The organism is Rhodococcus sp. FW305-130, from assembly GCF_058788335.1.
In genome coordinates, this window is the sequence record NZ_JBYTAP010000009.1 from 147,842 (window position 1) to 204,705 (window position 56,864).

The following is a 56,864-nucleotide window of genomic DNA, read 5'->3' on the forward strand; positions in this document are numbered from 1 at the left end:
CCTCCTTGACCAGGCAATACATTGCTGTCGCTACGAGTTCCTCTCCTCGCGTCATGTGCTCGGAGAAGTTGTCGGTATCGTCAGTTCCGACCCTGTCGAGGAACCCGCGCAAGCCGGTTGACCCCAACGCGGTTTCACCTAGCTGCACGGTGCCGTCAGGAGCGTGGTGCAGCACCGATTCGCGTTCGAGGATCACTGGTTCCGAGTCGGGCTTCGCGATCGCAGCAATGCTTCGTTTATTGCCGACGGCGAGTTCGACTCCCCACTTCATAGCGATCCCCGTTTCACAGTTACCGAACTTTGCTCGGCATGCATGTCCTGATTCCTGTGAAAACTATCACTTAAACGGATATACGCAACCCTCCGGACAATATGCAGCTAACTATTTGTTCGGCGGTGTCATGCTGCGAAGGATGGTGAGCAGTTCCGAACGAGACTGCGCCCCGACGCGCCGCTTGATGCGTGCGACATGGTGCTCGACGGTTTTAGCGGAGATGTAGAGGCGTTCGCCGATTTCCCGATAGGTCAGGCCGACGACGACGAGTTCGGCAACTTCTTGTTCGCGCTCGGTCAGTACCGACGGTGGTGCCGCGCTGTCGGTCGAATCGGTTGCATTCGTCTCGGCCGTCGACGTTGTGCGTAGCGAGCGCGCAACGTGGAGCAATGCGGTGGCCGATTTGGTGTCCGGTGTGCGCAATGCTGCTTCGCCCGCCAAGCGGGCCGCGTCCCAGGGCAGCCCGATGCGGTTGAGTGTTCGCGCTGCAGCTTCCACGTCGTCTGCGTCGACGCTGCCCTGCATGAGTAGGAGCCATTGGCGTCCGGCGGTCGCCAAACCGGCTGCGTAAGTGTGGGTTTTGGCTGATTCCGCAAGGGTATGGGCGTGTGGAAGGAGATCGGCCGGTGACTGCGAGAGGATCGACGCCTGGACGCCGTACCAATGCAGCGGCGAAGACCACAGCGGAGGCTCGCCGAGTGCCCGGAGGAGCGTGCGTGCGTCGTCGACCAGATGCTCGACCTGCTCGGCCTCGTCGAGTCGTACTGCCGCAAGCCACAGTTCGCCGATGGGAAGCAAATTGAAGAGATCCACGCTGCAGGACGAGAGGGTGCCGGCTGCGCCCGACCAGGCGCGCCGCAGCTGGGCGAGATCACCGGAGCGTCGAGCGAGACCCACGATCATGGCATGCAGAAACAGTGCGTCACGCTCACGGAGGGGGCCGCGGACTACCTCCTCCGGTAGATCTTCGACAGCAGTGTCGTGCCCACGGGTCATCGCGATCCACGCGTCGAGAAGGTGAAGCCGCGCCCACGTGTGACTGCTTGCGTCGTCGGCGGCGATCGCGGCCGCGACGACAGCGGCGGCCCGTTCATGGGCGCCGTTGTGCAGGAGTGCAAGAGCTACCAGCGCCGGGGCGGAATCAGGCTGGAATTCAGATGTGCCGGAGCCGCCGGGGAGCGAAAGTGCGCGCGACATCGTGTTGAGCGCGCTCGGTGCACTCCCCGTGACCGATTGCATCAGTCCATTGGCCAGTGTGGCAGCGCCGACCGTGGAGCTCGACGGTGATCCAGTATGCCCGGCGAGCGCCGCGTTCGCGTCGTCGACGTTGCCGATGCCGAGGAAGGTGATTGCGGCGAAGGGGGATTCGGTTTCGGTGCGCCCTGGCCCGAGCCAGGTGTAGAGATCTGCGGCGGCGCGGAGTTGGCCGCATGCTGCGGACGAAGCTGCGCGGATTCGCACCGCCGCAGCCAGTCTCGCGTTGTCGAGATCGGGTTCGGCGATGACGGAATCGGCCAGGCGGCAGGCAGTGTCGAGGTCACCACTCCGAGCCGAGACCTGGGCGTACAGCAGTGTGTCCGCCACGCCGAGAGGCTCGATCGAATTCACACGACGAAAAAGATCTGCCGCGACCGTCGGCGTGCTCGCGTCGACTGCGTCTCGTAGTACAGCCGTGAGATCGCGGTGTCGGATGCCGGAGTCGAAAAGTCTTCGTGCTGTATCGATATCGAGGGTTCTCGCGTGCGCGCGTGATTCGACGATTCTGATCAGCTCGCTGCGGATACGTCCTGTGCTGGTCGACTCTGCCACAACGCTCGCGACGAGAGGTGATCGTGAACCGAACAGTCCGGTGGCCAGTGCTCGGTCGAATGCCGCTGTGAGGCTGAACTTCTCCTGTCCCAGATCGAGCTCGAAAGCGTCGATGTCTGGGACGGCGAATGAAACCTCGAGGATCTCACGCTCGATCGGATGCAGAGCGGTGACCTGATGGAGGATGTGTGTGCGTACGGCTGTCGCCATTTCCGGGCGGCCCGCCGAGGCGGCGGCGAAATACGCTTCGACGGCCCCGAAGGAACCACCGGCCAGATGCTCGAGCGTCAGCACGGCACGATCGTCGAGCGGAACTCTTCGCTCCGCGGCGATCTTCCGAATATCTGACCGGTTCAACGGGTTCAGATGTAGGACGGTACCGAAACTCGAGATGTTCGAGTAGATCGGTGCGAGTGGAGGATCGATCCGATCGGAGGCGATGACAACTCCGAGGTCGTCACGTTGAACCAGTTCGTTCAGGGCACGGATTTGATCGGAGGTCAGAGCCTGTGCGTCTGCGATCACCACAATCGCATCGGCCGGGGCGTCATGCGTGACGACGGTGACCACAGGTCTGTCACCAGATTCGATCCTCTTGCGCACCGCCCTCGTCACTTGGGGCCGAGCGCTGGCGTCGGTCCCGGTGACGAACAGGCGCAGTGGCGATGCAGTCAGGTCGATGCCGCGCAAAAGTCCTGCAATGTAAGACGATTCGGTGCCGTTGTCACGGTTCATCGAAAGCCCGCCGGTCAGCGGATCGGCGCGGTGACGCCGCCGACGACACCACCGACCACGTTTCCGACACCACCGACGACGTTACCGAGACCTCCGACCACGCCGCCGACACCGTCCCCGACGCCGTCGACCAAACCGCCGACACCGTTGCCGATGCCGGTCGCAGCATCACCGATACCGGTTCCGACGCCTGCTCCGGGCGCGGGCGCCGGTGCCGGGGCGGGAGCCGGTGCGGGCGCCGGGGCGCCGGGTGCGGCAGGTGCAGGCGCCGACTGGGCGGTCTCACCTGGTGCGGGAGCAGATCCAGCTGGTGCGCCGGCAACCGGAACTGCCCCTGGTGCCGTCGTCGAACCGCCTGCGGCAGCAGGAGAGCCGGGCTGATTGTTCTGAGTAACGTTGTTCGCAGTCGTGGATCCGGTGCCTGCTGCTTCGGCTGCCGTGGTGCTGCCGGGGGTAGAGCCCGGCGTGGTCGAAGCGGTGGACGAGGTGGACTCACTGGTGGTGTCCGCCGAACTGGACGGAACGTTGATCTTGTCCATGGCCGTTCCGATTCCGAGTCCGCCTGCGGCGAGCACGATGAACGCTCCTACCACCGCAGCAACGACGCCCACCCTCGACGAGCGTCGAGTCGCCGTGTTCTCTTCCTCTGTCGGCTCGGCAAACAACGGAGTCGAGAAGGCAGGAACCGGTGCGGGCTTGCGCGACGGCTCGGCGGGAATCACTGCAGTGGCGGCGGCCGGCACTTGCGAGTCTCGGGCGTCGAGGGCGAGTGCCGCGGCGCCGGACGCCGCGCACGACGCGGGATCGGCGTCGGCGATCACCGGAACACGAAGCTCCGCGGACAGTAGTTCGGCGACAAGGGGAATGGACGAGCTTCCGCCGGCCAGAACAACCTGATTGACATCACTGGACTCGACGCCGGCAGATCGCAGGCTTTCGCGAACCAAGGCCACCGATTCGGTGAGGGCGGGCCTGATCAGATCCTCGAGCTCGGAACGAACCAGTCGAATGTCGCTGACGGCGCCGGGAAGCGTCACGCGAGCAACGGTTTCCGTCTCGGTGGAAAGTTCCTCCTTGGCTGCGCGGGCTTGCTCGCGCAGAGTTTCCAGCGCTGCAATCGTCTCGGGAGCAAAGGGATCAAGGGCTGCGAAGTGGTCGGAAACCGCATCGAGCAGGTGCACGGTGACGAGGTGATCGAATTCGTCGCCGCCGATGTCCTCGCTGCGCAGTGGCTTTCCGAAGATCTCGCTTCGTCCGCCGGTCGTGGACATCGTCGTGACGTCGAGCGAGCGAGCGCCGAGGTCGTAGACGACGGTCAGACCGTCGTTGGCAGCGTTTCCGGAAGCGGAGAGCCACGCCATGACGGCCGCGGGTTCGGCGACGAGAGTAGCCCCGTGAACCCCGGCGTCGTCCAGCGCGGACTCCATGGTGCGTGCTGTGTGACGATTCCACCCCACCGGGTGAGCCAGGACAACAGCTGGACCTTCTTCGCCGCCAGCCTGGCCGACGAGCGCGCCTACCGCTGTCGCTGCGAGAGACTCGCCGCGGTACTCGGTACCGTCGGCGGCAAGTATCGGGATCGGGTCTCCGACGCGCTCGACAAATCCGGTGATGACGGTTCCGTCGTCCAATTGCAGCGCACTGGGTAAGCGGACCTGTTGCGTTTCACCGGTCGAGCCGTCGGTGACAGCTACGAGAGTGGCCGAACCGATGCTGATGCCGAGCCCTGCCGCCATGAACGAACTCCCCTGGTCGTGGGCGACAGAAGGACTGTCGCGGTTGTCTGCGATGTCGGTTTCAGGACCTGGATCGTTACCGGATCGGAGGCGTCGCGGCGAAGTAGGGGACCGATCCCCTAATCGGAGCAAATCCCCCTATTCCGAGCGGGCGTACCCCGTAGGGGGCTTCCCCGTCTGTCCACGCAGAAGAGGGGGGTGCTCCCCGTTGGCCCCAGTCGCAAAAGTTCTTAGCGTTGATTCCACTCGCTACCTCTGGCAGCGCACCAGTTTCCGGATCACCGGCAACAACCCACCGGCAACAACCCGGTCAACGAACTTCAGGAGAACCCGCCATGGCAACGAACGCCGTACTCGAATTCATCCTCGGGCTACTTCGTGACGACGAGGCAGCTGCCAACTACTGCGCCAACCCGACCGCGGCACTCAACGCTGCCGGTCTGTGCGACGTCAGCCCCGCCGACATCGTCGCCGTCGCTCCGCTGGTTGCCGAGTCCGGACTGTTTGCCGGTGGCGGCGCCGACCTGTCCGCGATCGTCAACGCCGGCGCGTCCGCTGCGGGTGCCATCGGCGGCGGTCTCGGAATCGGTGGTGGTCTCACCGGTGGACTGGGTGGCGGCCTCGGCGGCAGCCTGGGTCTCGGTGCCGGTGCAGGACTCGGAGTCGGAGGCGCCCTCGGCGGCCAGTTCGACCTGGTCGGCGACTTCGCAGCAGCCCTCAGCGCTGCGCTTGCCATCGGCGGCGAGATCAGTGCCGACCTCGGCGCAGCCTTCGGCGCCGTCATCGAAGCCGGCCTGGGCCTCGGCGGTGCACTCGATCTCGAAGGAGCTCTCGATCTGGGCGCACAGCTCAGCGCGGCTCTGGGCGGCGCCCTCGGAGTGACCGGCGGTCTGACCGCGGAACTGGGCGCAGCCCTCGACGCCGCCATCGGCGCGGTCGGCGGACTCGACCTGACGGCGGGGCTCAGCGGAGCCCTCGCACCCGTCTTTGCCATCGGTGGCGACCTCGGAGCCGACCTCGGACTGGCTCTTGGTGGACTCCTCGGCGGCGCAGCAGACCTCAGCGGTCTCCTCGACATCGGCGGCGAACTGGGCGCGAGCCTGACCGGCGCACTGGAATCCGCCCTTGCACTGGGCGGCGGCCTCGATCTGGCCGGCGCTCTGACGGGCGACCTCAGCACGGCGTTGTCCGGCGCGCTCTCCGGTGTCCTGGGAGCCGGCGGCACGATCGGCGCCGATCTGGGTGCATCACTCGGCGGCGTCCTCGGAGCGATCACGGATGTCAGCGTTCTCACCGATATCGCGGGCGGCCTCGATCTCGGTGCTGCACTGAGCGGCGCACTCGGCGGAGCTCTCGGAGTCGGCGGCGGCTTGGAAACTGCACTCGGCGGCGCACTCGACGCAGCACTGGGCCTCGGCGGAGGACTCGACCTCGACGCCGTACTCGGCGGGGGTGCAGACCTGGGCGCGCAGCTCAGCGCGGCACTCTCCGGCGCCCTCGGTGCCGGCGGAACGGTCGGAGCCGACCTGGGCGGCGCACTCGGTGGACTACTCGGGGGAGCACTCGACCTCGAAGGCGGTCTCGGCGCAGACCTCGCAGCGGCTCTGGGCGGCGGTGCGAATCTGTCGACGGCTCTCGAAGGTGTCCTCGGTTCGGCACTCGGCATCGATGCCGGGCTGGCGGGCGGTCTCGGCGGCGCACTCGACGCAGCGCTGGGCGCAGGCGGACTTACCGGAATCGACCTCGGTGGTGCACTCGGGCTGGGCGGCGAAGCAGGCTTGGCAGCCGGTGTGGCTGCGGCTCTCGACACCGCTCTCGCAGGTGCAGGCGGCTTGGGGGCTGTCGGTTCCGTGGGCACGGACCTCACCGGCGCGCTGGATGGTGCGCTGGGCGCCGGCCTCGGGCTGGGGGGCTCTCTCGACAGCGTTCTCGGTGCCGAAGGCGCACTCGGTGGAGCGCTGGACACGGCACTGAACCTCGGCGGAATCGACACCGGTTCGATCGGCGCCGACCTGCCCTCCGTCGACCTCGGCGCAGTAAACCTTGGCCCGATCTCCGCTGAACTGCCTTCCGTCGACCTCGGAAGCATCGCGGCAGACGGCCTGAACCTCGGCGGTGTGACCGGCGACCTCGGAGCAACGGTGGGCGGTGCTCTGGACGCAACAGCAGGTCTCGACGCAACAGCAGGTCTCGACGCCGCCACGAACGCTGCGGCCGGTTTGGGTGGGTCGCTCGGCGGAGCACTGAACGGCGTCACCGATCTCGGTGGATCGCTCGGCGGGGCTGTCGGAGCAGTCACCGACGTGACAGGTTCGATCGGTGCCGACGCAGCCGCGGCTGCCGGTGGCACCGTCGACGGTGGCGGTACCGTTGGCGGCGGCGGAGTCGCTGACCTGGGTGGATCCCTCGGTGGAGCAGTCAGCGGCGTGTCCGACCTGACAAGTTCCTTGACGGGTGCGCTGAACCCGTGGTCGTCGATCGATGCGACCGACGCTTTCGGTGCGGGCTCCGATTCGGGACTGAGCGCCGATACCGGACACTCGCTCTTCGCCGAGGATTCGGTTGCAGCACCGGTCGATCACATCGACCCGGTTGCGGTTGTCGATCACCTGCATCCCTGATCTGCTGACGCAGGAACTGAAATCGGTCAAAATGACCTGATGTAACAAATCCGGCCCTGCGTGCGCTATGCGTTCGCAGGGCCGGATATTCGAGTCGGGAAGAATTGCGGGTCAACGTAGCTCATGAGTGATTCAGCGAGTCAGGTAAGCAGTCGGAAGGCGCGCGTCGCGTCGTCGACGGCGTCGTTGCTCGAACGAACAGCCGTCGTGGCGAAGGATTTCGGGCGCACGGATCTGGTGCGCCGACTCGAGAATGCTCAGGTCAGAGTCAATGATCCGCGTATTCGTATCGTGGTGGTCGGTCCCCTCAAACAGGGCAAGAGCCAGTTCGTCAATTCTCTGCTCGGCATCGACGTGTGTTCGGTCGGTGACGACGAGACCACTGCCGTGGCGACGGTCGTGCAGTACGCGGAGACCGCGGTCGCCGAATTGATTCTCGCCGATCCGGGTGCGGCGCCCATCCGGGTGCCCCTCCCGCTCGAAGAACTGATGGGGATCACCCCGGCCACGCCTCGCGCCGAAGGGCGTGAAGTTCTGCGTGTGGAAGTGGGTGTTCCCAGTCCGCTGTTGGCCGACGGTTTGGTTCTGATCGACACCCCCGGTGTCGGTGGTCATGGAAATCCGCATGCTGCAGGAACATTGGGATTGATCACTGCGGCCGATGCCGTGTTGGTTCTGTCGGACTCCAGTCAGGAGTTCACCGAACCCGAGCTGGGATTCATCCGCCAGGTCGTCAATCTGTGTCCTGCGGTGGCCGGTCTGATCAGCAAGACCGATCTGTACCCGCACTGGCGACAGATCCTCGACGCCGATCGCGGACATCTCCAGCGCGCCGGGTTGGACCTGCCGCTCATTCCGATCTCCTCGGTACTGCGGTCGCACGCACTGAGGCTGGGGGACAAGGAACTCGAGGCGGAATCCGGATTTCTGGACCTCTATCAGTTCCTGCGGGACAACGTGGTTGCGCGTGCCGAGTCGAACACGCGACGCGCAGTTGCGATGGACGTGCGTTCCTCGGCAGCACATCTGACGTTGGAGATGGGCAGTGAGCTTGCGGCGCTGAAGGATCCGTCCACCGCTCAAGCGGCGGTCGCCGGCCTGCAGCGTGCCCGGGCAGCGGCCGAGGAACTGCACAAGAAGACCTCGCTCTGGCAACAGAGCCTCGGCGACGGCATTGCAGACCTCGCCGCCGACATCGATCACGACCTCCGGGACCGGTTGCGCCGAGTCACCCGCCAGGCCGAAGAGACGGTCGACGAAGGCGATCCAGGTAAGGACTGGGACGTAGTGGGGGAGTGGCTCGAACAGGAGATCGCCACCGCTATCGGTGACAACTTCGTGTGGGCTCACGATCGAGCTCAATGGTTGGCAGAAGTTGTGGCGCAGCACTTCGCGGAGACCGGCGACGTCGCGCTCCCGCATCTCGACGTCGCCGACACCGACGGTTTCCTGGAACCGGTTGGCGCGTTGTCGGACCTCGAATCCGGCCGTATCGGCATCACTCAGAAGGTCCTGGTCGGCATGCGCGGCTCGTACGGCGGCGTCTTGATGTTCGGCTTGATCACCACGATGATGGGCATGGCACTGGTCAACCCGATCTCCATCGGAGCCGGGGTTCTGCTGGGCACCAAGGCTTATCGCGAAGACAAACAAGCACAGGTGCTCAAGCGTCGGGCCGAGGCGAAAGCGGCTATCCGACGGTTCGCCGACGACGTCAGCTTCCAGGTGGGCAAGGAGTCGAAGGACCGCCTCCGCCTGGTGCAGCGGCTCCTGCGGGATCACTTCACCGACATCGCCGAGCAGGCGCTGCGCTCGATCAACGAATCCCTCCGCGCCACACAAGAAGCTGCGCAGTTGGAGTCGAGCGAACACGCCGCTCGTATCAAGCGTCTGGAGACCGACATGCGCGTCGTCGCAGAGCTTGACGCCGTTGCCGGAACGCTGATCGGCGAAACTCCCGCTCCTGCTTCGGCAAAGGTGAGCAACGCATGAGTGCCACGACCGCCGTGACCGCTGTGGAGTCGGCACATGCTCTGATCGACCAGGCCAGACGGGTCTACGCGGACCAGCCGCAGACGCGAGCCCAGTTGGACGAATGCGCTGCCCGACTCGGCGAGCCACTCCGAGTGGCGCTCGCCGGCTCCCTCAAGGCGGGGAAGTCGACGCTGCTCAATTCGCTTGTCGGACAGGACATAGCGCCTACCGACGCGACGGAGTGCACGCGCGTCGTCACCTGGTATCGGAACGGGACAACGCCCCAGGTGACTGCGACGGCCGAGAACGGTGCCGAGTTCAACGTGCCGGTGACGCGCCGCGACGGCAGGCTCACGTTCGATCTGGGGGAGTACACCGCAGACTCGGTGGACCGCATCGACGTCGACTGGCCGTCTTCGGCATTGGCTCGTACGACGATCATCGACACCCCAGGTACGTCGTCGCTCTCGACCGAGGTTTCGGCCCGAACCTGGGACATGCTGGTTCCCGATGGTGGTGCGCCCGGCGCGGACGCGGTGGTCTACCTGCTGCGCGCCCTGAACGCCAGTGACATGCAGTTCCTCGGGAAGATCGCTGATCATGTCGGCGGAGAATCCGGCCCACTCGGAGTGATCGGTGTCCTCTCGCGTGCCGACGAGGTCGGCGCAGGCAGGCTCGATGCGTTGTCTTCGGCGAAGGACGTCGCGGCACGATTTGCCGAGGAATTGGAGCGAACCGGCCTGTGCCAGTCGGTGGTTCCCGTGGCAGGTCTGCTGGCACTCGCCGCACGGACGATGCGGCAGAGCGAGTTCGCTGCCTTCTCGGCGCTCGCGCAGGTTTCATCCGAGGATCTGAGCCTGGCACTGCTCTCCGCGGATCGTTTTGCCAGGCAGGACAGTCCGCTCCCGGTCGACGCGGCGATGCGGGCGCAATTGGCCGATCGGTTCGGGCTCTTCGGAATTCGCCTCGCCGTGACGTCGATCAAGCTGGGTGCCACTGATTCACCGTCTCTGGCCGCGGAATTGCTGGAGCGAAGCGGACTGGACGAACTTCGTCAGGTGATCGACGTTCAATTCGGGCAGCGCGCGGATCAACTGAAATCGCACACCGCGCTGGTGACGTTGGGCCGAATCCTCGAAGCCGATCCGAGTGAGGAAGGCGATCTGATCGCGGCGGAGGCACAACGGTTGCTCGCCGACGTTCACGGTTTCCACGAACTTCGCCTGCTCGGGCGACTTCGTTCGGTACACACAGATCTGCCACCCGACGACCTGGCACAACTACAAAGGCTGATCGGTGGCTACGGAATCCGGGCCAGTGACCGGTTGGGCTGCGAACCGGAAGAATCGCCGGAGGTCCAGCGTGCGCGGGCTACCGCGGCTGTCCGGCGATGGCGCGAGTTGTCCAGGCATCCGCTCTTCGACAGGTTCACCTCCCGCGCCTGCCTGGTTGCTGCCCGCAGCGCCGAGGGCGTGTTGGCTGAAATTGTGCCCGAATAGGGACCCGTTCACTGTGCGAGCGCTTGGAGAGGGTTCTATCTTGAGTTCGGGATGACCCGGACATAACTCCCAGGTTCGGGTCCCACCTCGATGGGAGCACGCGCATGGCGAGTGACATCAAGTCCGCTTCACCGGATCGAGCCACCCTCGTCCTGGGGACGCTCATCCTGGTCGCTGCGGTCGCGAATCTCAATCTCTCGGTCGCGAATGTCGCGCTGCCGGACATCGGGCGGGCCTTCGACGCCAGCCAGACGCAACTGAACCTGATCGCGGTCGGGTACTCGTTGGGCCTGGCCGGAACGGTGCTCTACCTTGGGGCGTTGGGAGACCGATACGGCCGCAAGATGCTGCTGGTCACCGGCATGGCGCTGTCTATTCCGGCGTCGATCGTGGCTGGATTCGCCGGGAACTTCGAAGTGCTGTTCCTTGCTCGGATAGTCGGAGGCGTCTCGGCAGGTCTTGCATTCCCGACCACGCTGGCGATCATCACGGCGCTGTGGGCCGGACCGGCACGGACCAAGGCGATTGCCATGTGGTCCGCAATCGGTGGCGCGATTTCAGCACTCGGTCCGATCGTCTCGGGGGCGCTGCTCGAGCAGTTTCACTGGGGTTCGGTCTTCTTCGTCACCCTTCCGTTGGCTCTCGTGGCACTGATCTGTTCGCTGGTGTTGGTGCCCGCGCACGTCAACGAGACGACCGAGCGAGTTGATCACCTCGGCGGCATAGTGTCGATCGTCTTCATCGGGGCGCTGGTGCTGTCCATCAACTTTGCGCCGGTGAAGGGTTCGGGCACGTTGGCTCTGGTGCTCGGGGCGATAGCGGTCGTCGCGGGTATCGGGTTCTTCCTGCAACAGCGACGCGCGGTCAATCCGCTGTTCGATCTTCACGTAGCTGCGCGCCCGACCTTCTGGGTCGCGGCGGTGGGCGGGTTGGTCGTGTTCGGTTCGCTCATGGGCGCGATGTTCATCGGCCAGCAGTTCCTGCAGAACGTCCTCGGCTACTCGACGCTGGCAGCCGGTGCGGCCATCATTCCGGCTGCGCTGGCGATGGTGATCGTTGCGCCGCGCTCGGCGACCATGATCGAAAGGTACGGCGCCCGCGTCACGCTGCTCTCCGGCTACCTGTTCGTGGTTCTCGGGTTGTTTGTCGCGCTTTTCCTGTGGAACGAAAGCACACAGTATTGGCAGGTCGCGCTGGCCTATGCGCTTGTCGGGATCGGCGTCGGCCTGGCAGGCACACCGGCATCGCGTTCGCTGACCGGATCCGTTCCCGTGCACCGCGCTGGTATGGCGTCGGGAACCTCGGACCTGCAACGCGACCTTGGCGGCGCCATCATGCAGTCGATTCTCGGCGGAATACTCACGGCCGGGTACGCAAAATCGTTGGGGAATGCGATCTCGTCCTCGCCGAACGCATCCGAGGTGACTCCCGAAACTCAGGCCGCGCTCACCAAATCTTTCTCCAGCGCCGAAGTTCTCGCGGAACGCTACCCGCAATACGCGGACCAAATCATGACCGCCGCCAAAAACGCCTTCCTGGACGGGGATACAAACGCCTACATCGCGGCGATCATCATCGTGTGTGCCGGTGCCGCGGTGGTGACGTTCTTCTATCCGCGCCGCGAGCGCGAACGTGTCCTGCTGGCGCAGTACGCGGCAGAATCCGATCTCGCCGCGGAGAAGAGTTGAGCGCGCTCTGGTACTGATGAAGGATGCCACAGCTACTTCACATCGATTCGTCTGCCGAACTCCACAACTCGACCTCTCGTGATCTCACCGCCCTGTTCGCTCAGCAATGGTCGAACAACAGTCCGGATCACACGACGGTGACGGTGGACCTGCACCGGGATCCCTTGCCGCACCTCGCGGACGCGGCTCTGCACTATGCACCACGTTTGCGGGTCGAGGGAGAGATTCCGGATCCCGCCGCGGAAGCACTACAGGCTCGGGTCATCGAGCAACTTACCGCTGCAGACGTAGTCGTGATCGGCGCGCCGATGTACAACTGGTCGATCCCGTCGACGTTGAAGGCGTGGATAGATTACGTGCACGTCCTGGGGACTACGGTGCCTTTCGACACGCGTACTCAGCCGCTCGCAGGTAAGCCCGTGGTGATCGTGTCCAGCCGTGGGAACACCTATGCGCCGGGCTCGGGGAACGAGGCCAACGATCACACCGTCCCGCCACTCGTTCAGGTGCTCGGGGTGTCGATGGGAATGGATGTCTCCGTCATCACCGCGGAACTGACTTTGGCGCAGCGTATTCCGGCGATGGCACCGCTGATCGAGCAGGGTGACGCGAGCCTGCGTGCTGCCCGGGAGTCGTTGACCGAGCTGGCCCGTACCTTGGGGGCCTGAGTTCTCGGTCGACCGGATACTCTGTCGCGATGCCTGTAAAATTCGGATTGTGGCGTGTTGACGGAACCGATGTCCTGCGCGTGCCACCCCGAGTAATCGAGTCCGAGGCTCGGCTCGAAAAGATCATCGAAAGTCGCATCGAGATACTCGGCCTCGGTGATCTGCTGGTCATCGGCCCACAAGTGATGACGGATTTTGCCAAACGGATCGATCTCCTCGCCATCGACGCGGAAGGAGACCTATACGTAATCGAACTGAAGAAGGACCGAACTCCACGCGACGTCGTCGCTCAGGCACTGGAATACGGTTTCTGGGTGCGTGACCTGTCCTTCGAAGCCGTGAGTGACTTATTTGAGAAGAATCACCCTGGTGAAGATTTTGCTTCGGCATTCATTGATCGGTTCGAATCCGAAGTGCCTGAAGTAGTGAACAACGATCATCATCTCGTGATCGTGGCTACTGGTCTTGATTCGAGTACCGAGCAGATCGTCGAGTATGTCCGGGGCTATGGCGTCCCGATCAACGTCCTGTTTTTTGAGTACTTGTTCGACGAGGATCGCGAATACCTCGCCCGGTCTTGGATGTCTGACCCGGCTCTCGATCTCCCACAGGCAGGCGCGGGAAACAAGAAGCAGCCAACGTGGAACGGTGTGGACTTCTTCGTGGCGATTGGGGAGGGTCGGCACCGCAACTGGGACGACATGCGGGAGTACGGGTATGTGTCAGCGGGTCAGGGGGACAAATATCGAAAAGCTATGTTCAAGCTTTTTGAAGGCGCGCGCGTGTGGGCAGAGATACCCTCGACGGGATACGTCGGTGTCGGTGTTGTCGAAGAACCAGCCGTCAGAGTGGCTGATTTCAATGTGGATATAGAAGGAAAGTCGATTCCTCTACTCGAGTGTCCCGTGCGCGCGAATAGCTTGGGCGAGAACGCAGACGACGAGGAACTGAGCGAATACCTGGTTCGTGTGCGTTGGCTGGATGCTCGGCCCCGTGAGCAAGCGGTCTGGGAGAAGGGAATGTTCGCGAATCAGAACGTGGTCGCCAAACTACGGCAACCGTTTACTCTTCAGCGGCTGTCGGAATCATTCGATTTCGAGTAATTCGCCTGTAGGCCTGCTTATCTGAGTTCGCAATTACATCAGGTCCGAGATCATCGACGCCACGTCTGACGGTTCTACGTCGTAACCCGGGAAGTAGCAGCACACTTCGTCGGCATGCTCGCCGAACCGCCGCCGAATCTCGGCAGCACACTCTTCGGGGGTGCCGACGACGGCGAGTGTGGTCAGCATCGGATCGGTGATCAGTGATGCCATGTCGGCGTAACCACCTCGCTTCGACAGGGCATTGAGTTCCGGTTGGACCTCGCCCCACCCTTCGACGTCGAGCACCGGACGGTATGCGGGCGTCGAACCGTAGAACGAGAGCAGGGCTCTGACGCCTCGGGCGGCCGCGGCAAGTTGATCGTCGCGGCGGCCGACGCCGACGATGACCTGCGGGATGATCGTGAATTCGTCTCGGGTGCGGCCGGATTCACGAAGACCGGCATCGACGGCCGGAAGTGTTCGTTCGAGGAAATGGCGTTGCGTGTGGAACGGCATGACCAGTAGTCCGTCGGCCACCTCCGCCGCCGTCCGGGTCATCACCGGTCCGAGCGCACCCATCAGGATGGGCGGCGGTCCATAGGGATTGGGGCCTGGATCGAACGTCGGGGGCATCAGAGTGTGGGTGAAGAACTCGCCGCGGAAGTTCAGCGTCGAGGTGTTCTCCCACGCCGTGAAGATCGCCTTGACCGCTGCGACCGTCTCCTTCATGCGGGCCGCTGGACGCGACCACGTTGCGCTGTAGCGTTTTTCGATGTGCGGTTTGATCTGCGATCCGAGACCGAGGCGAAAGTGGCCGCGACTGAGCAACTGTAGGTCGTTGGCCGAATGCGCCAGATGCATGGGACTGCGGGGGAATGCGATGGCGACGTTGGTCATCAGGTCGAGGTCGACGGCCGATGCCGCTTCGACGAGCGGGAAGAACACGTCGTGTGGTCCCTCGAAGGTGAACAGGCCACCGGCGCCGGTCTCCGCGAGTTCACGGCTGCGAGCAGCGCCCGCGCCCGGCGCGGAGTCGAGTTGTACGTGAACCTTCATCGGCGTACTCGCAGCCAGGTGCTGACACCGGGAGCAAACGGAGCGATCGCCGCCACTGCTACAAGGACGCAGTAGAGAATCGGACCCCATCTCAGAACTCCGGCGCCGATATCCGCAGCGCCGTCGACCAGAGACATGAAGCCGAGCCCGGCCGCGATGCTGAGGGCTCCGACGATCGCCGTCATCACCCGCCCGGCGTTCTTGCGGGCACGGAGGAGCTGAAGGCTCATGAGTGCGAGCAGGATCAGGACGAGAGCGCCGCCGCCACTGCCGGCCAGGACGACCGTGACGGCATCGGAGATGTCGGTGGACGAGTATCCGGGATTGTCGCGCGCAGTCGATTCTTCGAGGGCTGACCGGACGTCGTCGAGGCTGGTGACTACCACTCCGGCGATACCGGCCAGGACGACGAACGAGCCGATCCAGGCAGAGGTGGACAAGGTCACGGCCTTGGGCATCTCGTCGTTCGCTGCAGGTCGGAGCGGCCGAACCGAGACGTCGGGTCGCTCGGGTGCCGGGCGCGCCGGCGCCGGTCGAGCAGGTCGAACGGGAGAATTGTCGGGATCGGTCACCGGCCGATCGTAGCCATTCGGAGAGATTCGGAAGTGATGTGGCGCACTTTTTCGGCTTTTCGGGGAAGGCGGGAACAAATCTACGTGGGCTGTAGTTGACCATTTCGACAAGCTTGAGCGCCCTCGGCTCAACTTCAAGTTGACTCCCGGCCACGGTCGGAGGCAAACTTGAGCGGAGGACGCTCACCAAGCGAAAAACTCGCGGTCATGTTCGAGATCAACCACTCGGGCAGAGAACCGCAGAACGAAAGGTAGGAACACTATGGCTCGTGCAGTCGGTATCGATCTCGGTACGACCAACTCGGTAGTTGCAGTGCTGGAGGGCGGCGAGCCCGTAGTGGTCGCCAACGCCGAAGGCTCACGTACCACCCCCTCGGTGGTCGCATTTGCCAAGAACGGCGAGGTTCTCGTCGGTCAGCCCGCGAAGAACCAGGCAGTCACGAACGTCGACCGCACCCTCCGCTCCGTCAAGCGCCACATCGGCACTGACTGGAACGTGGAAATCGACGGCAAGAAGTACACGCCGCAGGAAATCAGCGCCCGCACGCTCATGAAGCTCAAGCGTGACGCGGAGGCTTACCTCGGCGAAGACATCACCGACGCCGTCATCACCGTCCCCGCATACTTCGAGGACGCACAGCGTCAGGCAACCAAGGAAGCCGGCCAGATCGCCGGCCTCAACGTCCTTCGTATCGTCAACGAGCCCACCGCGGCTGCACTGGCATACGGACTGGACAAGGGTGACACCGAGCAGACCATTCTGGTCTTCGACCTCGGTGGCGGCACCTTCGACGTCTCCCTGCTCGAAATCGGCGACGGCGTCGTCGAGGTTCGCGCAACCTCCGGTGACAACCACCTCGGTGGCGACGACTGGGACGAGCGCGTCGTCGCTTGGCTGGTCGACAAGTTCAAGGCTCAGAACGGCATCGATCTGACCAAGGACAAGATGGCCCTGCAGCGTCTGCGTGAGGCTGCGGAGAAGGCGAAGATCGAGCTCTCCAGCTCGCAGAGCACCTCCATCAACCTCCCGTACATCACGGTCGACGCGGACAAGAACCCGCTCTTCCTGGACGAGCAGCTCTCCCGCAGCGAGTTCCAGAAGATCACCTCGGACCTGCTCGATCGCACCCGTGCGCCGTTCCAGGCAGTGATCAAGGACAGCGGAATCGCCGTCAAGGACATCGACCATGTCGTGCTCGTCGGTGGCTCCACCCGTATGCCGGCAGTCTCCGATCTGGTTCGTGAACTGACCGGTGGCCGTGAGCCCAACAAGGGTGTCAACCCGGACGAGGTCGTCGCAGTCGGCGCCGCACTCCAGGCCGGCGTGCTCAAGGGCGAGGTCAAGGACGTTCTGCTCCTCGACGTCACGCCGCTTTCCCTCGGTATCGAAACCAAGGGTGGCGTGATGACCAAGCTCATCGAGCGCAACACCACCATCCCCACGAAGCGTTCCGAGACCTTCACCACCGCTGACGACAATCAGCCTTCGGTGCAGATCCAGGTCTTCCAGGGTGAGCGCGAAATCGCTTCGCACAACAAGCTGCTCGGCTCCTTCGAGCTCACCGATCTGCCGCCCGCCCCGCGTGGCGTTCCGCAGATCGAGGTCACCTTCGACATCGACGCCAACGGCATCGTGCACGTGACGGCGAAGGACAAGGGCACCGGCAAGGAAAACACGATCAAGATCCAGGACGGCTCCGGTCTGTCCAAGGAAGAGATCGAGCGCATGGTCAAGGACGCCGAGGCTCACGCCGAGGAAGACAAGGCACGTCGCGAAGAGGCAGAGGTCCGCAACCAGGCCGAGTCGCTGGTCCACCAGACGGAGAAGTTCGTCAAGGAGCAGCGTGAAGGTGAGAACGCGGGCAAGGTCTCCGAGGAGATCCTGACCAAGGTCGAGGCAGCGGTCAAGGACGTCAACGACGCCCTGGCAGGCACCGACATCGCTGCAGTGAAGACCGCAGTGGAGAAGCTGGGCACCGAGTCGCAGGCTCTGGGCCAGGCCATCTACGAGGCTTCCGCTGCAAACGAGGCCGGAAACACCGACGGCGCAGGCAATGACGACGACGTCGTCGACGCCGAGGTTGTCGACGAGCCCACCGACTCGGACAAGAAGTGACCTCGGACAACTCCGAGAACAACCCGGTCGACCCCGAGACCGGTGCACAGGGAGAGGCGGCGGGGGAATCCCTGCCGCCGCTCGACTCGGAAGACACAGGGGTAGTTCAGGAAGCAGAGTCGATCGTGGAGGAAGCATCCGCCACCGATCAGCTCGCCGAACGAACTGCGGATCTGCAGCGACTTCAGGCGGAGTTCACCAACTACCGTCGTCGCGTCGAGCGTGACAAGCAGGTCATCAAGGAAACCGCGCGCGCTTCGGTCATCACCGAACTCATCGGAATCCTCGACGACCTGGATCGCGCTCGGGCACACGGTGACCTCGAATCAGGTCCACTGCGTGCACTCGCGGACAAGCTCAACACGACCCTGACGGGTCTGGGTTTGACCGACTTCGGTAACGAGGGCGACGATTTCGATCCCGCACTCCACGAAGCGGTGCAGCATGAAGGCGAAGGCCACGACCCCGTACTCGGGACGGTCATGCGCAAGGGTTACAAGCTCGGCGACCGGGTCCTTCGGACCGCAATGGTGGCCGTGACGGACCGGGTAGGCGACAAGCCTGCAGACGGTTCAGAACAAGAAGCGAAGTAAGAGTGAGAGGAGGAGACGCCCAGTGAGTCAACGGGAGTGGATCGAGAAGGACTTCTACAAGGAGCTGGGCGTCTCGTCCACCGCGACGGCCGACGAAATCAAGAAGGCGTATCGCAAGCTGGCCCGGGATCTTCATCCCGACGCCAACCCTGACGATGCGAAGGCCGAAGAGCGTTTCAAGTCCGTCAGTGAAGCTCACGCCGTTCTGTCTGATCCGGACAAGCGCAAGGAGTACGACGAGGCCAGGCGCCTCTTTGCCAGCGGAGGCTTCGGTCCCCGTGCGCAAGGTGGCGGTGGATTCAACCCCGGCGCTGGTGGTTTCGACATCAACGACCTGTTCGGCGGCGGTGCCGGCGGACAGGACTCGGGTCTCGGAGACATCTTCGGCGGATTGTTCAATCGCGGGGGAGCGGGCCAGCGCACCGCTGCGCCCAACCGCCCGCGTCGAGGCAAGGACCTCGAGACCGAGACGACGCTCGCCTTCCGCGAAGCGGCGCTCGGTGTCACCGTCCCACTTCGTCTGACCAGCCCGACGTCGTGCACCACGTGTCACGGCAGCGGCGCAAAGCCGGGCACCAGCCCGCGAGTGTGCCCGCATTGCAACGGAACCGGCGTGGTCAGCCGCAACCAGGGCGCATTCGGATTCAGTGAGCCGTGTGACGACTGCCGGGGAACCGGCTCGATCATCGACTCGCCTTGCGAGGACTGCCACGGTAGCGGCGTCACCAACCGGACACGGACCATCACGGTTCGCGTGCCGGCAGGCGTGAGCGACGGTCAGAAAATCAGACTCAAGGGCAAGGGCGAAGCGGGTCTCCGCGGAGCTCCGGCGGGTGACCTGTTCGTCAACATCCGCGTCAAGCCGGACAATGTCTTCGGCCGTAACGGCGACGATCTGACGCTGACGGTTCCGGTGAGCTACGGCGAACTGGTGCTCGGGACGACACTGTCCGTGCCGACCCTGGACGGCCGTGTCGGAGTGAAGGTTCCGGCCGGAACGGTGGACGGACGCATTCTGCGAGTTCGCGGACGCGGCATCCCCAAGCGTCCCGAGGGGGCAGGCGACCTTCTGGTCACCGTCAAGGTATCCGTCCCGCAGAAGTTGGACGACCCGGCGATCGAAGCGCTGAAGACCTATCTCGAAGCCGAGAAGGCGAGCGGGTTCGATCCACGGGCCGGGTGGGCCGGTGCATGATGACCGAACGACCGCAGAATCAATGGGATGCGACGGTCGATCCTGACGCCCAGATCTTCGTGATCTCGGTGGCAGCCGAGTTGGCCGGAATGCATGCGCAGACCTTGCGTAACTACGATCGACTCGGTTTGGTCACCCCTCACCGAACCACTGGTGGCGGACGACGCTACTCCCCGCGTGATGTTGCGCTTCTGCGTGAAGTGCAACGGCTTTCGCAGGACGAGGGCGTCAACCTCGCCGGAATCAAACGGATCATCGAACTGACCAACCAGGTCGAGGCTCTGCAGCATCGCGTCCGCGAACTGGCCGAGGAAATCGCGAAAGTCCATGCGGGCTATCGCCGGGACCTCGTTCCGATTCCACGCAACAACGCGTTGGTGGTTTGGAAGCCACGAAACCAGCGATAGTTCAGACCTTTACGCAAACGGCTCCACGCCCTGCTCGGATTCACCTCATCGAATCCCGCAGGGCGTGGGGCCGTTTTGGCGTTTCCACCCAGCGGGAATCGGTCTGTCGAGGCCGCCCGAATATGCATAGCGTCCGCTTCCATGACTCCTCTTTTGTGCGTTTGACGTTATCCAGATCACATTCTATGCTCCAACCCAAGCAACTGCTTGCTAGATCATCAAGCGGGTGCTTGGTTGGCTGGTGCTCGAAATCAGGCGTTCCCACCGGCCGATCCTTCTTTCGTCAGGTATTCGCCTGACGTTCGGTGCATACATGTGTTCTAGGAGTGCAGACATGAATCGTCGGCCCATTCTTGTTGCGGCAGTTGCCGTGACGGCTCTGGCTCTCGCGGGGTGTAGTGGTTCTTCGGAGTCCGAAGGTGGCGCGGATTCGCCGTACCGCGTCCTGCTGACCGGCGGGATCAGTGCGCAGGGTGTTCTCGCGGCGAACTCGCAGACTTCCCTGCTGGCCACGAAGGCCGGCGTTCAGGTCCAGAACGAGGCCGGGGGCATCGGCGGCCGTCAGATCGAGCTCACCACTGTCGATGACGCGGGTGATGCAACCATCGCTGTCACCAAGCTGCGCGAAGCCATCAACTCGGGGAACAAGCCTGACCTCTACCTCAACTCGGGTCCTTCGTCGATCGCGGCTGCGGTTCTCCCGATCCTCAAGCAGAACAACATCCTCTCGCTGAGCATGGCGCCTTCTCCCGATTCCACGGACCCCTCGAAGTTCCCGCTGAACTTCGACCTGGCTCCGGGCGCGACCGACACCGCTCGCGGCATCTCCGAGTATGCAAAGACCAAGGGCTACAGCAGCGTCGGAGTCCTGCACGGTAGTACCGCTTACGGTGAACTCTTCGGCGAGGAGATGACCGGTGCGCTCGAGAAGGTCGGTCTGAAGGCTGCCGGCAACGAAGAATACGACGCCGCTGCTCTGGACATGACGGCGCAGTTGCAGTCCCTCAAGAATGCCGGTGCAACGGCAATCGCGTTGGACGCGTACGGCGCCCCGCTCGGATACGTGTTGCAGAGCCTGGAGCGACTCGGCTGGGACGTGCCGTTGATCGGCAACACGTCGGTCTCTGCCACCAACCTCATCGCCAATGATCCGCCCGCCGGTGTGCTCGGCACCCCGCAGGTGAAGAACCTGGTGACGCAGGTGTTCACCAGCACGGTGTTCGATCCGAACAACGCGCTCGTCAACACGATGGTGGACACGATGGCGTCGCTGGGCTCGATCCCGTCGACGCTGATCCTCGCGGACAACTACGACGCATTCCCCCTCGTCGCGGCAGCAGCGGAGAAGGTCGGCAGTTCGACCGATCCGAAGAAGCTCGCCGAAGCACTGGAAACCGCAGAGGTTCAGGAGAATGCCAAGACCGCATTCCTCTCGCGCTACAACTTCAGCTCTGACAACCACGGCCCGAACCCGGATACCAGTGAGCTGAAGTTCATCAGCCCGACGAAGATCCTCAACGGTCAGTTCGGAAACCCGGCTGCGTCATGACCATTCTGTGGTCCGGATTGGCGCTCGGCGCGGTCTACGTGCTGGTTGCCATCGGGTACAACATCGTTTTCGTTTCCTCCAACACGTTCAACTTCGCTCAAGCTCAGCTGATGATGGTGGGCACTTTCGTCGCCTACACGGGTCTCGTGACCCTGAAACTTCCCGTTCTCGTGGTGGCCGTCATGGCAACCGTGACCGTGATGCTCCTCGCCTCGGTCGAGGAGATCGTCGCGATCAGACCGGTGGCCGATCACCAGAACCAGCTGGTCACCACGCTTGGCGTTGCCACGCTGCTCAATGGTGCAACTCAATTGATTTGGGGTAGTGAGCCTCTCACGGTTCCGTTCTTCGGATCGAACGAACCGATCACCCTACTCGGCGGCCGTACCTACCCGGTGGAGATCGCTCTGCTTGTTGCGGCGATCGCACTGGTCATCGGGTTGAGTTACGTCTCGAAGAAGACCATGACGGGTCTGGCTCTGATCGGCATCTCCGAGGATCGTGAAGCGGCGATGCTGCGAGGAGTCAATGTACGACGGTTGGCGCTGGGTGCGTTTGCCTTCTCGGGTGCATTGGCCGGTGTCCTCGGACTCCTTGTCGGCCCCAAGACGTTTGCAGTTGCGACGTTGGGTGCCGCGCTGGCCCTCAAGGGATTCGTGGCGTTGGCGATCGGCGGGTTCGGCTCTCTGCCAGGCGCTTTGATCGGCGGCCTGACCGTCGGCCTGGTGGAATCGTTCACCGCCCTGTGGGCGGGAAGTCAGTACAGCAATATCGCCGTCTTCACGGTGCTGATCATCATCTTGATGGTCAAACCTGCCGGCTTGTTCGGCAACGTCCGAGAACGGGTGGTGTGAAATGGTAAGCGCGTGGCGGACTTTCCGTTCCCTTCCGAGTTGGATCATCCCGCTGGTCCTGGCGGTAGTGATCTTGCTGCTGCCCGTGATGGGGCTCGACCTGTCGACATCACGGCAGATTCAATTGGCCTGCATCCTGGCACTTGTGGTCAGCGGCCTGAACCTGAGCCTCGGCTTTGCCGGTGAACTGGCGCTCGGCCAGGCCGCGATGTACGCGGCGGGTGCATACACCGCGGGTCTGATGTCCCAGGCCGGTCACACCGACATTCTGGTCCAGCTCGCTGCGGCCGGTGCCGTGGCATTGGGCGTCGGCATCTTGACCGGCGTTCCCGGTCTGCGACTGGGCAACTGGTCCCTGGCGATGACGTCGTTCTTCCTGGTCCTGCTGGTACCGGACGTACTGGCGATCTTCGGCGGCAAGACCGGCGGCCGAAACGGCCTCACCGGTATGGAGCCGCCGACGCTCTTCGGCTCCGAACTCGACACCCAGCAGTACTACATGGTGGTTGTCGTGGTGACCGTCCTCTGGTTCGCGGTGATGCGCAACCTGGTGGTCTCGCGCCACGGCATCGCGTTCCGCACGCTCAAGCAGTCGCCGGTGCTGGCGTCGTCGCAGGGTGTGTCGGTGTTCCGGATGAAACTGCTCGGCTATGCGATCGGTGCGTTCCCGGCCGGTCTGGCGGGTGCGTTGTTCGCCAATACCGACCTGTTCATCTCGCCGGAAGCCTTCGGGTTCACCTTTGCCACAGCGGTTCTGGCGGCGTCGATCCTGGGCGGTGCGGCAAGTGTGTACGGCGCCGTAGTCGGTGCCGCGATCATGCAGCTCGGTCCCAACCAGTCGACGGCATTTCAGGAATACTCGCTGATCTTCTACGGAGGCTTCCTGATCATCGGCGGTGTGCTGCTCTCCGGTGGGCTGACCAAGGTCGGGCGAGCGATCGTCTCGAAACTCGATCGCAGGGCCGGCCTGGGCGTAGTCACCGCAAAGGAGAACAGCGGCGGAACACCGGAACTGGCGCCGATCAACGGCGCACGGTTGGTGGTCGACGGAGTGTCCAAGGCATTCGGTGGCAACCAGGCTCTCAATGCGGCAACCCTGACCGCAGAGGCAGGTAAGGTCACCGCGTTGATCGGGCCAAACGGTTCGGGTAAGACGACCATGCTCAACATGATCTGCGGGTTCTACACCGCGGACGCCGGCGTGATCACAATCGGTGACACGGTGGTCTCGCAGTCGTCGCCGCACAAGGTGGCGCGCGTGGGTGTGGCGCGGACGTTCCAAACTCCGACGATTCCGGAGAACATCACGGTTCTGGAAGCTGTTGCATCCGGACGGTATTCGGTGCACCGCGCGTCGATGGCGTCGGCTGTGCTTCGCCTGCCCAGCTTCCGCAGGATCGCGAAGGCCGACATCGTCGAGGCCGAGCGTGTTCTCGAGCTCGTGGGGATGTCGCACCTGCGCAACGAGATCGCGACGTCGCTGCCCCTGGGGATGCGTCGCATGCTCGAAGTTGCTCGCGCCGTCATCGCCGAGCCGAGGGTCGTACTCTTCGACGAGGTTGCGTCCGGACTCGACGAGGACGAACTCGAACGCCTGGCAGACCTGATCCGGGTACTGCGAGATGCCGGGGCCACAGTGGTGTTGGTGGAGCACAACTTCCGCCTCGTGCTCTCGCTGGCCGACGAGATCGTGGTACTGGCGCAGGGGCAGGTGATCGCCACCGGCGATGCGGCGACGATCGAACATCACCCGCGCGTGTTGAGCGAATACCTCGGAGTCAAGTCCGGTGATGAGGATGCGCTGCTCGAAGAAATCGGCGCGGTAGACCATCAGACCAGCGAGGTGAAGTGATGGAACCGATTCTGAAGGTCCGTAACCTGCAGACCGGGTACGGCGATCTGCGCGTCGTCTGGGATGTCTCGTTCGACGTCTATCCCGGTCAGGTGACAGCCCTGCTCGGACGCAACGGTGCAGGCAAGACGAGCACGCTCCGTGCTCTGTCCGGCCTCAACAAGGTGGCCTCTGGAACCGTCGAAATGGACGGTGCCGACATCACCGGAGTTCCCGCCCACAAGCGGGTGCGGCAGGGTATGGCGTACGTGCAGGAGGGTAAGCGGGTCTTTCACAAGCAGACCGTCGAGCAGAACCTTCTGCTGGGCGGGTACACCCGCAAGGCAAAGCGCGGCGAGCTGATGGAATCCGTCGAGTCCATGTACGAGATGTTCCCGATCCTGGGGGAGAAGCGTGCGCTTCCCGCCGGTTCCATGTCGGGCGGTCAGCAGCAGATGCTCGCGATCGGCGCAGCGCTGATGGCGCAGCCGCGGTTGCTCCTTCTCGACGAACCGTCGGGCGGGCTGGCTCCGGTGATCGTCGGTGAGGTGATGGACCGCGTCCAGCAGCTCAAAGAAACCGGCCTGGCTGTTCTGTTGGTGGAGCAGGCAGTGGAGGCCGCGATGAGCGTCGCCGATCACGTGACGGTCCTCGACATCGGCAAGGTGGTCCTCGACGCCGACGCCAAGGACATCGACGACCTGGCAGTGCTCAAGGACGCGTACTTCGGACGCATCTGATCTGCACCGATGTCACTTCAGCCCGGCCACCTCGGCCGGGCTGAAGTTGTTTTCCCGCTCGGTGGCACGGGGGCTGGCCAGCTCTGGACCATCGATCTACCGTCCAGCAAACAACCCCTGTGAGAGGCAAACTTGATGACTGCTCCCGACGTGCTCGCCCCGGCAAAGCTGGGCCCGGTGACCTTGCGAAATCGAATCATCAAGTCCGCGACATTCGAAGGCAAAACTCCCGACGCCCTGGTCACCGACGAGCTGATCGAGTTCCATCGCCGCCCGGCAGCCGGCGGAGTCGGGATGTCCACCGTCGCGTATTGCGCCGTCGCACCGGAAGGGCGCACCGAATACGGCCAGCTGTGGATGCGGCCCGATGCCCTCCCCGGACTGCGACGACTCACCGATGCCATTCACGCCGAAGGGGCAGCAGCATCGGCGCAGCTCGGGCACGCCGGCCCCGTCGCGAATCAGAAGTCGACCGGACTGCCTGCGCTGGCACCGTCGAGTTCGTTCAATCCGTTGAGCATGAGGATGATTCGCACTGCCACCACAGCGGACATCACCAGAATTGCGGCGGCGCACGGGAGCGCTGCGCGACTTGCCGTCGAAGCAGGATTCGACGCCGTCGAGATCCACTTCGGCCACAACTATTTCGCGAGCTCGTTCCTGAGCCCGAAACTGAACCGTCGTAAGGATTCTTACGGCGGATCGCTCGAGAATCGGGCTCGCGTCGTACTCGAAACTGCGCGCAGTGTGCGCGATGCAGTCGGCGACAAGATCGCGATCTTGGCCAAGCTGAACATGGACGACGGTGTGCCAGGCGGATTCTGGGTGGACGAAGCAATCCAGGTGGCGCAGTGGCTCGAGGCATCCGGAAGTGTCGATGCGCTCGAGTTGACGATGGGTAGCTCACTGCTCAACCCGATGTACCTGTTCAAGGGTGATGCGCCGATCCGCGAGTTTGCCGCCGCGATGCCGCAGCCTGTTCGGCTCGGTGTGCAGTTGGTGGGCAAGAGCATGTTGCATGCCTATCCGTACAAGCCGCTGTTCATGCTGGAAGAGGCTCGGCAGATCCGTGCTGCGGTGAAGTTGCCGCTCGTGCTGCTCGGCGGTGTCACGGACAAAGCGGGCATGGATACCGCAATGGCGGAAGGGTTCGAGTTCGTCGCCATGGCACGGGCACTGCTCAGAGAACCGGATCTGATCAATCGGATCGCAGCCGAATCCGATACCCAATCACTGTGCATCCACTGCAACAAGTGCATGCCTACGATCTTCAGTGGTGCCCGCTGCGTGTTGGTCGAACGCGTCTGAGTTGGTCAGCGCACACCACGTCCCGACATCCATGCGGATACCGGGTCGTGGGCCGTAGCGGATCAAGTTCGTGGTTGCTTCAACGCTCGTTTCAGTTCTGCGTGAAGACGTCGTAGGAGGCGTTCATCGTGGGGTAGCCGGTGGCCATGTAGTCGGTGAGGATGACGTGCGTCGGGTCACCGATGGTGCGGGTCCCGTCGAGGGTGGGGTTGCCGGCGTAGTTGTTGGCCGCCATGACGGTCTGGACTCCGTCGGCCACGTTGTAGGTGACGTCGACACCGATGCCGCGCGGATCGCTGCTGTAGGCGGTGACGATTTCGGTCGTGTGCGGAGCCAGGTAGGAGCGGGGGCCGTTGATCCACTGTCCGTAGGGGTTGGACGCGCTCTCCAGCAGCATCGGGTTGTCGGTGTTGTTGGTGATGGTCATGGCAACCGTCGGGCCGTCGGTCGGCATGGTGCCGGCGTTGGCGACCGCCGCGGTTCCCAGTGCGGTTCCGCCGAGAGCGAGGGCGATCGCGGTGACTGCTACGAAGCGAGTGGTGTTGGTACGCATGATGTCTGCTCCTGGGCTGGTGTGTGGTTGCCGTTCTCGGCGATGAATCAATCTTGTCGCGAATCAGGGCTGCTGTATGTCCGCCGACGGGGCCGTGGCGGGGTTGAATCGCGTGTCCCCCGATCGGGGGAGGCGCAAGTGCTCGCATTGCTGGTACGGGCGTGAGAAAGTGAGCAATGCGAGAAGGCACGAAGCCGGTGGTCGGCAAGGTTTCCGTGGTGGTCGGCGACGATCACCCGTTGTTTCGTGAGGGCGTGGTTCGGGCCCTGACCGGCAGTGACCGCATCGACGTTCTGGGCGAGGCCGACGACGGCGCAGCTGCGCTCGCAATGATTCGGGAATTACGCCCGAAGGTGGCGCTGATCGATTTCCGGATGCCGCACCTGGACGGGACCCAGGTGGCAGCAGCAGTGGTTCGAGACGAGTTGCCGACCAGGGTGCTCCTGCTCAGTGCTCACGACGAATCGTCCGTCGTGTACCAGGCTCTGCAGGCGGGTGCTGCCGGATTCCTGCCGAAGGAATCCACCCGGGCCGAGATCGTGAGCGCCGTGCTCGACTGCGCCGCGGGCCGAGATGTGTTGCCGCCCAGCATCGCTGCCGGACTGGTGGGGGAGGTGCGTCGCCGTAGCGAGCCGTCCGGCCCGACTCTCAGCGCCCGTGAGCGTGAAGTTCTCGGATTGATCGCACAGGGCGCCAGTATCCCCACCATCGCCTCCCAGCTCTTTCTTGCGCCTTCGACCGTCAAAACCCACGTGCAGCGCCTCTACGAGAAACTCGGAGTCAACGATCGAGGCGCCGCCGTCGCCGCCGCGATGCGGCAGGGTCTGTTGGAGTGAACGGGAGTCACCGCAGTACGTACGTGACGTTCATGGCCGGGTAACCCGAGGTCATCGTCACCGTGACGTCGTGGCCGTCGGGGGCGTACGTTCCGCCGGCATCTGCCCTGGTCTTCGAGTTGGTGGCGCTGAAGACAAACACTCCACCGTCGTCGGAGCGGTACGTCAGCACGACGGGAAAGTCGTTCTGATTCTTGCTCGTGGCGACCACGTTGACGTTCATGTTCGGCAGGATGTAGTCGGCCGGCGGGACGATCCAGTCACCGTTCGGGTTGGATGCGTCGACCAGATACAGGGCCCCGAAGCCCGAATTGCTGATCATCGCCGTCGTGACGGAAGTGTCGGTTATCGACTTCACCGCGTTTGCACCGGCGGCGCGGGCGACCAGAGCTGCCATGCTGAGGCCGGAGAAGGAAATTGCTTCGGGTCGAATTGTGTTGGTAGTCATGATGTTTCTCCTCGATTTGTCGGTCTCGGTGACCGTGTGTTTCGGTGATGAGACAACTATGGCCCCGAAATCCCTTCGGGTCTGTCCACCTACGGGTCCGAGTGCTGGATGACATCGGTGTCCCCCGATCGGTGGACAAACCCGTACGGGCCCGCCCACCCAGCGTCACGAGGGTGGAGGCTCCGCCCACCCAGTGTCATGGGGTGGAGGCTCCGCCCACCCAGCGGGAGAACCCGTTCCTCTACCAACCAGTCCACTCGTAGCGTGACCACCATGACCGATCCTGACTTCTCCACCGCACCACTCGACGTCGTAGTCATCGGCGCCGGCGTCGCTGGCATGTACGCCATGCACCGACTTCGCGAGCAGGGGCTGCGTGTCCACGGCTTCGAGGCGGGCTCCGGAGTGGGCGGCACGTGGTACTTCAACCGCTACCCCGGCGCACGCTGTGACGTCGAGAGTTTCGACTACTCCTACTCGTTCTCCGAAGAGCTGCAACAGGATTGGGACTGGAGCGAGAAGTACGCCGCGCAACCGGAGATCCTCTCGTACCTCGATCACGTGGCTGATCGCTTCGACCTTCGCACTGGCTTCACCTTCGACACACGCGTTCTGAGCGCACAGTTCGACGAGGGTACTGCCACGTGGCGAGTACAGACCGACGGCGGTCACGACGTCACCTCACGCTTCGTCGTGTGCGCCACGGGCAGCCTCTCGACCGCAAACGTTCCGAACATTGCGGGCCGTGAGACCTTCGGTGGCGAGGTGTTCCACACCGGTTTCTGGCCGCACGAGGGCGTCGACTTCACCGGCAAACGCGTCGGTGTGATCGGCACCGGATCCTCGGGCATCCAGTCCATTCCGCTGATCGCCGAGCAGGCCGATCATCTCTACGTTTTCCAGCGGTCCGCGAATTACAGTGTGCCGGCAGGAAACACGCCTCTCGATGACAAGCGCCGCGCCGAGATCAAGGCCGGCTACGCAGAGCGTCGAGCGCTGTCCAAGCGCAGTGGCGGTGGATCGCCGTTCGTTTCGGATCCTCGCAGCGCCCTCGAGGTCTCGGAGGCCGAGAGAAACGCAGCATACGAGGAGCGGTGGAAGCTCGGCGGTGTCCTGTTCGCCAAGACCTTCGCAGACCAGACGAGCAACATCGAGGCCAACGGGACAGCGGCAGCGTTTGCCGAACGCAAGATCCGCTCGGAAGTCCAGGATCAGGCGATCGCCGACCTGCTCATTCCGAACGACCACCCCATCGGAACCAAGCGGATAGTCACGGACACGAACTACTACCAGAGCTACAACCGTGACAACGTCAGCCTGGTAGATCTCAAGTCCGCACCGATCGAGGCGATCGACGAGGCTGGAATCAAGACGGCCGATGCGCACTACGAACTGGATGCGCTGGTGTTTGCCACCGGGTTCGACGCGATGACGGGAGCGCTCGATCGCATCGAGATCCGCGGCCGCAATGGCGAGACGTTGCGCGAGAACTGGCATGCGGGTCCAAGGACGTATCTAGGCCTCGGAGTACACGGGTTCCCCAACCTGTTCATCGTCACCGGGCCGGGTAGCCCGAGTGTGCTGTCCAACATGATTCTCGCTGCCGAGCAGCACGTGGACTGGATCGCGGGCGCGATCAACCACCTCGATTCGGCGGGCATCGACACCATCGAACCGAGTGCCGAAGCCGTGGACAACTGGCTCGACGAATGCTCACGCCGGGCGTCGGCGACGCTGTTTCCATCCGCGAACTCCTGGTACATGGGAGCTAACATTCCGGGAAAGCCGAGGATATTCATGCCATTCATCGGAGGATTCGGTGTCTACTCCGACATCTGTGCAGACGTGGCAGCAGCGGGATACCGAGGCTTCGAACTGAACAGTGCGGTGCACGCATGAGTCGCCTCGAGGGTCTTCGCGTACTCGTGACAGGTGCGGCCGGCGGGATGGGCCGCTCACACTGCGAGCGTCTCGCCGACGAAGGCGCGTCCGTGATCGCGTTGGATGTCGTGCAGGCAAAGTCCGAGCTGGAGGAGACCGCCCAGGCGGTACGCGAGCGTGGAGGCGTGGCGGTCACCGGCGTCGCGGACATTCGTGACTTCGAAGATCTCGCCGCGGTAGTCGCCGATTGTGTCGCCGAACTCGGCGGGTTGGACGTCGTCGTCGCGAATGCAGGCGTGTACGACACGCCGGGACCGTCGTGGACCATCGATCCTGCAGTGTGGAACCGCTCGCTCGACGTCAATCTGACCGGGGCGTGGCACACCGTCAAGGCCTGTGTTCCGCACTTCGGCGACGGTGGATCCGTCGTTCTGGTCAGCTCGACAGCGGGAATCAAAGGTATTGCCGGAGCGAGTCATTACAGCGCCGCCAAGCACGCCGTGGTGGGCCTGGCCAGAACGCTGGCCAACGAGTTGGGCGCGGAGGGTATTCGCGTCAACTCCGTGCATCCGGGTTCGGTGCGTACCCCGATGATCATCAACGAGCGAGTGTTCGCGAACCTGTGCCCGGATATCGAGAATCCCACGGAAGCAGACGCCGCTGCAGTACTGAGCGCGCGCAACCTGTTACCTGTTCCCTGGGTCGATCCGGTGGATGTCAGCAATGCCGTCCTGTTTCTCGCATCCGCGGAGTCCCGCTACATGACCGGCTGTCAGTTGGTGGTCGACGCCGGCCTGACCCAGAAAGTGTGAATTGATGACTTCTCGATTGGAAGGCAAGATCGCGCTGATCACGGGTGCGGCTCGAGGAATCGGCCGGGCTCAGGCCGTGCGATTCGCCGAAGAAGGTGCGGACATCATCGCGATCGACGTGTGCGCGTCGGTGGAAACGACAGTCACCCCGCCCGCGTCGGAATCCGATCTCGCCGAGACGGTAGCCCAGATCGAGGCACTGGGGCGAAAGGTCGAATCTGCGGTAGTGGACGTTCGGGATCTCGAGGCACTACGCAGCGCGGTGGACTCGGGGGTCGAAGCGCTCGGTGGACTCGACATCGTGTGCGCTACAGCTGGTATCACGTCCTCCGACGGGGCTCTGACGATGTCGGAAACGATGTGGCAGACCATGTTGGACGTGAACCTGACCGGGGTGTGGCACACCACGACGGTTGCGGCGCCGCACTTGATCGCGCGAGGTGGGGGATCGATGACACTCACCAGCTCCATCGCCGGATTGCGGGGGCTGGTCGGAGTTGCGCACTACACCGCAGCCAAGCATGGAGTCGTTGGTCTGATGCGTTCGCTGGCAAAGGAATTGGCGCCGCACAACGTGCGGGTCAACACCGTTCATCCCACCAACGTCGACACTCCGATGATTCAGAACCCGTTGGTGCGCGGCAAGTTCCGCCCCGATCTCGAGAACCCGACGCGGGAGGAATTCGCTGCGGCGGCGATGACGATGAACATGCTTGCCATTCCGTGGATCGAACCGGTGGACGTAGCGAATGCGGCACTGTTCCTGGCCTCCGACGAGGCCCGTTACATCACGTCGGTCGCCCTGCCGGTGGATGCGGGGAGTTCGTCCCGCTGAAGTTTGGAATAGCTGAGGTTTGTCGCGCTGGGTTCCGCCACGGTGTGTAGCGTCGGTTTCACCTAACCGAAAGGCGCACACCGTGGCGGAACGACGCTATCTGGAAGTCACCGTCGGGACCAACATCGTCATGGTCCTCGACCACCGCACGGTGGAGGTCTTCGACCGCACCGCCGCGAGCACGAGCGAAGTGGCTCGCTGGCATGTCGAACACATTGCAGTGAAGGCGAAACCGTCGAAATCGGGATTGAAGCTCACCATTGGAAACCGGCTCGCCGACGACTCCATCGCGGTAGCGGGTCCACGGGCATCGCTCACCGTTCCGCCGGAGAATGAAGCCGCCGTCGTCGCGTTCTTCGACGAGGTCAAGGCCGCTCGGATGTGACTCAGTCGCCCGCTGTCGCGCGCGCGGCAGCATGGGCGCCGGCAACACGACCGAACGCGAAGGCGTCGGCAATATGGAATCCACCGTCCTTCGCCGCGCTGTAGGTGGAACTCACTGCGCCCGCCGCATACAGCCCCGGAATCGGGCTACCGGCGGTGTCGAGGACGCGGGAATGACCGTCGCGGCGCGGCCCACCGCTACTCCATCCCAGCAGTGGCGGCCCGGAGACGGCGTAGAACGGAGCGGTTGCCACCGGGGCCAAAGTTTCCGGGTTGCGGCCGAAGGAATGGTCTACGCCGTCCGCGCACGCCTCGTTGTAGCGGTGCACGCTCGTTTCCACGACGGTGGGGTCCAAGCCGAGCTTCCCGGCGAGTTCGGCAAGCGTGTCCGCTTTGATGATCCAACCCTTGTCGATCTCGGCTTGATTGTCCGAACTCCACTCGTACCCTTCGTCGAGGACCATGTGTCCGACGGGCAGTACGTCGCGACCGGGGCTCAGCTGCCCGGCCAACCTCATCGTCTCGTCGAACACTATGTTCATCGGTTGCACCGGAAAGTGTTGGTAGGAACCCTCTCTGAACACATGACCGTGCCGCATTTCGGCTGACTCGTCGGTGAAGCGTCGACCTTCCCGGCTGAGGAACACATAGTTGTGCGCGTTCCACAGTGCGAGGAAGAATCCAGTCGGATTTTCGAGGTCGCCGGGGATTCCCGTAATGGTCATCATGTTGTTCATGTGCCACAGATCCGCGCCCACTGCCTGTGCCATCCGGTGGCCGTCGCCTGTTGCCGAAGGTGAGCCCCAGATCTTCGGATTCTCCAGGCGTAGGTAATCGCGCACCATGGCCGGATTTGCTTCGAAACCTCCGGTGGCAAGGATGACACCTCGGCGCGCATGGATCTGCGAAGTTTGTTCACCCGAACGGATCTCGACTCCGGCCACCGCTCCGGATTCATCCGTCAAGAGTCTGGTGGCCTCGGTGTCGAAAAGGGTTGTGATGTCGCGTTCAGCGAGGGCGGAAACGAGGAAGCGGTAGAGAAGTTCATTGCCCATCTTCCCTTCGATGGTATCCATCCCTGCGTAACAAGAACTTCCGTCGAGTTCGCCGTACTCCGCCGTGGAATGGAAATCGCCGGTCATCGCTACAGTTGCACCCAGACTGCGGAGCCAGTCGGACAGTCCTTGCGTATTCTCTGCCCAGGCGTCGATGACGTCGTCGGCAACGGTGAACGATCCGTTCAACGAACGCAGGAAGGTGCGGGCGGCAGCCGGGTCCTGGTTGACGAACCATCCACTGCCGGACAGTCGAGTGTTGCCGCCCGCGGTATCGCGTCCACTCTTCTCCAGAATCACCACCGACGCGCCGTCAGCGTGTGCTTGGAGTGCTGCGGCGGATCCGGCAGCGCCCGATCCGATGACAATGACATCGACGTTGTTGTCCATGTCACAAAGCTATGGTCGGACGGTGGCGCCTCATACGTGCGTTCCCGGTGAGCGAGAGAAAGGCCTGTTCCGGACAGTCACCTGAGGATCAGTGGGTGCACATCAAGTACTCAGCTGTTGGGCCTCGACTTGAATAACTGGACCGCACTGAGTGTTGCGACAATCGGCCAACACACAACGGCGATCCATACACTGGTTGAACGCTCGCCTTGAACGAGATCGTAAATTGCGAGGGCAGTCAGCAGAATCCCGATCCCGAATGCGATCCAGTTCAGAGTTCTGATGCGGGAGGCAGTTGGTGACGTCATTGAGAAAACCTACTCGACTTCTCGCGACCGTTCGGGAGAATTCCCAGGCCGGGAGGGATGGCGGAATACGAGTATCGCTCGCGATCTCGACGCGATATCAGGAGTGGATGCGCGGCATGCCCGGGTCGGAGTTGTCGATGACGCAGTCGGCTCGGGTCCAGGGTTTTGCAGCGGCGAAGTAAAGCCGTTGCCCGCCCACATATCTGTTCATCGAAGGATGATCCGGATCCGCGTTCGTTCCGTCGCGAAGGTTCATTCGCCGCGCGGTCTCGTGGAAGGGCGCATCGAGGAAGATCGAATAGTCCCATCGTTCGGCGAGTTCGTCTCGATGCAGGAAGAGTCCTTCGACAAGGACTATCGCTCCATCGGCTGCATGCAGGTACGCGTCGCTGTCCCGCCGTTGTCGGTACCTTCTGCTCCCGCCCCGCCCCAACGGATCGAGAACATGTCGTTCGAGGGCGTCGTAGTCGTAGCTGTCGAGCCAGAAGCCTTCCGGTGATTGCCGACCTCTACGATGACGAATCTCCGGCGGATTGAGGAAGTCGTCGACGTGAATGACGATGACGGGGCGTGCATTCAGCTGCGCTGTAAGGCTTTTCGCGAATGTCGTCTTGCCGCTCCCATCGACACCGTCGATCGCGACGAGAGGCGAGCCGCGCAACGCGGATATTTCGGCGGCTAAGGTTTCGAAGACCGACGCAGTGCTCATCGATCAATTCCTACTGCACTCGCAGCGACACGAAGAGGCCCCGTGTCGTACAGGATTCGGTGTCCGTCTTCGAGAACACGTCGAGTGCCCGCGTCGAGCGGAACGTCCGCCCAGCTCTCGCTCGCGAAATTCAGCTCGACGAGGAGGCCGGACCGTAGGCGGAAGCGTCGTTCTCGAACTGGCCCCCAGTTTGCGGCTCTGATGAATCGCGCGTCGGGGCGGAGCCGCACGAACCAGTCTTCATTTGCGAGCGCGTTCGCGTCGTCGGCCAGGATCATCAGGTCAAGATCACTCGCCATACGCTCCGCTCCGCGCGCGTAGGACCCGACCAGCGCTAGAGCCTTGACTCCGTCGTATTCATCGGCCCATCGTTCGACGTCGACGAGCAAAGCGTTGACCGCGCGCCTACGTCCTTTCAATCGTGCTGACATACGGGCATCATTCCCCACCGTCACGGCTGTCCGTAGCTTCGCTGGTACCTCTATCCTGGAACTGTCAGTGATGAACCAGGGGAGGGATGCGTATGTCCAAGGAAGTATCGGCAGGTCTGGCTGTTGGTGCGATGGTCCTTGTTGCAGGCTTGATCTGGACTGGGTTTCCGCTCGACGCATATTCGGTTGTCGCCGTGATTTTTGCAATCTGCGGGGGATTCATCACCTGGATCTACCTGCGCGAGAACGTAGATGCCGTCCCACACACAGCGACGAAAGAAGGCAGTCGATGAAGGCAATCATCGTGTGTACCTCTGTCTCCCATGGCAATACGAAGCGTATCGCCGACGTCATCGGAGAAGTTCTCGATGCTCGCGTGGTCGAGCCCGGTGACATCGACACCGCGCAGCTCGCCGACTACGACCTCGTGGGCTTCGGCTCCGGCATCTACCTACGCTCGTACCACGAAGACCTACGCTCGTTCATCGAGGCACTCCCCGAAGAACGGCGATCCAAGGCTTTTGTCTTCGCCACCAGTGGTTTTCCCGACAAGGGGATTCATCGCTTCTCGCGTCCACTGGTTCAGCTGCTCGAGCAGAAGGGCTTCGATGTGGTCGCAGCCTTCTCGTCCCGTGCGTGGGATACGTATTTTCCGTTCAAGCCGTTCGGCGGTATCCGGAAGGGGCGGCCGAACGCCGACGACTTGGAATCGGCGCGCACGTTCGCCGAAGTCCTACGCGGAAGCGTTCAGGACAGCTTGCCCGGCACCGGGTAGCTGCGCAGGCTCATCTCCAGCTCACCGGCGTCGGCAAGGTCGTTGATCGTCTGACGCAGAGCGCCACACGTCCGCTGAGCGTTGGCTCGACCGTTCTCACGCCCCAGTTCCGGGCACACCACTTGCGACTCTTCGAGCCATTGAACGCTGGTGTGCGCTTCGCTGTATTTCTCGACCAGAACGCGGTTTCCGCAGTTCCGACAGCTGACCTGACGCATCAGCGTGCAATCAGATCGGCCGGTGACCAGAACGCGCGCATGCTCGTGATCTTGGCGTCCGCGTCGAAAGTCATGACGTCGATCGGTTCGACCTCGTAGACCTGATCGCCCACCGGTGTGACGACGCGGAAGTGGAAGGCCGCGCTGGATCCGCTCACCCGCAAGGTGAGAAGCTCCGTCTCTTGCGAACCGCCCTCGAGAGCGCCGTAGAACTCGGTGATCGCCGCTTTGCCGACACGGGGTTCGCTGCCGACCGGGTCTTCGAGTGTCGCGTTCTCGGCGTAGAGGGCGGCGATGTCCGCTGACGATCCGCGAGCCACGGCGTCGAGGTAGGTGGTAACCGTCGCCGTGATCGTGGCCGTGGTGTCTGGTTCGAGAGTGGTCATCGAGTTAGTCCGATCAGTCGAGAAGTTCAGGGTCTGACAACTACTTCGGACGCTATCGGTGCCGTCTCGATTCGGCGTCGCAATCTCCCACGCAGCGGGACGGCCCGCAAGAAATTCAGGCGTCGAAGCGTCCGAAGCCGCCGCGGTAGAACAGAAGCGGACCGTCGTGGCGCAGCACGTTCAGATCGGTGATGCGTGCGACGACGATGGTGTGATCACCGGCGTCGTGCTCCTGCTCGACGGTGGCCTCGATGCGAGCGAGTGCGCCGCTGAGCGCCGGAGCACCGTTGCCGGCCGCGTCCCACTCGACGCCGAGGAACTTGTCGGTCCCGCCGCGAGCGAACGCCGAACACATGTCCTGCTGATCGTGGGCGAGCACATTGATGCAGAGAGTTCCGGATTCGCGAAGCTTCGGCCAACTTGTCGACGTCTTCGCCGGGCAGAACGAGAGCAACGGGGGATCGAGCGATACCGAGACCAGAGACTGGCAGGTGAAGCCGAGGGGTGAGTCTCCATCGTGAGCGGTGATGACGGTGACGCCAGTGCAGAAATTGCTCATCACGTTGCGAAGTGTGCGTCCGTCCAGAACTGGCGGCTCGGCGTTTTCCACGGTCATGTCGTCTCCTTGTTCAAATCTCTGTTCAAATCTCTGCAAACAGCTTCAGAAGCAACGATGTGTGGCGCCGCGGTCGTAATCCAGCGGCAGTCCCACTCAATGGCAGCAATGGCTTCTCGCCACGGGTTCGGACCGACCGAGTGTCAGGTGGAGGGGTCTCGGGCAAATTTGATCCCGCTCAGCGGTCCGTTCGGATTCTACGAAACCAGCAAATCACCAGTGATTGTTAGACTTCGGGCATGTCCGAACCTGATGACGTGTCCCGAGGACTTCCCGCTACCAGCTGGGCAGTGCTCGGGATGCTGACGTTCGGGGAGGAACTGACCGGAAACGATTTGAAGAAGTGGGCTGACTGGAGTGTCGGCTTCTTCTACTGGAGCCCGTCCATCAGCCAGGTCTACGCAGAGCTGAAGAAGCTCGAAAGCATCGGATTCGTGGAGTCCCGGGTCGTCTCCGAGCCCGGGGTACGGGGCAAGCGCCTCTACTCGATCACCCAATCAGGAACCGACGCCGTCCGGACGTGGTCACGGGAGGCGCCGGTGGAAGTCCCGGTGCTCAAGCACGGCGTCATGTTGCGTCTGTGGATGGGACACCTCAACGAACCCGAGCGACTGAAGGCACTGGTCGAAGCCCATATCGCCAACGTCGAAGAGCAGATTCGACGCGCGAAACTCCACGCAGATCATGCCGAGAACGAGCCGGCCTGGTCGTTCCCGGTCATGACGTTGCGATGGTCGGAACGGTACTTCCGAGCCGAGATCGAACTTGCTCGCGAACTACTCGAAGACATCGATCGTGCGTCCGCCGAGTTCGCGAACGTCGCCGAGCACGACCGACTGGGATCGCCGTTGCCCTCGACGCCTGGCAGATGGAAGAACGTCGAGGAGTACGTGTTGGCGCTCGAGCAAGCCGGTCTCACCGGCAACGGCTCGAATATCTGAGTCAGGCCCCGGCTGCGGTGGGCATGTTGCGCAGCAGGTGACGACGCTGCAACGTCGGAGTGACGCTCAGCGATCCGCCGTCGATGCCACGCCAAATGGCAGCGGCCGCCATCCGAACCGGCGCTGCGCTGACGTGGTCGAGTCGGAGAGCCTTCGACGGCGCGCAGATGGATACCGCGGCAACAGCGCGGCCGATGGGGCCGATCGGTGCCGCAAGACAGCTGAATCCCGGTAGGCCGTTTCCGGTTTCGAATGCCACCCCTGATTCGCGAATCCGGGCGAGGTGGGGCAGTGCGTAGCCCGAGGACTTCGGCGAACCGAATGCAAGCAGTGCCTGACCGATCGCAGTGGTCTCGGCCCGGCGTCGACCACCCACACGCGTCGGCACCGCGGCAGCGAGGCGTCCGCCGATCTTCTCCATGTAGACCACATCGGGCCCGTCGAGGATGCCGAGGTGAACCACGAAGCCGGTGACGCGGTAGAGCTCGTGGAGGAGCGGCATGGCTGCAGCGTGGAGGCGGTCTTGATGAACCGCGAGCGATCCCAGTTCGACGAGGCGCATACCGAGTTCGTAGTCGCGGCCGTCGCGGCGCAGCCAACGCATCGAGACGAGACGTTCGAGCATGCGGTGGGCAGACGAGCGTGGCAGGCCCGTGCTCCGAACGACCTGAGCGAGCGTCAACCTGCCGGGACCGTCGAAGGCGTCGAGAACCAGCGAGACGCGATCGAGAATTGCTGTCGGGGCCGAATCGGCGCCTAAAGCATCCACAGCCTGCAGTGTCATCGTGTACCTCACTTCTCTTAGAGCTCCACAACCAGTGAACTGGCTATTTCAATTAGAAATAGTGTCATAGAGTTCTGGATTTGTGAAGTGGATCACCGGTCTGTTTTCGGGCGCGTCACGGTGGAAACGACGAAGGGGCTTGCGCGAATGCTCGCGCAAGCCCCTTCGTCGGTTTACTACCGGCGGGTACTACATCGTCACCGGCAGGTACTACATAGCTGCCAGCGGTTCGCTTCCGGACCAGTCGTGGCCCCAGTAGCTGTCAGCGGTGATCTCCTCGGAGGAGTACGAGTCCTGATCCACCTTCGCGCCCTCGGTGCCGAACTCGATGTCCCAGCCGCCGGGTGCGCGGACGTAGAAGGAGATCATCTTGTCGTTGGTGTGGCGACCCAGGGTCGACGACACGGAGAATCCGTCCTTCATCACGCGGTCGAGAGCCTGGCCGACAGCGTCGAGGGTGTCGACCTCGACCATGATGTGAATCAGGCCGGGTGCGCCGCCGTGCGGTGCCGGGCACAGGGCCAAGCTGTGGTGACGCTCGTTGACGCCCATGAAACGGATTCGCAGCGGCCCGAATTCGGGCGGGGCCGGCAGGCGGAAGGCGCCGCGCGGGTAGAAGCCGAGCACCTCGGTGTAGAAGTCGAAGCTCGCAGCACTGTCCATCACCGGGAGCACGACGTGGCCGAGACCCTGTGCGCCGGTGACGAATCGAGCGCCGAAGGGCGTCACCACGGGGCTGTGGTCGAGGATCGCGCCGTGGAAGACCTCGATGGCTGCTCCACCGGGATCGGTGAAGGCGATGACCTCTTCGACCCGTCGAGCATCCGCTTCGGCGAGCGAAAGCTGCTCCACCTCGGTGCCGTTCTTTTCGAGGGACTCCTGAACGCGGCGCAGTGCGGCGTGATCGGCGACCTCCCAACCGATGTTGACGATCTCGTCGCGCTCACCCTCGACGACGACGATGCGAGCAGCACGCTCGTCGAGTCGTAGGTAGAGAGCGTTCTCGTCCGGCCCACTGCCCTTGGCGAATCCGAGAACATCGAAAGCGAAAGTGCGCCAACGTGCCATGTCGTTGGTCGAGATCTTGACGTAGCCAAGTCCCTTGATGTCAGTGTGTGTCATCGTGTTCTGTTCCTGTCGATTTCTTGTGTCGAAGTCTGATCAGATCATCGCCCGCAGCGGACCCTGCGGATCTGCGCCGAGACGGCTCAGTGAGGCGGCGTGGAATACGGTGCCCGGCACGTGAATTGCGTGGTGCTGTCCCGCGTGAGCGTCGCGCCAGAATCGCTGAAGCGGCTTGTCCATCCGCAGTGCGTTGCCGCCGCAGCGCGGGTAGACCTGATCGATCGCGTTGATTGCGCGCCACGCTGCCTGCACCTGAGTCTGACGTCCCTCGGCGCGCTGCTCGAAGGTGACTTCCTTGCCGGCATCCACTCGATCCCACATGCGGTCGACGTTGGCCAGCAGGGTGTCGCGGGCTGCCCGGATGTCGGCAGTTGCCTGACCGATGGCGAACAAGGTGTACGGGTCGTCCTTGACCGCCGTGCCCTGTGCGTTGATGCGATCGGCCTGGTACTCGTTGGCGTGGAAGAGCATTCCCTCGCAGATGCCGATGGTGGCGGCGGTGATACCGAGGGGGAACATGTTCGACCACGGCATCAGGTACAGCGTCTCGGTGCGCCCGTACTTGCGCACCGCCGTTCCGTCGATGACCTCGTCGCAGTCCATGACGCGGTAATCGGGGACGTACGCATCCTTGACCACGAGGTCCTTGGAGCCGGTGCCGCGAAGTCCCATGACATCCCACGAGTCTTCGATGATCTCGTAGTCGGTGCGCGGAATGATCACATGGAGCATGCGCGGCGGCATCTCCATGTTGCCGTCCTTGTCGCACGCCATCGCACCGAGGAAAGCCCAGTCGCAATGGTCGGTGCCGGAAGAGAACTGCCAGCGGCCGGAGAACTTGTAGCCGCCGTCGGTGGGGATACACATTCCGCCGGGCATGTACGGCGATGCCATCCAGGTGTCGGGATCCGATCCCCAGATCTCCTGCTGCACCTTGGGATCCGCGAACGCGAGCTGCCACGGGTGAACTCCGACGATCCCGTGTACCCAGCCGGCCGAGGGATTGAGCGAAGCCATGCGCATCACGGTCTCGGCGAACTCGCGAGGATGCGCCTCCATTCCGCCGTGTTCCTTGGGTTGGAGCATGCGGATGGAACCGATTGCCTTCATCTTCTTGGCGGTGTCGTCGGCCACCCGGCCGATCCGCTCGGCCTCGATGCCTTCGGCGAAGATGTCGTCGGCCATCGCGTTGATCTGTTCGAGCACTTCGTACGTCATGTTGTTCCTTGCGTTCAGTCAGGTTGTCTCAGCAGTGTTTTCGACTGCGAATCAGGAGGTTGTCTCGAGCGCCTGGGCGTCACGTGCGGCAACGTTTTCGGCGACTTCCCGCTTCCAGCTCTCCACTGCGCGGGTAGTGTCGATCTCGAATTCGAAGCGCTTCGTCATGTCTTCCGTGACGTTCTCGACATCGGTGTAGAACTGGTTGTACCAGCGCCGCAACTGGTAAACCGGGCCGTCCTCCTCCGAGAGCAGCGGGTTGTCGATCGGGGCCTTGTTCTTCCAGATCTCCACGTCCTGAAGGAATCCCATCTCGACGCCCTCGGTGAACTGCGCGGCCATCGCGGCAGTGGACTCGTCGTCCATACCGGGAAGCTTCTTGACCATCGCGCCGTACTGCAACACGAAGGCATTGTTCGAGATGGGGTAGTGGCAGTTGATCAATACAGTTTCGATGATCTGCCCGTTGGCTTCGCTCTTGATCCAGTCGATCATGTACGACGGACCGAAATACGAAGCATCCGAACGAAGAACAGCGTTGGGATCGCCGTAGTTGGTGCCGCTGATGATGTCCTCGCGTCCCACCGATTCCATGTTCTGGCTCGCTACGTGACCTTCGAAGATGTTCTTGAAGTACTTGGGGAACGAGTAGTGAACGTAGAAGAAGTGGGCCATGTCCACGACGTTGTCCACGATCTCGCGGCAATGAGAGCCTTCGATGGTGAGCGTATTCCAGCTCCAGTCGCTCCACTCATCGCTTCCGAAGCCCTCGATGTCGGGAATTGTGACCTCGGCGGGCGGGGGATTCCCCTGGGGATCGTGCCAGACGAACAGCTGACCGTTCTTCTCGAGTGTGGTCCACGCCCGCGTCTTGGCCAGCGGCGGAACGCGTCGTGCGTAGGGGATCGCCGTACATTTTCCGTTACCGCCCCAACGCCAGTCGTGGAACGGGCAGGCGATCGAATCGCCCTTGACGGTTCCGTGAGCGAGGTTGCCACCCATGTGGCGGCAGTAGGCGTCGAGAATCTTGATGTCGCCCTTGCTGTCGGCGAAGACGACAAGGCTGGTGCCGAATGCCTCGATCTGGTGGGGCTGACCGTCGCGATAGGTATTGCTCAGTCCGAGGCAGTGCCATCCACGCGCGAACCGCGCCGGGGGCGCTGCCGCTTCGATTTCTCGAATTTCCTCGCCGGCGCCCGACTGCGTCGAGGCGTCCGTAGTGGTGAGTGGGCCGGTTCCGAGTGCCATGTCTTCCTCCGAGCCGCGTCTTGCGACGCTCCAGTGATGTGATCCGTCTCATACAACGACGAAGCGTCCTCTGGAGATACGGCAGTTCCCGCTGGATGGAACACCCGCTCGGTGACCTGCAGAGATTCAGCTCGCGAGTGTCGCCACATCGTCGATCGCGTAAGTCGCCCAGGCCCGAGCGGTGACGACCCCGGTGGGATCGGTGGCGACCAGAGCTACGTCGGCGACGCTCTCGTGGTCCTTCTCGTACGTAGCGAGCACCGTCACGGAGCAGTTCAGATCTGCTCCCGCGGAAGTTGCGGTGCAACGTCCGCGGAACCGTCGTAGCGACGCCGAGCCGTAACGACGAGCGGCGAAATCGGCAAGGGCAGCAACGGAATCGGTTCCGGTGCCCGCTGTCGGGGCTTCCCGGACGAAGACCTCGGCAACCAGATGCCCGGTCTGGTCGTGGTATTCGGTGATCCGCTCGAGAGTCGAGCCCAGCGGCCTCACGGATCCGGTGAGCAGCGCGCCCGGATCAGGGCGCCCGAAGAACACGACGTCCTGTTCGACGACGGACCCGTCGGGTGCCGAGCGCACGGTGCCGTACAGCGAGTCGAAATCCGAGAGGAGCGTGGTGGACGTACGGGGAGCAGATGCCGTGAAGTGGGCGGTACCGAGGTTGGTAGTCATGACACTCTCCGTTGGACGCGACCGAGACGCTGTCGTCTCGGTGGGTACATCGACGCTAACCACCGCTCTCGCGGGTGACGACGGGCTTCCCGCTGATCGGGAGCATTCTCGGATTCGATCGAAGAGGTGGAACCTGTTCCAGTTTTGTGCAATTCTGGATATCGTATCCGTGACCGGGAGCACATCTCGATGACTGCACGCGCCGAGCAGAAGGAAGACCAGATGACAGACGAGTTCGCTGACCTGCACCGACCGGTATACGGTCCGGACCTGCTCATCACCGCTCTGGAACGCAATCACGACAAGCCTGCGCTGTACCTCGGAGACGTGATCCTCACCGGAGGGCAGATGCGCGATCAGATCAGCTGCTTCGCCCAGGCTCTCGCGTCGCTGGGAATCACTCAGGGCACCAGCACCGCGATGCTGTCGAAGAACCGCCCCGAGGTGCTGATCAGCATGGGCGCGACCATGATCACCGGCTGCCGGGCGAGTGCCTTGAACCCGATGGGATCGCTCGACGACCACAAGTACATCGTCGACGACGCCGAGATCGAGACCCTCATCTTCGATCCCAATGCCTTCGAAGATCGTGCCGCCGAGTTGAAGGCGTCGTCGCCTTCGCTGACCAACGTGCTCTCGATGGGCCCGTCCGAAGTGGGGATCGACATCCTTGCTCTGGCCGCGACATTCGAGCCTGCGCCGCTGAAGGCAGCGCACGTCGATGCCGAAGACGCCAGCAGCATGGTCTACACCGGTGGAACGACCGGCAAGCCCAAAGGTGTTGTGGGATCGTTCCGTTCGGGTGCAGCGCTCAATCAGATCCAGATGTCGGAGTGGCAGTGGCCCGAGGACAACCGCTTTCTCATCTGCACGCCACTCTCACATGCAGGCGCGGCGTTCTTCATCCCGACTTTGCTGCGCGGCGGCGCTCTGATCGTCCTGCCCGCCTTCGAACCGGGGGCCGTGCTCGAGGCGATCGAGAAGCACAAGATCACGGCAACCATGTTGGTGCCCACCATGATCTACATGCTCATGGACCACCCCGATCTGCCCAAGCGTGACGTATCGAGTCTGCAAACGCTGTTCTACGGAGCGTCCGCGATGTCCCCGGCCAGATTGCAAGAGGGCATCAAGAAGTTCGGGCAGATCTTCTTCCAGTTCTACGGTCAGACCGAGTGCGGCATGACAATCTCGGTGCTGCGCAAGGAAGAACACGTCGCCGACGATCCGGCCCGCCTCGCGACCTGTGGGCGGCCGGTGCCATGGCTCGACGTCCGGTTGCTCGACGACGACCTCAACGAGGTGCCGCAGGGAGAGCTCGGTGAGATCTGCGTGCGCGGCCCGCTGATCATGAAGGGCTACTGGAAGAAGCCGGCCGAAACCGCCGAGGCGTTCCGTGGGGGTTGGCTGCACACCGGAGACATCGCACGTAAGGACAAGGACGGGTTCATGTCCATCGTCGATCGCAAGAAGGACATGATCGTGACCGGTGGTTTCAACGTGTTCCCGCGCGAGATCGAAGACGTGATCTCGGCGCACCCGTCCGTCGCATCGGTGGCGGTAGTCGGTGTACCGGACGACAAGTGGGGCGAAGCCGTCAAGGCCTGCGTGGTGCTTCGTGCCGGACTGACCGTGGACACCGAGGAACTGGTCGACAAGGTGAAGGCAGCCAAGGGTTCGGTTCACGCTCCCAAGAGCATCGACTTCGTGGATTCACTCCCGTTGACACCGCTGGGCAAGCTGGACAAGAAGGCACTGCGCGCGCGTTACTGGGAGACCAGCGCCCGCGCAGTCTAGGAACCAGCGTCGTGTAGCGAAGGGTCAGCGTTTCCAGACGTAACGACGCTCCGGGCGGCCCACCACTCCGTATTTCAGCGAGGTGGTGGACCGCCCGGACTCGTAGAGGTACTCGAGGTAGCGCCTCGCGCTCGCGCGTGAGATACCGACTCTCTCGGAAATGTCTGTTGCCGAGGCGGGTTCGGTGTCGTCTCGCAGAGCTGTCTCGACCAACCGAAGAGTCTCGGGACTGAGTCCCTTGGGCAAACCTTTGTGGGACGACGCCCCTGGTGCGCCACCTGCAACACCGAAGGCCTCGTCCACTGCTGTCTGTTCTGCTTCGCCGGAGCTGTCGAGATTCGCGTATGTCGATCGGTAACGCTCGAGACGCTCACGGAGAACCTCGAACGTGAATGGCTTCATCAGGTAATGCACGACGCCGCTGCGCAGCGCCTTCTTGACCGAGCCGGCCTCGCGCTCACTCGTGATGACAAGAACATCCAGCTCCGGTGCCAGCTCGCGAAACGGGGCGATCAGATCGAGTCCGGTGGTGCCCGGCAGGTGGACGTCGAGAAGCACCAGGTCGGGTTGGAACTCACCGACTGCGGCCAGCGCGGCCTCGGCCGAATGGGCGACGCCACACACTTCGAAACCGTCTATCCGCGAGACGAATCCGCTGTGCACCTTCGCCACCATGAAGTCGTCGTCGACCACCAGTACCCGGATCATGCGCCCTCTCCGTCGTGTAGGACTGCGGTGAAGACAGTCCATTCGATGCCCTCTGTCGAACGACTGCTCACCGTGACGTCGCCACCGCGTCGACGACACGTCAGGCGTACCAGTGCCAAGCCGAAACCGTGTCCGTCGCTCGATTGTCCCTTGGTGCTCCAGCCCTGGCCGAAAACCCTGTCGCGATTCTCCGGCGCGATACCGGGGCCGGCGTCCTCGACCCGCACTTCGACGGCGGTGCCACGACCCCGAATCGACAATCGAACCTTGCGGCGCGACGCTTCCGGCATTTCACCGACAGCGTCGACGGCATTGTCGACGAGGTTTCCGACCACCGTCACGAGGTCTCGGCCGAGTCGGCGATCAACCGAGTCCAGGTGCGTGTCCGATGTCAGTTCCACGGTGACCAATCCCTGTGCAGCGGCACCCATCTTGGCGATCACGAGTGCGGCAGTGCCGACGTCGGCGATCTTGTCGGTCACGGCTGCACTGACCTGTGCGCGCTCCATGGTCAGGCCCTCGACGTAGCCGACCACCTCGTCGTACTCGCCGAGCTGGATGAGGCCGGAAATGGTGTGCAACTGATTGTCGAACTCGTGGATGTGGGCGCGTAGCGCGTCCGTGCTGGTTTTGGTCACGTCGAGTTCTTCTTCCACGGAGCGCAATTCGGTGCGGTCGCGGAAGGTGGTGACCGACCCGATGGTGCGGCCTTTCGATTCGATCAAGACGGTGTTGAGGACGAGTAGTCGATCTCCGACAAGAACCAACTGATCGGATTCGGTTGTGCCGGAGGTCAGTACACTCTGGAGTCGGTCGTCGAGACCGAGATCTCGCACAGATCTACCGGCACTCCCGCGTGGGATGTCGAGGAGTTGGTGGGCGCTGTCGCTCATCAGCACCACTTTTGCCTGCGCGTCGAATGCGATGACACCTTCCTTGAGGCCACGCAGCATCGCCTCACGTTGGCGAACCAGGTCCAGGATCTCGCCGGCCTCCATGCCGAGGGTCTGCCGTTTGACCCTGCGGGCCAACAGGATCGAACCGACGCCCCCGAGAAGCGAGGCCACCGCGAGGTATACCAGGAGGTTCGGTGCAGATTGCAGCAGTCGCGTCCAGATCGAGGGGTACTCGATGCCGACGATCGCGGTTCCGGTGATCCCTCCTTCACTGCCGAGAATCGGAACGTGCGCTTCCACTGCCTTGCCTGAGGACGTGTCGACCAAACCCGTCCATGACCGATCCTGTGTCTGACGTGCGTCGACGCCGACATCACCGGGACGCGTCGAAATGACGACACTGCCGTCGGCGTCGGCAAGCGAGACGTAGGTGACGCCCGAGATTGCGCGCACCGAGTCGACCGAACCTTGTAGTCCGGAGCGGAGACGAGTCTGCGCCTGGGGGAGTAGTTCACGTACCGCTGGATTGGCTGCGAGTGATTCCGCTGCCGAGAGTGCGCGACGTCCCTCCTCGCGTTGGAAACTCGCAGACGACTGAGCGAGGGAGAGGGCGGTGACACACACGAGAACTGCGACGACGATCAGAAGTTGCAGTTCGAGAAGTTGGGTCGCCAGAGTGTGCCGGCGCCGAAACAGGCGCTCACGCAGAGGCGACTTGCGCTCTCGCTCGGCCTGCTCGTTTCCTGAGGACACCAGCCAGACCCTAGCCTTCAGTTCGATGCCGGGAAAGCCGCTGTTCGTGAGCACAATGAGCACAAATCAATTTGCTTTCCCAATGGTGACCCCAGTCACAAAGTGCGTCAGTATGAAACCTGTTCACACAGCGGTACCAGCAGACAGCCAGCAGACAAGGACAAGGCCATGAGGACATCGAAGCGACTGAGCAGGCATATCGCCCTGCTCGGTGCTTGCGCGATGGCTCTCGTGCTCTCGACCGGATGCACTCCGGGCGAGTCCTTCTTCGCCGGTGGTCGAGCGGGTGAGAGTTCCGAAGAACTGCGTGTACTGGTGCCCTCGGTGGCCGGTGGTGGTTACGACCTGACCGCCCGGACCATGGTGCAGGCACTGGCCGACGAAGGGACCGTCGACGCCGACGTCGTTGTTCTGCCCGGATCGGGTGGCATCGTCGGACTCAACCGGTTGGCTCTCGAACGCGGAAATCCCGATCTACTCATGGTCATGGGACTCGGCGTTCTCGGTTCGCTCGAGATACTGCCGTCCGAGCACACCCTTTCCGACGTGACACCGATCGCGAGACTGGTCGAAGAGCCGGAAGCTGTACTGGTCCCGGCAGATTCGCCGTACAAAACTCTGGCAGATCTGACGCAGGCCTGGGTGGCGGATCCGTCGTCGATCTCGATCGGTGGTGGTTCGAGTGAAGGCGGACCGGACGGGCTGTTCCGCCTTCTGTTCGCACGGGCGGTCGGCGTCGATCCGTCGCTGTCCCCTTACCGAATCTACGACGGCGGCGGAGAACTGCTTCCGGCGCTGCTGACCAGGCAGGTCGACGTCGCCGCCACCGGTATCGGTGAGTACCTGGATCAGATTGCGGCAGGCACGGTTCGGGTCCTCGCGGTCAGTTCGCCGGAGCGCACTCCGGCGGTGGATGCACCGACCATGGCGGAGTCGGGCGTCGACGTCACGTTCACCAACTGGCGGGGTCTCATGGCGCCCCCCGGATTGACGGACGACCAGCGTCAGCATTTACAGAATTTAGTGCGGGATCTTGCGGCAAGTCCACGGTGGAACGAGCTGTCCGACCGAAATGGTTGGAACAGCGCAGTTCTCACCGAACCCGAGTTCTCTGCCTTCCTCGCCGAACAATCCCGGTTCGTCGACGCGACACTCGATCCGCCCGGCACCAACTGAGCACAACCGAAGTTTCGTTTCACCTCCACGAAGGTCACCGGCTCGATTTGCCGTGCCGTTTTTCTCGGCAACTCAGCACAAAAGGAGTTCATCATGCTCGTCACACTCGGCTTCCTCATGGTTGCGGTGTTCATGTTCCTGATCCTCACCAAACGCGCGACCCCGGTGGTGGGACTGACCCTGGTGCCGGTGGCCTTCGGACTACTCGCCGGAGCGGGCCTCGGCATCGGCGACATGATCACCGACGGCATCAAGTCGCTCGCACCCACCGCGGCGCTGTTGTTCTTCGCGATCATCTTCTTCGGAATCATGATCGACGTCGGCCTCTTCGATCCGCTGGTCAAACTCATCTTGCGGATGGTGCGAGACGATCCGATGCGGCTCGTGGTCGGCACCGCGGTGCTCGCGATGGTGGTCTCGCTGGACGGAGACGGTTCGACGACCTTCATCATCGTGACCTCCGCGCTACTGCCGCTCTACCTCAAACTCGGTGTCAGTCCCGTTGTACTGACGGTGATCGCCGGCTTGTCCAACGCGACGATGAACATCATTCCGTGGGGTGGCCCGACCGTGCGGGCGGCTAGCGCGCTGGGACTCTCGCCCTCCGACGTGTTCGTCCCGATGGTGCCGTCGTTGATCGTCGGCCTGATCATGGTGCTCGGATTCGCGATTCACCTCGGGATCATGGAGCGTCGCAGGATCGGGACTTTGGTCCTGACTTCTGAGCGCATCCTCGAAAAGGTCGGAAACGGTGGAAGTTCCAGCACCGGTAGCGCCGGCACCGGCGGCTCGAACGACTCCGAAGACGACGGCGGCGACACCGGACGATTCATCGACGGCCTCGACCCCAAGCGGGACACCTTGCGACCGAAGCTGCTCTGGTTCAACGCCGCGCTGACGACGATCCTTCTCGTCGTGCTCGTGATGGACATCCTGCCCATCCCGGTGCTGTTCATGATTGCGTCGTCGATCGCTCTCGCGGTCAACTTCCCGGCGGTCAAGGATCAGGGCGAAGCAATCGCACGCCATTCGTCGAGCATCGTCTCCGTTGTCGCGATGGTCCTGGCAGCAGCGGTGCTGACCGGCGTTTTCCAGGGAACCGGCATGGTCGAGGCGATGGCAGAGTGGCTGCTCCAGGTCATTCCCGACGCGATGGGCCCGCATCTGGCCGTCATCACGGGCGTCCTGAGTATCCCGCTCACATTCTTCATGACCAACGACGCGTTCTACTTCGGTGTGCTGCCGGTGCTGTCCGAGACGGCAGCCCAGTACGGCATCGAGCCGGTGGAGATGGCGCGCGCCTCGATCACCGGGCAGGCCGTGCACATGCAGAGTCCGCTGGTCCCGGCGATCCTGCTGCTGGTCACGCTTGCCGGTGTGTCCCTGGCGGATCACCACAAGAAGGTCCTGTGGCGAGCAGGCCTGATCTCGATCACGATGCTCGTGGTCGGTGTCGGATTGGGGCAGATCCCCTTCTGAGTGCGATCAGTTGTGGAAGGGGCACCGGCCTTGGTCGGTGCCCTTCTTCTTTTTTGTCACGAAGTTGGGCCGGATGTCGAGATCGGGCTCGTCGTACAGGCGGTGGAACGTCGGCGTGAGCGAGCTGGACATGGGCGGGTTCACCCATGACCAGTCGGTCGGGCACTTGCGCCCGGCCTTGTCCTCACGCGCGATGTGATCGATGAATTGCTTTGCGACAGTGTGATGGTCGACCATGATGACGCCGGCCTTGCGGTAGCTGTGGATAACTGCGCGGTTCAGTTCGACCAGTGCACGGTCCTTCCAGAGCGTGCGGTCGTGGCTCATGTCGAGCTCCATCATCGCCCCGATGGTCGGCAACATGTTGTAGCGATCGGTGTCGCTGAAGTTGCGTGCACCGACCTCGGTGCTGACGTACCAACCGCTGAACGGTGTGCAGGGATAAACGATTCCGCCGATGTCGAGGTTCATGTCCGAGACCGCGGGAACGGCATGCCATTTAAGCCCCAGATCAGCGAACCAGCTGTATTCGGGATGCTCGATCTCGACCTCGAGAACGAGGTCGGTCGGGACGTCGAAGTACTGCAGGGGTTCGTCGGGAACCGAAATCAGCACGGGGAGAACGTCGAACGCCGTGCCGGCGCCCTTCCATCCCATCGCGGTGACCTGAGCGGTGAGATCGACGTGCCACGGGTCGCCCAGGATGGTGCCGTCCGGTTGCCGGTAGCCGGCGTAGCGGATCAGTTGCGGGCTGAGGATGCGGTACTCCTGGCCGTCCTCGCGGGGAAGCGGCCCGACCGTCACGACGGACTGCAGAGCGCCGCCGTTGGTCGACAGTCGCAGGTGCTCCCAGCACGCTTCTGCGAGAGCGGAAGCCGTGACGGCGTCGCGCGCGTCGATGAGTTTGAGGGTCCGCCAATGCGCGCGACCGACGCACCTGGCGTGGTTTCGCCAGGCGAGTTTGGCGCCGACGAGCAATTCCTCCGCTGTGTGCGTGTAGGTACCGGTCCGGTGGAGCTCACGCAAGGCCTCGCGCCGCCGAGACGTCGGGAGGTGGCCCAGTTCCGGAGAGTCGAAAAATTCGACGCACTCGAGTTCCCGACGTTGAAGCTCGGTCAGCGTCGGGGTGGTGGAGGCGATCTGGGACGTAAGCCCGCTATCGGTGGGCAATTCGTCCTGTCGAACAAAATCCACGGCACGACTCCTGTTTGGCTGGTTGAGATTTCGCTGAACGTTAGCTCGGCGATTGAGAGTGTCGAAGCTCTTGTTTATCTTGCACGCAAGAATAAGAAAGGGACGGTCACACCGCGAAATGGGGTCGCATTGTGACACTTGTCCAGAATGATTTACGAGTCAGACATTTGTGACATAAGCTGCAGACGAAATTCCGCGGCGGGTCTTGCCGCGTCTAGTCGGGACGAGGATGAGCGTGGATTCGCAAGCAATCTCTCTGGTCCGGTCGAGCTTCAAATCCGTCGCTGCGGTAGAAGATGGTCCGGAACGGCTCGCCCGTACCTTCTATTCGATCCTGTTCGCTCGATCGCCCGAAACCCGGGAGTTCTTTCCGGCAGCGATGGATGTGCAGCGGGACCGGCTTGTCGGCGCTATCGCTCACGTCGTCGAACGCCTCGACGAGTCCGACGCGATACTCGAGTACCTCGCGCAGCTCGGCCGCGATCACCGCAAGTACGGCGTCACTGACGAGCATTACACGGCAGTCGGCAATGCCCTGATCGAAGCACTCGAGACTTTCGGTGGCGCCGAAATGTGGACCGACGAGGTCGACAGCGCATGGCGCAACGCGCTCGCGATCATCTCGGCAGCGATGATGGACGCCGCCAACGCGGAGGACGGCCCGCCCGCCTGGAGTGCCACCGTCATCGAATGCCGCCCGGTCATCAAGGGCGTCGCCGTCGTCAAGCTGCAACTCGACCAGACTATGCAATACCGCGCCGGTCAGTACGTCAGCGTGCAGGTCGCCGCGAGGCCGCGGATGTGGCGCTACCTCTCACCGGCCACGCCGTACGACGGGACTGGAGTCCTCGAGTTCCACGTTCGTCAGGTCACCGGCGGGTGGGTCAGCCCGGTCATGGTGAACCAAACCGCTGTCGGTGACACCTGGGTGGTCGGTTCGCCCATCGGCGCCCTGGGGATTCCGGAGAACTCCAAGGACCTTTTGATGATTGCGTCGGGAACAGGTGTCGCGCCTCTTCGCGCTCAGATCCTCGAACTGATCCGACGCGGCAACACTCGCAAGGTCCAACTGTTCTACTCCGGACAGCATCCGTGCGATCTCTACGACCTTCCGCATCTGTGGAAGCTGGCCGAGAAGCACCCGTGGCTCACGATCATCCCGGTCTCGGAAGAAGACGAGAATCCGTGGTGGCACACCGAGTCGGAACCGCTGCCGCCGATCGGCATGGCAAGGCGCATCGTCGGCAAGGTCGGTAAGGTCGTGACCTCGTTCGGGGACTGGGCGGGCTACGACATCCAGGTCGTCGGCAGTGAATCCATGGTCAACAGCACCAAATTCAGGCTTCGCGCGGTGGGCATCGACGTCGACACCGTTCGCAATGATCCGACGTACTGACCGTCAGTACGGATCGAACTGAATGACCTCGGCCGGCGTTCCGGCCTCGATCAATCGATCACGCGTCGATCGAACCATGGCCGCTGATCCGCACACCAAGACCTGATGTTCGGTGAACGCACCGTACGACGCGACGACGTCGGCGAGCGTGCCTTCGATGAGATGATCGTCGCCGAATCCGATGTCGACGTTCAAACGGTCGAACCACCCGTCGGGCGGGCCGCCGTCGGAGAGATCTTCGACGACGGGAATGGGCTGCAACCACGGAAACTGATCGGCGAGCAGCCACAACATGTCCGCTGCGTAAAGATCGCGAAGCGTTCGGCCACCGAAGAAGAGGTACACCTGCGGCGGGTTCGGGGTCTGAGCCAGATCGAGAATGATCGACCGGAGTGGGGCCAAGCCGGTTCCGCCCGCGACCATGATGACGGTGGGGCCGTTCTCGTCGACGGACAGGTTGCCGCGCGGGTCGAGGATCTGCCAGACGTCACCAGGCTGGGTGTTCTTGACTATCGAACCGCTGACCCAACCGCCGGGAACCGTCTTGACGTGAAACTCCAACTTCCCGTCGTGTGAGGGAGGCAGGGCGGGGGAGAGTCGGCGGAGCAACCGCGAATTCTGCGGGACGCTGACGTCGACGTACTGGCCGGGGCGGAAGGGGACGACATCGCCGACCAGGCGGACAACCGCCAGATCCTCACGGAGACGGTGATGTTCGACGACTGTGCTCGACCAGGTTCGCTGGGCCATGAAAGTTCTCCTGTAGTCAGTAGAGCGGGTCGTGCCGGATCTGGTCGAGTGGAGTTCCGCCGGCCCGCAAGGCGTAGACGGTGGTCTTGATCATCGACGGTGACCCCGAGATCTGCACCTGACGGTCGGCCCACGAGCCGAACTGCGAGACCACTTTTCCGATCGGTCCGATCAGTCGGCTGTGCATTCCGAAGGGTGGCTCAAGCACCGGTCCGTTGTGCCACCAAGGGTTTTCGGGTTCTTCGGAAACCGGTACGACGGTCAACCACGGATTACTGAGCGAGATGTGCCAGAGCGTTTCGAGGTCGTAGAGGTCGCACGGATACCGGCCGCCGACGAACAGGTGCACGCGCGGATTGTGCGCGCGTTGGGACATTTCCATCACCTGTGCCCGCAGTGGGGCGATGCCGGTGCCGGATCCGATCATGAGAACGTCACGGTCGCTGGTGAAATCGACCTCGAGACCGCCGAGGGGAGTGGACATGACCCAGCGGTCACCGACGTTGGTCTCGCTGACGATCGCGGGGCTGACCCATCCTCCCGACACCTTGCGGATGTGGAACTCGAGCTGACCGAAAGGGTTGGTCGGAATCGCCGGTGAGTAGTACCGCCACATTTTCGGGCGCTGGGGAATCTGAACGCCGACGTACTGTCCCGCCCCGTACGGAATGGGTGGGTCGGCTTCGAGGCGCACTATCGCCAGATCGTCGAGGACTCGTTCGTGGCTGACCACGGTTGCGCCCCAGAGTGCCGGGGTCGTATCGGACTCGGCGCCGTCGGCCATCGTGCTCACGACGAGGTCGGTGAACTGAGACCAGGCGTCCTCCAGTTCCGGCGTCCACTTGTAGCGACTGTGCGCGCTGGTTCCGTACATCGACCGAATCGCGCGCTCGAGTGCAACACCGGCAGCCTCGTAGTGCTCACGCTCGACGCCGTAGCGGCGATGATCGCGGCCGAGTTGGGTGAGGAACTTCCGGATCCGACGATGCTGGGGAAGGTTCTTGACGACGAACTCGATCGCTCTGAAGAAACGGTGCCCCTGCGATTCCATCCCGGCCGGGAACAATGAGCGGTACAGAGGATGTTCCGCAAAGAGGCCGGTGTAGAACACTGCCGAGAAGTGCGCACGGCTCTCTTCGTCGTCGGTCAGAGAATCGAGGCTGGATTGCAGACGGGCGATCACTGTCGGATCCAATCCATCCCCCTTTCGCACCAGCTGCAACTCTCGCCACAATTCTAGTACGGCTCAAAATGTGACCTACGAAACCAACTCGGCCTGGCGAAAACAAACTTGAGCGGAATAGACTCAAGTTTGTCCGCGTTGAGCATATTGACACAGTCGCAATACCAACCGGTCGCGGCTCTTCCCGTTCGACTTCGCCAGAAAGGTGACAAGTGGACTCGTTCACACCAACAACCAAGACCCAGGCTGCGATGACGGCTGCACTGCAGTCGGCGTCGTCGGCGGGTAATCCCGATATCCGGCCTGCCCATCTGCTGGTCGCATTGCTCGACCAGACCGACGGCATCGCTGCCCCACTACTCAAAGCTGTAGGCGTCGACCCCACGGTCGTACACCGTGAAGCACAGGCAATCGTCGATCGCCTGCCCAAGACAACCGGCGCAAGCTCCACCCCGCAACTCGGGCGTGAGGCACTCGCGGCACTCACTGCTGCTCAGCACCTCGCCACCGAGATGGACGACGAGTACGTCTCCACCGAGCACGTCCTCTACGGACTGGCCGGCGGCGACTCCGACGTCGCGCAGTTGCTCGTACGTCATGGCGCTACCCAGGACGCATTGCGTGAAGCCTTCACCACCGTCCGCGGCAGCGCTCGCGTCACCAGCCCGGAGCCCGAAGGCACCTACCAAGCGCTGGAAAAGTACTCCACCGACCTCACCGAAGCTGCACGTAGCGGCAAGCTCGACCCGGTGATCGGTCGCGACACCGAGATTCGCCGTGTCGTGCAGGTGCTCTCGCGTCGTACCAAGAACAACCCGGTACTCATCGGTGAGCCCGGCGTCGGCAAGACCGCGATCGTGGAGGGCCTTGCCCAACGCATCGTCGCGGGTGACGTCCCGGAATCGCTTCGAGGCAAGACCGTTGTGTCCCTGGACCTCGGGTCCATGGTCGCCGGTGCCAAGTTCCGCGGTGAATTCGAGGAACGCCTCAAGGCAGTTCTCGACGACATCAAGAACAGTGCCGGACAGGTCATCACCTTCATCGACGAGTTGCACACCATCGTGGGCGCCGGCGCCACCGGTGAATCCGCGATGGACGCAGGCAACATGATCAAGCCGATGCTCGCCCGCGGTGAGCTGCGGCTGGTCGGTGCCACCACGCTCGAGGAGTACCGCAAGTACATCGAGAAGGACGCAGCACTCGAGCGTCGTTTCCAGCAGGTGCTCGTCGGTGAGCCCTCGGTCGAGGACACCATCGGCATCCTGCGCGGTCTCAAGGAGCGCTACGAGGTGCACCACGGCGTACGCATCACCGACTCCGCGTTGGTGGCTGCTGCCGCGCTGTCGGACCGGTACATCACGTCGCGGTTCCTGCCGGACAAGGCCATCGACCTCGTGGACGAAGCCGCATCACGTCTGCGTATGGAGATCGACTCGCGACCCGTCGAGATCGACGAGGTGGAACGCACTGTTCGCCGACTCGAAATCGAAGAAGTGGCACTCGAGAAGGAGACAGACGACGCGTCCAAGGCTCGGCTCGAGAAGCTGCGTCAGGAACTCGCCGACGATCGCGAAAAGCTCAATCAGCTCAGCACCCGCTGGCAGAACGAAAAGCAGGCCATCGACTCGGTGCGCGTGCTGAAGGAACAGCTCGAAACCCTGCGAGGAGAGTCCGAACGCGCTGAGCGTGACGGCGATCTGGGCAAGGCAGCCGAGTTGCGCTACGGCCGCATCCCGGCGCTGGAGAAGGAACTGGAAGAGGCAGCAGTCGCTTCCGGAGCCGCCTCCGACGGTGACGTGATGCTCAAGGAAGAGGTCGGGCCGGACGACGTCGCAGACGTGGTCGCAGCCTGGACCGGCATTCCGGCGGGCCGGATGATGGAAGGCGAGACCGAGAAACTGCTCCGCATGGAGTCCGAACTCGGCAAGCGAGTCGTCGGCCAGACCGACGCCGTCGTCGCCGTCTCGGATGCGGTTCGCCGCGCCCGAGCAGGTGTCGCCGACCCCAATCGGCCCACCGGTTCCTTCCTGTTCCTCGGCCCGACCGGCGTCGGTAAGACGGAGCTCGCCAAAGCCTTGGCGGACTTCCTCTTCGACGACGAGCGCGCGATGATCCGTATCGACATGAGCGAATACGGTGAGAAGCACTCGGTGGCCCGACTCGTCGGTGCCCCTCCGGGCTACGTCGGTTACGAAGCCGGCGGCCAGCTCACCGAAGCAGTTCGGAGACGCCCGTACTCGGTGGTCCTCTTCGACGAGGTCGAGAAGGCACACCCGGACGTGTTCGACGTCCTGCTCGCCGTGCTCGACGAAGGCCGACTCACCGACGGTCAAGGCCGCACGGTGGACTTCCGCAACACCATCCTGATCCTGACCTCCAACCTGGGATCCGGTGGCACGCGGGAGCAGGTCATGGACGCGGTACGCCACGCGTTCAAACCGGAGTTCATCAACCGTCTCGACGACGTGGTCGTCTTCGACTCGCTCTCCGAAGAGCAGTTGGAGCACATCGTGGACATCCAGCTCGAGCAGCTGCAGAAGCGTCTGGCTGCGCGTCGTCTCACCCTCGAGGTGAACGGTGCTGCCCGGATGTGGCTC

At 63.1% G+C, this 56,864-nt stretch carries 51 protein-coding genes (2 of these 51 running past the window's edge); 28 read left to right on the top strand and 23 right to left on the bottom strand.

The window, feature by feature from the left end:
- From AC3WQS_RS26080 to AC3WQS_RS26090, 3 genes are all read right to left on the bottom strand, one after another.
- On the bottom strand, window positions 1–271 hold the 5' portion of the coding sequence (locus tag AC3WQS_RS26080; protein ID WP_492713178.1) for a hypothetical protein. It extends 977 nt beyond the left edge of the window; the window shows 271 of its 1,248 coding nt (coding positions 1–271); it begins with the start codon at window positions 269–271; its stop codon lies off the left edge, out of view.
- A 111-nt stretch (window positions 272–382) separates the two neighbouring features.
- Window positions 383–2,818 carry a LuxR C-terminal-related transcriptional regulator gene (locus AC3WQS_RS26085; RefSeq protein ID WP_492713179.1) on the bottom strand — a complete coding sequence of 812 codons (2,436 nt, stop codon included), beginning with the start codon at window positions 2,816–2,818 and terminating at the stop codon, window positions 383–385.
- Window positions 2,819–2,832: 14 nt separating this feature from the next.
- Window positions 2,833–4,554, bottom strand: coding sequence for an Hsp70 family protein (locus tag AC3WQS_RS26090; protein WP_492713180.1), 1,722 nt, complete (start codon window positions 4,552–4,554; stop codon window positions 2,833–2,835).
- Window positions 4,555–4,889: 335 nt separating this feature from the next.
- On the opposite strand from AC3WQS_RS26090, the gene AC3WQS_RS26095 reads away from it, so the two are divergent.
- The 6 genes from AC3WQS_RS26095 to AC3WQS_RS26120 all read left to right on the top strand — a co-directional run bounded on the left by AC3WQS_RS26095 (window position 4,890) and on the right by AC3WQS_RS26120 (window position 14,107).
- Window positions 4,890–7,175 (top strand): IniB N-terminal domain-containing protein, encoded by a 2,286-nt coding sequence (locus tag AC3WQS_RS26095; RefSeq protein ID WP_020968773.1) that lies wholly within the window; start codon window positions 4,890–4,892, stop codon window positions 7,173–7,175.
- A 123-nt stretch (window positions 7,176–7,298) separates the two neighbouring features.
- A complete protein-coding gene (locus tag AC3WQS_RS26100) occupies window positions 7,299–9,167 on the top strand; it encodes a dynamin family protein (protein WP_279219322.1) in 1,869 nt (622 codons plus the stop codon).
- A complete protein-coding gene (locus tag AC3WQS_RS26105; RefSeq protein WP_046378123.1) occupies window positions 9,164–10,648 on the top strand; it encodes a dynamin family protein in 1,485 nt (494 codons plus the stop codon). Before AC3WQS_RS26100 ends, AC3WQS_RS26105 begins: the two co-directional genes overlap by 4 nt.
- A gap of 104 nt (window positions 10,649–10,752) precedes the next feature.
- A complete protein-coding gene (locus AC3WQS_RS26110; RefSeq protein WP_019749380.1) occupies window positions 10,753–12,336 on the top strand; it encodes an MFS transporter in 1,584 nt (527 codons plus the stop codon).
- A 23-nt stretch (window positions 12,337–12,359) separates the two neighbouring features.
- Window positions 12,360–13,004 (top strand): FMN-dependent NADH-azoreductase, encoded by a 645-nt coding sequence (locus tag AC3WQS_RS26115; protein ID WP_019749381.1) that lies wholly within the window; start codon window positions 12,360–12,362, stop codon window positions 13,002–13,004.
- Window positions 13,005–13,189: 185 nt separating this feature from the next.
- A complete protein-coding gene (locus AC3WQS_RS26120; protein ID WP_264614028.1) occupies window positions 13,190–14,107 on the top strand; it encodes a DUF8606 domain-containing protein in 918 nt (305 codons plus the stop codon).
- Window positions 14,108–14,140: 33 nt separating this feature from the next.
- Here the strand turns inward: AC3WQS_RS26120 and AC3WQS_RS26125 are convergent, their stop codons facing one another.
- On the bottom strand, window positions 14,141–15,145 hold the full coding sequence (locus tag AC3WQS_RS26125) for a TIGR03617 family F420-dependent LLM class oxidoreductase (protein WP_492713181.1): 1,005 nt from the start codon (window positions 15,143–15,145) through the stop codon (window positions 14,141–14,143).
- Window positions 15,142–15,717 (bottom strand): hypothetical protein, encoded by a 576-nt coding sequence (locus tag AC3WQS_RS26130; protein WP_019749383.1) that lies wholly within the window; start codon window positions 15,715–15,717, stop codon window positions 15,142–15,144. Before AC3WQS_RS26130 ends, AC3WQS_RS26125 begins: the two co-directional genes overlap by 4 nt.
- Window positions 15,718–15,979: 262 nt before the next feature.
- Between AC3WQS_RS26130 and dnaK the strand changes: the two genes are divergently transcribed.
- From dnaK to AC3WQS_RS26175, 9 genes are all read left to right on the top strand, one after another.
- Window positions 15,980–17,833 carry a molecular chaperone DnaK gene (gene dnaK / locus AC3WQS_RS26135; RefSeq protein ID WP_019749384.1) on the top strand — a complete coding sequence of 618 codons (1,854 nt, stop codon included), beginning with the start codon at window positions 15,980–15,982 and terminating at the stop codon, window positions 17,831–17,833.
- Window positions 17,830–18,426, top strand: a complete 597-nt coding sequence (gene grpE, locus AC3WQS_RS26140) for a nucleotide exchange factor GrpE (protein ID WP_019749385.1) — start codon at window positions 17,830–17,832, stop codon at window positions 18,424–18,426. Before dnaK ends, grpE begins: the two co-directional genes overlap by 4 nt.
- 22 nt (window positions 18,427–18,448) lie before the next feature.
- Window positions 18,449–19,621: a molecular chaperone DnaJ gene (gene dnaJ / locus AC3WQS_RS26145; RefSeq protein ID WP_019749386.1), complete on the top strand. Its 1,173-nt coding sequence runs from the start codon at window positions 18,449–18,451 to the stop codon at window positions 19,619–19,621.
- Window positions 19,618–20,028, top strand: a complete 411-nt coding sequence (locus tag AC3WQS_RS26150; RefSeq protein ID WP_003944355.1) for a heat shock protein transcriptional repressor HspR — start codon at window positions 19,618–19,620, stop codon at window positions 20,026–20,028. Before dnaJ ends, AC3WQS_RS26150 begins: the two co-directional genes overlap by 4 nt.
- 334 nt (window positions 20,029–20,362) lie before the next feature.
- A complete protein-coding gene (locus tag AC3WQS_RS26155) occupies window positions 20,363–21,577 on the top strand; it encodes an ABC transporter substrate-binding protein (RefSeq protein ID WP_019749387.1) in 1,215 nt (404 codons plus the stop codon).
- A complete protein-coding gene (locus tag AC3WQS_RS26160) occupies window positions 21,574–22,431 on the top strand; it encodes a branched-chain amino acid ABC transporter permease (protein ID WP_019749388.1) in 858 nt (285 codons plus the stop codon). The genes AC3WQS_RS26155 and AC3WQS_RS26160 overlap by 4 nt, the downstream gene beginning before the upstream one ends.
- A 1-nt stretch (window position 22,432) precedes the next feature.
- Window positions 22,433–24,283, top strand: coding sequence for a branched-chain amino acid ABC transporter ATP-binding protein/permease (locus AC3WQS_RS26165; RefSeq protein ID WP_019749389.1), 1,851 nt, complete (start codon window positions 22,433–22,435; stop codon window positions 24,281–24,283).
- Window positions 24,283–25,002, top strand: coding sequence for an ABC transporter ATP-binding protein (locus AC3WQS_RS26170; RefSeq protein WP_020723665.1), 720 nt, complete (start codon window positions 24,283–24,285; stop codon window positions 25,000–25,002). The genes AC3WQS_RS26165 and AC3WQS_RS26170 overlap by 1 nt, the downstream gene beginning before the upstream one ends.
- 132 nt (window positions 25,003–25,134) lie before the next feature.
- Window positions 25,135–26,310 carry an NADH:flavin oxidoreductase gene (locus tag AC3WQS_RS26175; protein WP_024487410.1) on the top strand — a complete coding sequence of 392 codons (1,176 nt, stop codon included), beginning with the start codon at window positions 25,135–25,137 and terminating at the stop codon, window positions 26,308–26,310.
- Between the two features lie 91 nt (window positions 26,311–26,401).
- On the opposite strand, the gene AC3WQS_RS26180 is transcribed toward AC3WQS_RS26175, so the two are convergent.
- Complete coding sequence (locus AC3WQS_RS26180) at window positions 26,402–26,863, bottom strand: hypothetical protein (RefSeq protein WP_060939119.1); 462 nt, start codon at window positions 26,861–26,863, stop codon at window positions 26,402–26,404.
- Window positions 26,864–27,039: 176 nt separating this feature from the next.
- On the opposite strand from AC3WQS_RS26180, the gene AC3WQS_RS26185 reads away from it, so the two are divergent.
- Window positions 27,040–27,699 (top strand): response regulator, encoded by a 660-nt coding sequence (locus AC3WQS_RS26185; protein WP_019749393.1) that lies wholly within the window; start codon window positions 27,040–27,042, stop codon window positions 27,697–27,699.
- Between the two features lie 7 nt (window positions 27,700–27,706).
- On the opposite strand, the gene AC3WQS_RS26190 is transcribed toward AC3WQS_RS26185, so the two are convergent.
- Window positions 27,707–28,147, bottom strand: coding sequence for a hypothetical protein (locus AC3WQS_RS26190; RefSeq protein WP_060939120.1), 441 nt, complete (start codon window positions 28,145–28,147; stop codon window positions 27,707–27,709).
- A gap of 273 nt (window positions 28,148–28,420) precedes the next feature.
- Between AC3WQS_RS26190 and AC3WQS_RS26195 the strand changes: the two genes are divergently transcribed.
- The 4 genes from AC3WQS_RS26195 to AC3WQS_RS26210 all read left to right on the top strand — a co-directional run bounded on the left by AC3WQS_RS26195 (window position 28,421) and on the right by AC3WQS_RS26210 (window position 32,060).
- Complete coding sequence (locus AC3WQS_RS26195; RefSeq protein WP_047888741.1) at window positions 28,421–30,046, top strand: flavin-containing monooxygenase; 1,626 nt, start codon at window positions 28,421–28,423, stop codon at window positions 30,044–30,046.
- The gene (locus AC3WQS_RS26200; RefSeq protein ID WP_030535957.1) at window positions 30,043–30,840 is read left to right on the top strand and encodes a mycofactocin-coupled SDR family oxidoreductase; all 798 of its coding nucleotides are present in this window, start codon (window positions 30,043–30,045) and stop codon (window positions 30,838–30,840) included. Before AC3WQS_RS26195 ends, AC3WQS_RS26200 begins: the two co-directional genes overlap by 4 nt.
- Window positions 30,841–30,844: 4 nt before the next feature.
- Window positions 30,845–31,675 carry a mycofactocin-coupled SDR family oxidoreductase gene (locus tag AC3WQS_RS26205; RefSeq protein WP_492712901.1) on the top strand — a complete coding sequence of 277 codons (831 nt, stop codon included), beginning with the start codon at window positions 30,845–30,847 and terminating at the stop codon, window positions 31,673–31,675.
- An 82-nt stretch (window positions 31,676–31,757) separates the two neighbouring features.
- Window positions 31,758–32,060 (top strand): hypothetical protein, encoded by a 303-nt coding sequence (locus tag AC3WQS_RS26210; protein ID WP_030535959.1) that lies wholly within the window; start codon window positions 31,758–31,760, stop codon window positions 32,058–32,060.
- 1 nt (window position 32,061) lies between these two features.
- Here the strand turns inward: AC3WQS_RS26210 and AC3WQS_RS26215 are convergent, their stop codons facing one another.
- From AC3WQS_RS26215 to AC3WQS_RS26225, 3 genes are all read right to left on the bottom strand, one after another.
- Window positions 32,062–33,504 carry an FAD-dependent oxidoreductase gene (locus AC3WQS_RS26215; RefSeq protein ID WP_492712900.1) on the bottom strand — a complete coding sequence of 481 codons (1,443 nt, stop codon included), beginning with the start codon at window positions 33,502–33,504 and terminating at the stop codon, window positions 32,062–32,064.
- 405 nt (window positions 33,505–33,909) lie between these two features.
- Complete coding sequence (locus AC3WQS_RS26220; protein ID WP_492712899.1) at window positions 33,910–34,521, bottom strand: AAA family ATPase; 612 nt, start codon at window positions 34,519–34,521, stop codon at window positions 33,910–33,912.
- Window positions 34,518–34,952: a nucleotidyltransferase domain-containing protein gene (locus AC3WQS_RS26225; RefSeq protein ID WP_037126192.1), complete on the bottom strand. Its 435-nt coding sequence runs from the start codon at window positions 34,950–34,952 to the stop codon at window positions 34,518–34,520. Before AC3WQS_RS26225 ends, AC3WQS_RS26220 begins: the two co-directional genes overlap by 4 nt.
- A 92-nt stretch (window positions 34,953–35,044) precedes the next feature.
- Between AC3WQS_RS26225 and AC3WQS_RS26230 the strand changes: the two genes are divergently transcribed.
- On the top strand, window positions 35,045–35,245 hold the full coding sequence (locus tag AC3WQS_RS26230; RefSeq protein WP_492712898.1) for a hypothetical protein: 201 nt from the start codon (window positions 35,045–35,047) through the stop codon (window positions 35,243–35,245).
- Window positions 35,242–35,727, top strand: coding sequence for a flavodoxin family protein (locus tag AC3WQS_RS26235; protein ID WP_492712897.1), 486 nt, complete (start codon window positions 35,242–35,244; stop codon window positions 35,725–35,727). Before AC3WQS_RS26230 ends, AC3WQS_RS26235 begins: the two co-directional genes overlap by 4 nt.
- Here AC3WQS_RS26235 and AC3WQS_RS26240 read toward each other — a convergent pair.
- From AC3WQS_RS26240 to AC3WQS_RS26250, 3 genes are all read right to left on the bottom strand, one after another.
- Window positions 35,700–35,945 (bottom strand): hypothetical protein, encoded by a 246-nt coding sequence (locus AC3WQS_RS26240; protein WP_020906615.1) that lies wholly within the window; start codon window positions 35,943–35,945, stop codon window positions 35,700–35,702. The two genes, AC3WQS_RS26235 and AC3WQS_RS26240, sit on opposite strands and share 28 nt — an antisense overlap.
- Window positions 35,945–36,331, bottom strand: a complete 387-nt coding sequence (locus AC3WQS_RS26245) for a nuclear transport factor 2 family protein (protein ID WP_070797229.1) — start codon at window positions 36,329–36,331, stop codon at window positions 35,945–35,947. Before AC3WQS_RS26245 ends, AC3WQS_RS26240 begins: the two co-directional genes overlap by 1 nt.
- A 115-nt stretch (window positions 36,332–36,446) precedes the next feature.
- Window positions 36,447–36,947 (bottom strand): flavin reductase family protein, encoded by a 501-nt coding sequence (locus AC3WQS_RS26250; protein WP_020906617.1) that lies wholly within the window; start codon window positions 36,945–36,947, stop codon window positions 36,447–36,449.
- Window positions 36,948–37,186: 239 nt separating this feature from the next.
- Here AC3WQS_RS26250 and AC3WQS_RS26255 point away from each other — a divergent pair, with 239 nt between their 5' ends.
- The gene (locus AC3WQS_RS26255; protein WP_019749414.1) at window positions 37,187–37,888 is read left to right on the top strand and encodes a PadR family transcriptional regulator; all 702 of its coding nucleotides are present in this window, start codon (window positions 37,187–37,189) and stop codon (window positions 37,886–37,888) included.
- Window position 37,889: 1 nt separating this feature from the next.
- Here the strand turns inward: AC3WQS_RS26255 and AC3WQS_RS26260 are convergent, their stop codons facing one another.
- The 5 genes from AC3WQS_RS26260 to AC3WQS_RS26280 form a co-directional block, all read right to left on the bottom strand.
- Window positions 37,890–38,672, bottom strand: coding sequence for an IclR family transcriptional regulator (locus tag AC3WQS_RS26260; protein ID WP_020968790.1), 783 nt, complete (start codon window positions 38,670–38,672; stop codon window positions 37,890–37,892).
- Between the two features lie 210 nt (window positions 38,673–38,882).
- Entirely contained in the window at window positions 38,883–39,794 is a 912-nt protein-coding gene (gene bphC / locus AC3WQS_RS26265) for a biphenyl-2,3-diol 1,2-dioxygenase (RefSeq protein WP_020968791.1), read from the bottom strand.
- 39 nt (window positions 39,795–39,833) lie between these two features.
- Window positions 39,834–41,015 (bottom strand): acyl-CoA dehydrogenase family protein, encoded by a 1,182-nt coding sequence (locus AC3WQS_RS26270; protein ID WP_019749417.1) that lies wholly within the window; start codon window positions 41,013–41,015, stop codon window positions 39,834–39,836.
- A gap of 51 nt (window positions 41,016–41,066) precedes the next feature.
- Window positions 41,067–42,263 carry a 3-ketosteroid-9-alpha-monooxygenase, oxygenase component gene (locus tag AC3WQS_RS26275; protein ID WP_492712896.1) on the bottom strand — a complete coding sequence of 399 codons (1,197 nt, stop codon included), beginning with the start codon at window positions 42,261–42,263 and terminating at the stop codon, window positions 41,067–41,069.
- 126 nt (window positions 42,264–42,389) lie between these two features.
- The gene (locus tag AC3WQS_RS26280) at window positions 42,390–42,935 is read right to left on the bottom strand and encodes a hypothetical protein (protein ID WP_020968793.1); all 546 of its coding nucleotides are present in this window, start codon (window positions 42,933–42,935) and stop codon (window positions 42,390–42,392) included.
- 222 nt (window positions 42,936–43,157) lie between these two features.
- Here AC3WQS_RS26280 and AC3WQS_RS26285 point away from each other — a divergent pair, with 222 nt between their 5' ends.
- Entirely contained in the window at window positions 43,158–44,732 is a 1,575-nt protein-coding gene (locus AC3WQS_RS26285) for an AMP-binding protein (RefSeq protein WP_046379815.1), read from the top strand.
- A 24-nt stretch (window positions 44,733–44,756) separates the two neighbouring features.
- Here AC3WQS_RS26285 and AC3WQS_RS26290 read toward each other — a convergent pair whose 3' ends face one another.
- Complete coding sequence (locus AC3WQS_RS26290) at window positions 44,757–45,440, bottom strand: response regulator (RefSeq protein WP_279218354.1); 684 nt, start codon at window positions 45,438–45,440, stop codon at window positions 44,757–44,759.
- On the bottom strand, window positions 45,437–47,089 hold the full coding sequence (locus AC3WQS_RS26295; protein ID WP_252858639.1) for a sensor histidine kinase: 1,653 nt from the start codon (window positions 47,087–47,089) through the stop codon (window positions 45,437–45,439). The genes AC3WQS_RS26290 and AC3WQS_RS26295 overlap by 4 nt, the downstream gene beginning before the upstream one ends.
- Before the next feature lie 168 nt (window positions 47,090–47,257).
- Here AC3WQS_RS26295 and AC3WQS_RS26300 point away from each other — a divergent pair, with 168 nt between their 5' ends.
- Complete coding sequence (locus tag AC3WQS_RS26300) at window positions 47,258–48,265, top strand: Bug family tripartite tricarboxylate transporter substrate binding protein (RefSeq protein WP_037137427.1); 1,008 nt, start codon at window positions 47,258–47,260, stop codon at window positions 48,263–48,265.
- A gap of 93 nt (window positions 48,266–48,358) precedes the next feature.
- Window positions 48,359–49,744: a CitMHS family transporter gene (locus AC3WQS_RS26305; protein WP_003944372.1), complete on the top strand. Its 1,386-nt coding sequence runs from the start codon at window positions 48,359–48,361 to the stop codon at window positions 49,742–49,744.
- Between the two features lie 6 nt (window positions 49,745–49,750).
- Here the strand turns inward: AC3WQS_RS26305 and AC3WQS_RS26310 are convergent, their stop codons facing one another.
- A complete protein-coding gene (locus tag AC3WQS_RS26310) occupies window positions 49,751–50,938 on the bottom strand; it encodes a nitric oxide synthase oxygenase (RefSeq protein WP_020906627.1) in 1,188 nt (395 codons plus the stop codon).
- A gap of 235 nt (window positions 50,939–51,173) precedes the next feature.
- On the opposite strand from AC3WQS_RS26310, the gene AC3WQS_RS26315 reads away from it, so the two are divergent.
- Window positions 51,174–52,334, top strand: coding sequence for a globin domain-containing protein (locus tag AC3WQS_RS26315; protein ID WP_197940736.1), 1,161 nt, complete (start codon window positions 51,174–51,176; stop codon window positions 52,332–52,334).
- Between the two features lie 3 nt (window positions 52,335–52,337).
- On the opposite strand, the gene AC3WQS_RS26320 is transcribed toward AC3WQS_RS26315, so the two are convergent.
- Both AC3WQS_RS26320 and AC3WQS_RS26325 read right to left on the bottom strand, forming a co-directional pair.
- Window positions 52,338–53,084 (bottom strand): FAD-binding oxidoreductase, encoded by a 747-nt coding sequence (locus AC3WQS_RS26320; RefSeq protein ID WP_030535968.1) that lies wholly within the window; start codon window positions 53,082–53,084, stop codon window positions 52,338–52,340.
- A gap of 16 nt (window positions 53,085–53,100) precedes the next feature.
- The gene (locus AC3WQS_RS26325) at window positions 53,101–54,297 is read right to left on the bottom strand and encodes an FAD-binding oxidoreductase (RefSeq protein ID WP_459114465.1); all 1,197 of its coding nucleotides are present in this window, start codon (window positions 54,295–54,297) and stop codon (window positions 53,101–53,103) included.
- Window positions 54,298–54,479: 182 nt separating this feature from the next.
- Here AC3WQS_RS26325 and clpB point away from each other — a divergent pair, with 182 nt between their 5' ends.
- Window positions 54,480–56,864, top strand: the 5' portion of a protein-coding gene (gene clpB, locus AC3WQS_RS26330) for an ATP-dependent chaperone ClpB (RefSeq protein ID WP_020906630.1). Its footprint extends 168 nt past the window's final position; only the first 2,385 of its 2,553 coding nucleotides appear in the window; it begins with the start codon at window positions 54,480–54,482; its stop codon lies off the right edge, out of view.

Excerpts from the sequence above, each read along its gene's own strand:
- bphC (WP_020968791.1), bottom strand. The coding sequence starts at position 39,794 with ATGACACACACTGACATCAAGGGACTTGGCTACGTCAAGATCTCGACC.
- AC3WQS_RS26270 (WP_019749417.1), bottom strand. The coding sequence starts at position 41,015 with ATGACGTACGAAGTGCTCGAACAGATCAACGCGATGGCCGACGACATC.
- AC3WQS_RS26085 (WP_492713179.1), bottom strand. The coding sequence starts at position 2,818 with ATGAACCGTGACAACGGCACCGAATCGTCTTACATTGCAGGACTTTTG.
- AC3WQS_RS26185 (WP_019749393.1), top strand. The coding sequence starts at position 27,040 with ATGCGAGAAGGCACGAAGCCGGTGGTCGGCAAGGTTTCCGTGGTGGTC.
- AC3WQS_RS26300 (WP_037137427.1), top strand. The coding sequence starts at position 47,258 with ATGAGGACATCGAAGCGACTGAGCAGGCATATCGCCCTGCTCGGTGCT.
- AC3WQS_RS26225 (WP_037126192.1), bottom strand. The coding sequence starts at position 34,952 with ATGTCAGCACGATTGAAAGGACGTAGGCGCGCGGTCAACGCTTTGCTC.
- AC3WQS_RS26095 (WP_020968773.1), top strand. The coding sequence starts at position 4,890 with ATGGCAACGAACGCCGTACTCGAATTCATCCTCGGGCTACTTCGTGAC.
- AC3WQS_RS26320 (WP_030535968.1), bottom strand. The coding sequence starts at position 53,084 with ATGGCCCAGCGAACCTGGTCGAGCACAGTCGTCGAACATCACCGTCTC.
- AC3WQS_RS26125 (WP_492713181.1), bottom strand. The coding sequence starts at position 15,145 with ATGAAGGTTCACGTACAACTCGACTCCGCGCCGGGCGCGGGCGCTGCT.
- AC3WQS_RS26290 (WP_279218354.1), bottom strand. The coding sequence starts at position 45,440 with ATGATCCGGGTACTGGTGGTCGACGACGACTTCATGGTGGCGAAGGTG.
- AC3WQS_RS26250 (WP_020906617.1), bottom strand. The coding sequence starts at position 36,947 with ATGACCGTGGAAAACGCCGAGCCGCCAGTTCTGGACGGACGCACACTT.
- dnaK (WP_019749384.1), top strand. The coding sequence starts at position 15,980 with ATGGCTCGTGCAGTCGGTATCGATCTCGGTACGACCAACTCGGTAGTT.
- AC3WQS_RS26165 (WP_019749389.1), top strand. The coding sequence starts at position 22,433 with ATGGTAAGCGCGTGGCGGACTTTCCGTTCCCTTCCGAGTTGGATCATC.
- AC3WQS_RS26110 (WP_019749380.1), top strand. The coding sequence starts at position 10,753 with ATGGCGAGTGACATCAAGTCCGCTTCACCGGATCGAGCCACCCTCGTC.
- AC3WQS_RS26170 (WP_020723665.1), top strand. The coding sequence starts at position 24,283 with ATGGAACCGATTCTGAAGGTCCGTAACCTGCAGACCGGGTACGGCGAT.
- AC3WQS_RS26260 (WP_020968790.1), bottom strand. The coding sequence starts at position 38,672 with ATGACACTGCAGGCTGTGGATGCTTTAGGCGCCGATTCGGCCCCGACA.
- AC3WQS_RS26115 (WP_019749381.1), top strand. The coding sequence starts at position 12,360 with ATGCCACAGCTACTTCACATCGATTCGTCTGCCGAACTCCACAACTCG.
- AC3WQS_RS26235 (WP_492712897.1), top strand. The coding sequence starts at position 35,242 with ATGAAGGCAATCATCGTGTGTACCTCTGTCTCCCATGGCAATACGAAG.
- AC3WQS_RS26160 (WP_019749388.1), top strand. The coding sequence starts at position 21,574 with ATGACCATTCTGTGGTCCGGATTGGCGCTCGGCGCGGTCTACGTGCTG.
- AC3WQS_RS26305 (WP_003944372.1), top strand. The coding sequence starts at position 48,359 with ATGCTCGTCACACTCGGCTTCCTCATGGTTGCGGTGTTCATGTTCCTG.
- AC3WQS_RS26240 (WP_020906615.1), bottom strand. The coding sequence starts at position 35,945 with ATGCGTCAGGTCAGCTGTCGGAACTGCGGAAACCGCGTTCTGGTCGAG.
- AC3WQS_RS26195 (WP_047888741.1), top strand. The coding sequence starts at position 28,421 with ATGACCGATCCTGACTTCTCCACCGCACCACTCGACGTCGTAGTCATC.
- AC3WQS_RS26105 (WP_046378123.1), top strand. The coding sequence starts at position 9,164 with ATGAGTGCCACGACCGCCGTGACCGCTGTGGAGTCGGCACATGCTCTG.
- AC3WQS_RS26200 (WP_030535957.1), top strand. The coding sequence starts at position 30,043 with ATGAGTCGCCTCGAGGGTCTTCGCGTACTCGTGACAGGTGCGGCCGGC.
- AC3WQS_RS26180 (WP_060939119.1), bottom strand. The coding sequence starts at position 26,863 with ATGCGTACCAACACCACTCGCTTCGTAGCAGTCACCGCGATCGCCCTC.
- AC3WQS_RS26285 (WP_046379815.1), top strand. The coding sequence starts at position 43,158 with ATGACAGACGAGTTCGCTGACCTGCACCGACCGGTATACGGTCCGGAC.
- AC3WQS_RS26190 (WP_060939120.1), bottom strand. The coding sequence starts at position 28,147 with ATGACTACCAACACAATTCGACCCGAAGCAATTTCCTTCTCCGGCCTC.
- AC3WQS_RS26215 (WP_492712900.1), bottom strand. The coding sequence starts at position 33,504 with ATGGACAACAACGTCGATGTCATTGTCATCGGATCGGGCGCTGCCGGA.
- AC3WQS_RS26280 (WP_020968793.1), bottom strand. The coding sequence starts at position 42,935 with ATGACTACCAACCTCGGTACCGCCCACTTCACGGCATCTGCTCCCCGT.
- AC3WQS_RS26255 (WP_019749414.1), top strand. The coding sequence starts at position 37,187 with ATGTCCGAACCTGATGACGTGTCCCGAGGACTTCCCGCTACCAGCTGG.
- AC3WQS_RS26245 (WP_070797229.1), bottom strand. The coding sequence starts at position 36,331 with ATGACCACTCTCGAACCAGACACCACGGCCACGATCACGGCGACGGTT.
- AC3WQS_RS26090 (WP_492713180.1), bottom strand. The coding sequence starts at position 4,554 with ATGGCGGCAGGGCTCGGCATCAGCATCGGTTCGGCCACTCTCGTAGCT.
- AC3WQS_RS26275 (WP_492712896.1), bottom strand. The coding sequence starts at position 42,263 with ATGGCACTCGGAACCGGCCCACTCACCACTACGGACGCCTCGACGCAG.
- AC3WQS_RS26220 (WP_492712899.1), bottom strand. The coding sequence starts at position 34,521 with ATGAGCACTGCGTCGGTCTTCGAAACCTTAGCCGCCGAAATATCCGCG.
- AC3WQS_RS26150 (WP_003944355.1), top strand. The coding sequence starts at position 19,618 with ATGATGACCGAACGACCGCAGAATCAATGGGATGCGACGGTCGATCCT.
- AC3WQS_RS26100 (WP_279219322.1), top strand. The coding sequence starts at position 7,299 with ATGAGTGATTCAGCGAGTCAGGTAAGCAGTCGGAAGGCGCGCGTCGCG.
- AC3WQS_RS26230 (WP_492712898.1), top strand. The coding sequence starts at position 35,045 with ATGTCCAAGGAAGTATCGGCAGGTCTGGCTGTTGGTGCGATGGTCCTT.
- AC3WQS_RS26120 (WP_264614028.1), top strand. The coding sequence starts at position 13,190 with ATGACGGATTTTGCCAAACGGATCGATCTCCTCGCCATCGACGCGGAA.
- AC3WQS_RS26155 (WP_019749387.1), top strand. The coding sequence starts at position 20,363 with ATGAATCGTCGGCCCATTCTTGTTGCGGCAGTTGCCGTGACGGCTCTG.
- AC3WQS_RS26205 (WP_492712901.1), top strand. The coding sequence starts at position 30,845 with ATGACTTCTCGATTGGAAGGCAAGATCGCGCTGATCACGGGTGCGGCT.